The sequence below is a fragment of the Photorhabdus antumapuensis genome, assembly GCF_020387775.1.
GTDB classification, from domain to species: Bacteria; Pseudomonadota; Gammaproteobacteria; order Enterobacterales; family Enterobacteriaceae; genus Photorhabdus; species Photorhabdus antumapuensis.
The window spans coordinates 121,059-175,703 of the sequence record NZ_JAHZMK010000010.1 but is presented as its reverse complement, the minus strand read 5'-3'; the positions used below and the strand labels follow the sequence as shown (position 1 = coordinate 175,703).

At 41.7% G+C, this 54,645-nt stretch carries 58 protein-coding genes and 1 other annotated feature; of the genes, 20 read left to right on the top strand and 38 right to left on the bottom strand.

The genetic code is table 11. From position 1 onward, the window contains the following. Positions 1-119 precede the first annotated feature (119 nt). Genes KZ793_RS02910 through KZ793_RS02895 form a run of 4 tightly spaced genes read right to left on the bottom strand, consistent with a single transcriptional unit; the run spans position 120 to position 4,811 of the window. On the bottom strand, positions 120-1,406 hold the full coding sequence (locus KZ793_RS02910) for an HlyD family secretion protein (RefSeq protein WP_225813332.1): 1,287 nt from the start codon (positions 1,404-1,406) through the stop codon (positions 120-122). Further along, entirely contained in the window at positions 1,390-2,868 is a 1,479-nt protein-coding gene (locus tag KZ793_RS02905) for a TolC family protein (protein WP_225813331.1), read from the bottom strand. Before KZ793_RS02905 ends, KZ793_RS02910 begins: the two co-directional genes overlap by 17 nt. After that, positions 2,861-4,075, bottom strand: coding sequence for an ABC transporter permease (locus tag KZ793_RS02900; RefSeq protein ID WP_255619129.1), 1,215 nt, complete (start codon positions 4,073-4,075; stop codon positions 2,861-2,863). Before KZ793_RS02900 ends, KZ793_RS02905 begins: the two co-directional genes overlap by 8 nt. Continuing rightward, positions 4,068-4,811: an ABC transporter ATP-binding protein gene (locus KZ793_RS02895; protein ID WP_225813330.1), complete on the bottom strand. Its 744-nt coding sequence runs from the start codon at positions 4,809-4,811 to the stop codon at positions 4,068-4,070. Before KZ793_RS02895 ends, KZ793_RS02900 begins: the two co-directional genes overlap by 8 nt. Positions 4,812-5,126: 315 nt before the next feature. On the opposite strand from KZ793_RS02895, the gene KZ793_RS02890 reads away from it, so the two are divergent. Continuing rightward, the gene (locus tag KZ793_RS02890; protein WP_225813329.1) at positions 5,127-5,543 is read left to right on the top strand and encodes a flagellar protein FlhE; all 417 of its coding nucleotides are present in this window, start codon (positions 5,127-5,129) and stop codon (positions 5,541-5,543) included. Between the two features lie 243 nt (positions 5,544-5,786). On the opposite strand, the gene KZ793_RS02885 is transcribed toward KZ793_RS02890, so the two are convergent. From KZ793_RS02885 to KZ793_RS02795, 19 genes are all read right to left on the bottom strand, one after another. Further along, on the bottom strand, positions 5,787-6,716 hold the full coding sequence (locus tag KZ793_RS02885) for a hypothetical protein (RefSeq protein WP_225813328.1): 930 nt from the start codon (positions 6,714-6,716) through the stop codon (positions 5,787-5,789). 464 nt (positions 6,717-7,180) lie between these two features. Next, on the bottom strand, positions 7,181-7,666 hold the full coding sequence (locus KZ793_RS02880) for a C40 family peptidase (protein ID WP_225813327.1): 486 nt from the start codon (positions 7,664-7,666) through the stop codon (positions 7,181-7,183). Between the two features lie 106 nt (positions 7,667-7,772). After that, on the bottom strand, positions 7,773-8,153 hold the full coding sequence (gene arnF, locus KZ793_RS02875) for a 4-amino-4-deoxy-L-arabinose-phosphoundecaprenol flippase subunit ArnF (RefSeq protein ID WP_225813326.1): 381 nt from the start codon (positions 8,151-8,153) through the stop codon (positions 7,773-7,775). Then, positions 8,150-8,491, bottom strand: a complete 342-nt coding sequence (gene arnE / locus KZ793_RS02870; protein WP_225813325.1) for a 4-amino-4-deoxy-L-arabinose-phosphoundecaprenol flippase subunit ArnE — start codon at positions 8,489-8,491, stop codon at positions 8,150-8,152. The genes arnF and arnE overlap by 4 nt, the downstream gene beginning before the upstream one ends. Then, positions 8,488-10,149 carry a lipid IV(A) 4-amino-4-deoxy-L-arabinosyltransferase gene (gene arnT / locus KZ793_RS02865; RefSeq protein ID WP_225813323.1) on the bottom strand — a complete coding sequence of 554 codons (1,662 nt, stop codon included), beginning with the start codon at positions 10,147-10,149 and terminating at the stop codon, positions 8,488-8,490. The genes arnE and arnT overlap by 4 nt, the downstream gene beginning before the upstream one ends. Positions 10,150-10,156: 7 nt before the next feature. Next, a complete protein-coding gene (arnD, locus tag KZ793_RS02860) occupies positions 10,157-11,050 on the bottom strand; it encodes a 4-deoxy-4-formamido-L-arabinose-phosphoundecaprenol deformylase (RefSeq protein WP_225813320.1) in 894 nt (297 codons plus the stop codon). Then, positions 11,050-13,032, bottom strand: coding sequence for a bifunctional UDP-4-amino-4-deoxy-L-arabinose formyltransferase/UDP-glucuronic acid oxidase ArnA (gene arnA / locus KZ793_RS02855; protein WP_225813316.1), 1,983 nt, complete (start codon positions 13,030-13,032; stop codon positions 11,050-11,052). Before arnA ends, arnD begins: the two co-directional genes overlap by 1 nt. Beyond that, positions 13,033-14,010 carry an undecaprenyl-phosphate 4-deoxy-4-formamido-L-arabinose transferase gene (arnC, locus tag KZ793_RS02850; protein WP_225813315.1) on the bottom strand — a complete coding sequence of 326 codons (978 nt, stop codon included), beginning with the start codon at positions 14,008-14,010 and terminating at the stop codon, positions 13,033-13,035. Beyond that, complete coding sequence (arnB, locus tag KZ793_RS02845) at positions 14,011-15,156, bottom strand: UDP-4-amino-4-deoxy-L-arabinose aminotransferase (protein WP_225813314.1); 1,146 nt, start codon at positions 15,154-15,156, stop codon at positions 14,011-14,013. Positions 15,157-15,296: 140 nt separating this feature from the next. Continuing rightward, on the bottom strand, positions 15,297-16,043 hold the full coding sequence (btuD, locus tag KZ793_RS02840) for a vitamin B12 ABC transporter ATP-binding protein BtuD (RefSeq protein WP_255619135.1): 747 nt from the start codon (positions 16,041-16,043) through the stop codon (positions 15,297-15,299). Positions 16,044-16,077: 34 nt separating this feature from the next. Continuing rightward, on the bottom strand, positions 16,078-17,085 hold the full coding sequence (gene btuC, locus KZ793_RS02835) for a vitamin B12 ABC transporter permease BtuC (protein WP_225813311.1): 1,008 nt from the start codon (positions 17,083-17,085) through the stop codon (positions 16,078-16,080). 65 nt (positions 17,086-17,150) lie between these two features. Then, a complete protein-coding gene (gene ihfA / locus KZ793_RS02830; RefSeq protein WP_011146885.1) occupies positions 17,151-17,447 on the bottom strand; it encodes an integration host factor subunit alpha in 297 nt (98 codons plus the stop codon). Between the two features lie 4 nt (positions 17,448-17,451). Continuing rightward, complete coding sequence (gene pheT, locus KZ793_RS02825) at positions 17,452-19,839, bottom strand: phenylalanine--tRNA ligase subunit beta (RefSeq protein WP_225813309.1); 2,388 nt, start codon at positions 19,837-19,839, stop codon at positions 17,452-17,454. 14 nt (positions 19,840-19,853) lie between these two features. After that, on the bottom strand, positions 19,854-20,837 hold the full coding sequence (gene pheS, locus KZ793_RS02820) for a phenylalanine--tRNA ligase subunit alpha (protein ID WP_225813307.1): 984 nt from the start codon (positions 20,835-20,837) through the stop codon (positions 19,854-19,856). 86 nt (positions 20,838-20,923) lie between these two features. Then, positions 20,924-21,048: a sequence feature (Phe leader region), on the bottom strand. A gap of 103 nt (positions 21,049-21,151) precedes the next feature. Next, on the bottom strand, positions 21,152-21,508 hold the full coding sequence (rplT, locus tag KZ793_RS02815; protein ID WP_021323015.1) for a 50S ribosomal protein L20: 357 nt from the start codon (positions 21,506-21,508) through the stop codon (positions 21,152-21,154). Positions 21,509-21,549: 41 nt separating this feature from the next. Then, complete coding sequence (gene rpmI / locus KZ793_RS02810; RefSeq protein WP_004157374.1) at positions 21,550-21,747, bottom strand: 50S ribosomal protein L35; 198 nt, start codon at positions 21,745-21,747, stop codon at positions 21,550-21,552. A 97-nt stretch (positions 21,748-21,844) separates the two neighbouring features. Continuing rightward, complete coding sequence (gene infC, locus KZ793_RS02805; RefSeq protein ID WP_225813408.1) at positions 21,845-22,384, bottom strand: translation initiation factor IF-3; 540 nt, start codon at positions 22,382-22,384, stop codon at positions 21,845-21,847. Between the two features lie 3 nt (positions 22,385-22,387). Next, positions 22,388-24,316, bottom strand: a complete 1,929-nt coding sequence (gene thrS, locus KZ793_RS02800; RefSeq protein WP_225813305.1) for a threonine--tRNA ligase — start codon at positions 24,314-24,316, stop codon at positions 22,388-22,390. Positions 24,317-24,797: 481 nt separating this feature from the next. After that, on the bottom strand, positions 24,798-25,466 hold the full coding sequence (locus tag KZ793_RS02795) for a transglycosylase SLT domain-containing protein (RefSeq protein ID WP_225813303.1): 669 nt from the start codon (positions 25,464-25,466) through the stop codon (positions 24,798-24,800). A gap of 221 nt (positions 25,467-25,687) precedes the next feature. Between KZ793_RS02795 and KZ793_RS02790 the strand changes: the two genes are divergently transcribed. The 5 genes from KZ793_RS02790 (at position 25,688) to KZ793_RS02770 (ending at position 30,242) form a co-directional block, all read left to right on the top strand. Further along, complete coding sequence (locus KZ793_RS02790; protein WP_317987437.1) at positions 25,688-26,608, top strand: metal ABC transporter substrate-binding protein; 921 nt, start codon at positions 25,688-25,690, stop codon at positions 26,606-26,608. Further along, positions 26,605-27,501: a manganese/iron ABC transporter ATP-binding protein gene (locus KZ793_RS02785; RefSeq protein ID WP_225813301.1), complete on the top strand. Its 897-nt coding sequence runs from the start codon at positions 26,605-26,607 to the stop codon at positions 27,499-27,501. The genes KZ793_RS02790 and KZ793_RS02785 overlap by 4 nt, the downstream gene beginning before the upstream one ends. Beyond that, positions 27,498-28,373: a metal ABC transporter permease gene (locus KZ793_RS02780; RefSeq protein ID WP_225813300.1), complete on the top strand. Its 876-nt coding sequence runs from the start codon at positions 27,498-27,500 to the stop codon at positions 28,371-28,373. The genes KZ793_RS02785 and KZ793_RS02780 overlap by 4 nt, the downstream gene beginning before the upstream one ends. Beyond that, entirely contained in the window at positions 28,370-29,257 is an 888-nt protein-coding gene (locus KZ793_RS02775) for a metal ABC transporter permease (RefSeq protein ID WP_225813299.1), read from the top strand. Before KZ793_RS02780 ends, KZ793_RS02775 begins: the two co-directional genes overlap by 4 nt. Before the next feature lie 118 nt (positions 29,258-29,375). Then, positions 29,376-30,242 (top strand): fructosamine kinase family protein, encoded by an 867-nt coding sequence (locus KZ793_RS02770; RefSeq protein WP_225813298.1) that lies wholly within the window; start codon positions 29,376-29,378, stop codon positions 30,240-30,242. A 58-nt stretch (positions 30,243-30,300) separates the two neighbouring features. On the opposite strand, the gene KZ793_RS02765 is transcribed toward KZ793_RS02770, so the two are convergent. Next, positions 30,301-30,843 (bottom strand): YniB family protein, encoded by a 543-nt coding sequence (locus tag KZ793_RS02765; protein ID WP_225813297.1) that lies wholly within the window; start codon positions 30,841-30,843, stop codon positions 30,301-30,303. 183 nt (positions 30,844-31,026) lie between these two features. Here KZ793_RS02765 and hxpB point away from each other — a divergent pair, with 183 nt between their 5' ends. From hxpB to KZ793_RS02750, 3 genes are all read left to right on the top strand, one after another. Beyond that, entirely contained in the window at positions 31,027-31,692 is a 666-nt protein-coding gene (hxpB, locus tag KZ793_RS02760) for a hexitol phosphatase HxpB (protein WP_225813296.1), read from the top strand. A 223-nt stretch (positions 31,693-31,915) separates the two neighbouring features. Next, positions 31,916-32,464 carry a metal-dependent hydrolase gene (locus KZ793_RS02755; RefSeq protein WP_225813295.1) on the top strand — a complete coding sequence of 183 codons (549 nt, stop codon included), beginning with the start codon at positions 31,916-31,918 and terminating at the stop codon, positions 32,462-32,464. Between the two features lie 187 nt (positions 32,465-32,651). Beyond that, positions 32,652-34,043, top strand: a complete 1,392-nt coding sequence (locus KZ793_RS02750; protein WP_225813294.1) for an L-cystine transporter — start codon at positions 32,652-32,654, stop codon at positions 34,041-34,043. 55 nt (positions 34,044-34,098) lie between these two features. On the opposite strand, the gene htpX is transcribed toward KZ793_RS02750, so the two are convergent. The 4 genes from htpX to KZ793_RS02730 all read right to left on the bottom strand — a co-directional run bounded on the left by htpX (position 34,099) and on the right by KZ793_RS02730 (position 38,705). After that, on the bottom strand, positions 34,099-34,986 hold the full coding sequence (gene htpX / locus KZ793_RS02745) for a protease HtpX (protein WP_225813293.1): 888 nt from the start codon (positions 34,984-34,986) through the stop codon (positions 34,099-34,101). A 350-nt stretch (positions 34,987-35,336) separates the two neighbouring features. Next, entirely contained in the window at positions 35,337-37,388 is a 2,052-nt protein-coding gene (prc, locus tag KZ793_RS02740; RefSeq protein ID WP_225813288.1) for a carboxy terminal-processing peptidase, read from the bottom strand. Positions 37,389-37,407: 19 nt separating this feature from the next. Continuing rightward, the gene (gene proQ, locus KZ793_RS02735) at positions 37,408-38,112 is read right to left on the bottom strand and encodes an RNA chaperone ProQ (RefSeq protein ID WP_225813287.1); all 705 of its coding nucleotides are present in this window, start codon (positions 38,110-38,112) and stop codon (positions 37,408-37,410) included. Between the two features lie 95 nt (positions 38,113-38,207). Next, positions 38,208-38,705, bottom strand: a complete 498-nt coding sequence (locus tag KZ793_RS02730; protein ID WP_225813286.1) for a GAF domain-containing protein — start codon at positions 38,703-38,705, stop codon at positions 38,208-38,210. Between the two features lie 660 nt (positions 38,706-39,365). On the opposite strand from KZ793_RS02730, the gene KZ793_RS02725 reads away from it, so the two are divergent. Then, positions 39,366-39,608 carry a DUF1480 family protein gene (locus KZ793_RS02725; RefSeq protein WP_118986140.1) on the top strand — a complete coding sequence of 81 codons (243 nt, stop codon included), beginning with the start codon at positions 39,366-39,368 and terminating at the stop codon, positions 39,606-39,608. 226 nt (positions 39,609-39,834) lie between these two features. Here KZ793_RS02725 and KZ793_RS02720 read toward each other — a convergent pair whose 3' ends face one another. The 6 genes from KZ793_RS02720 to ftnA all read right to left on the bottom strand — a co-directional run bounded on the left by KZ793_RS02720 (position 39,835) and on the right by ftnA (position 42,140). Further along, entirely contained in the window at positions 39,835-40,176 is a 342-nt protein-coding gene (locus KZ793_RS02720; RefSeq protein WP_225813285.1) for a YebY family protein, read from the bottom strand. Further along, positions 40,109-40,297, bottom strand: coding sequence for a hypothetical protein (locus KZ793_RS22795; RefSeq protein ID WP_397443564.1), 189 nt, complete (start codon positions 40,295-40,297; stop codon positions 40,109-40,111). Before KZ793_RS22795 ends, KZ793_RS02720 begins: the two co-directional genes overlap by 68 nt. Then, entirely contained in the window at positions 40,275-40,460 is a 186-nt protein-coding gene (locus KZ793_RS02715) for a hypothetical protein (protein ID WP_225813284.1), read from the bottom strand. The genes KZ793_RS22795 and KZ793_RS02715 overlap by 23 nt, the downstream gene beginning before the upstream one ends. A gap of 296 nt (positions 40,461-40,756) precedes the next feature. Further along, entirely contained in the window at positions 40,757-41,053 is a 297-nt protein-coding gene (locus tag KZ793_RS02710) for a hypothetical protein (RefSeq protein WP_225813283.1), read from the bottom strand. A gap of 2 nt (positions 41,054-41,055) precedes the next feature. Further along, a complete protein-coding gene (gene yobA, locus KZ793_RS02705; protein ID WP_225813281.1) occupies positions 41,056-41,442 on the bottom strand; it encodes a CopC domain-containing protein YobA in 387 nt (128 codons plus the stop codon). Positions 41,443-41,636: 194 nt separating this feature from the next. Next, the gene (gene ftnA, locus KZ793_RS02700; protein ID WP_225813280.1) at positions 41,637-42,140 is read right to left on the bottom strand and encodes a non-heme ferritin; all 504 of its coding nucleotides are present in this window, start codon (positions 42,138-42,140) and stop codon (positions 41,637-41,639) included. Between the two features lie 313 nt (positions 42,141-42,453). Here ftnA and KZ793_RS02695 point away from each other — a divergent pair, with 313 nt between their 5' ends. Continuing rightward, entirely contained in the window at positions 42,454-42,684 is a 231-nt protein-coding gene (locus tag KZ793_RS02695; RefSeq protein ID WP_225813279.1) for a DNA polymerase III subunit theta, read from the top strand. Between the two features lie 174 nt (positions 42,685-42,858). Here the strand turns inward: KZ793_RS02695 and pip are convergent, their stop codons facing one another. The 3 genes from pip to KZ793_RS02680 form a co-directional block, all read right to left on the bottom strand. After that, the gene (gene pip / locus KZ793_RS02690) at positions 42,859-43,812 is read right to left on the bottom strand and encodes a prolyl aminopeptidase (RefSeq protein ID WP_225813278.1); all 954 of its coding nucleotides are present in this window, start codon (positions 43,810-43,812) and stop codon (positions 42,859-42,861) included. A gap of 73 nt (positions 43,813-43,885) precedes the next feature. Then, the gene (gene yebF / locus KZ793_RS02685) at positions 43,886-44,260 is read right to left on the bottom strand and encodes a protein YebF (RefSeq protein WP_225813273.1); all 375 of its coding nucleotides are present in this window, start codon (positions 44,258-44,260) and stop codon (positions 43,886-43,888) included. Between the two features lie 107 nt (positions 44,261-44,367). Further along, on the bottom strand, positions 44,368-44,547 hold the full coding sequence (locus tag KZ793_RS02680) for a YoaH family protein (RefSeq protein WP_118986132.1): 180 nt from the start codon (positions 44,545-44,547) through the stop codon (positions 44,368-44,370). 139 nt (positions 44,548-44,686) lie between these two features. Here KZ793_RS02680 and pabB point away from each other — a divergent pair, with 139 nt between their 5' ends. The 8 genes from pabB to mntP all read left to right on the top strand — a co-directional run bounded on the left by pabB (position 44,687) and on the right by mntP (position 53,047). Then, a complete protein-coding gene (gene pabB, locus KZ793_RS02675; RefSeq protein ID WP_225813406.1) occupies positions 44,687-46,057 on the top strand; it encodes an aminodeoxychorismate synthase component 1 in 1,371 nt (456 codons plus the stop codon). Further along, entirely contained in the window at positions 46,054-46,617 is a 564-nt protein-coding gene (locus KZ793_RS02670; protein ID WP_225813271.1) for a CoA pyrophosphatase, read from the top strand. The genes pabB and KZ793_RS02670 overlap by 4 nt, the downstream gene beginning before the upstream one ends. 171 nt (positions 46,618-46,788) lie before the next feature. Next, positions 46,789-48,153: an L-serine ammonia-lyase gene (locus tag KZ793_RS02665; RefSeq protein ID WP_225813270.1), complete on the top strand. Its 1,365-nt coding sequence runs from the start codon at positions 46,789-46,791 to the stop codon at positions 48,151-48,153. Positions 48,154-48,775: 622 nt separating this feature from the next. Then, positions 48,776-49,759, top strand: a complete 984-nt coding sequence (gene manX / locus KZ793_RS02660; RefSeq protein WP_225813261.1) for a PTS mannose transporter subunit IIAB — start codon at positions 48,776-48,778, stop codon at positions 49,757-49,759. 75 nt (positions 49,760-49,834) lie between these two features. After that, positions 49,835-50,635, top strand: a complete 801-nt coding sequence (locus tag KZ793_RS02655; protein ID WP_225813260.1) for a PTS mannose/fructose/sorbose transporter subunit IIC — start codon at positions 49,835-49,837, stop codon at positions 50,633-50,635. Between the two features lie 13 nt (positions 50,636-50,648). Then, positions 50,649-51,515, top strand: a complete 867-nt coding sequence (locus KZ793_RS02650) for a PTS mannose transporter subunit IID (RefSeq protein WP_198672787.1) — start codon at positions 50,649-50,651, stop codon at positions 51,513-51,515. Positions 51,516-51,581: 66 nt separating this feature from the next. Further along, positions 51,582-52,040 (top strand): DUF986 family protein, encoded by a 459-nt coding sequence (locus KZ793_RS02645; RefSeq protein ID WP_225813258.1) that lies wholly within the window; start codon positions 51,582-51,584, stop codon positions 52,038-52,040. Between the two features lie 425 nt (positions 52,041-52,465). Then, on the top strand, positions 52,466-53,047 hold the full coding sequence (gene mntP / locus KZ793_RS02640) for a manganese efflux pump MntP (protein WP_225813257.1): 582 nt from the start codon (positions 52,466-52,468) through the stop codon (positions 53,045-53,047). Between the two features lie 182 nt (positions 53,048-53,229). Here the strand turns inward: mntP and rlmA are convergent, their stop codons facing one another. After that, positions 53,230-54,048: a 23S rRNA (guanine(745)-N(1))-methyltransferase gene (rlmA, locus tag KZ793_RS02635; RefSeq protein WP_225813249.1), complete on the bottom strand. Its 819-nt coding sequence runs from the start codon at positions 54,046-54,048 to the stop codon at positions 53,230-53,232. A gap of 279 nt (positions 54,049-54,327) precedes the next feature. On the opposite strand from rlmA, the gene KZ793_RS02630 reads away from it, so the two are divergent. Next, entirely contained in the window at positions 54,328-54,579 is a 252-nt protein-coding gene (locus KZ793_RS02630) for a hypothetical protein (protein WP_225813248.1), read from the top strand. The last annotated feature ends 66 nt before the right edge of the window (positions 54,580-54,645 follow it).

Genomic DNA, 54,645 nt, shown 5'->3' with positions numbered 1-54,645 from the left:
TTGAAAGATGAAGGGTATATAAATTTTCACGGTGAGATATTGTACCAAAATTAGAAAAAACTGCCGTAAACTCTCGCTCAATGCGAGGGTGCCGCAAAAGATCAATGAGGTTGAGTCAGTTACTTCCGCGCAGGAACTTCAACATAGCCAGCCTCTAACCCGACCACCTCCACACCTTGAGGAACAGCATGCCCCGGTGTCACCATAATCTGCTGTGTTTGTGCGTTTAGTTCACGGCGATAGGTGACGAAAATTCGTCCATCAGGGCCGGTATGTAATGCCTCGGCTGGCACGGCCAATCCACGCTCATTGCGATACGTGACAATAGCCAGTTTCGCACTCATACTCAGCCGGATACGCTGCCGCTGTTCAGGAATAAGAGGATCAATCGCCACTAATAGATCATAGGTTACACCCGCTCCCTGCATTTCCTTTGAACTCCCCTGTACCCCAATTGTCTTAATTTGCCCCCGTAGAGATAGCCCGGCAAAACCATCACCGGTGATCTCAACCGGCATTCCTTCATACACTTGATAAAGGTCAGCCTCTTCAATACGCGCTACCGCCTGGATTTGTTCCAAATTGATTACCCCTAACAGAGGTGTTCCCTGAGTGACACGAGTCCCCTTTTGAATAAATAACTCCTTATCTGATTCCGATACCTGTGGGCGAATAACAATGCCATCAAAAGGAGAAACCAATTCACGTTGGGCTTGCTGGGTCTCAAGCGCCTGATAACGCGATTGGGCATTAGCTAATTCCATATCAGCAATCTGGCGATTCTCCCCGGTGCCTTTCTCAAGGGCAACACTCAGTTCCGCCTTAGCGGCGGCAAGATCGAGCTGTTGAACTCTGACCTGTTGCTCCAGTGTATCAATCTCCATACGGGGAACAATGCCACGCTCGAACAAAGCCCGGGTATCGATTAGCTTACGTTCGGTATCGCTCAAACTTAACTGAGCATTCGTTAAAGCTCTACGTACCCTAGCGACATCCTGACTGTTCTCCCATCCCACCAAATCTTGTACGGCTTTTTGGGCTTTCAACAGTTCCGTGAGCGCCTGCCGCAATTGAATGTCCAACTGTGTCGTATCAAGGCTCAACAGGGGTTGCCCACGCTTAACGCGCTGGCCTTCAGTTACCATCACCTCCGCAATAACACCATCAAATGGCGCGGCAATCGTCAAACTGGTTGCAGCCTGAATACGGCCAACTAACCCAAGACGATTTTCCAGTCGTTGAGGTTCAACATGCACCCACCGTTGCGGTGATGATGTATCAGTTGAAGAAGAGAGGAAAACATAAGCAATGGTAGCCCCAATGACTAATGCAACAGCAAGTGTCACGAGCCAACGAGTCTTATACCTGAAACGGGCAACTCCCCTGATCTTAGTCGTTAAGTGCAATGTCCCAACTCCCTAACGTAGTACCCAATGTTTCGTCCAACTCCGCTTGTGCATTTAAGTAGGTGATCAACGCATTGAGACGAACATTCTCTGCATTACGCAAATCAGTTTCAAAGCTCAAGACTTGAAAGTTACTGGAGCGGCCCACTGTCAATTTTTCACGTTCAATCTCCAGCTTGCGCAGGGATAGATCCCTGGCACGCTGTGCGATCTCATATTGACGCCAACGCGTACCAATATCGCGTACCGCATTACCCACATTACGTTCCAGTGACTGTTTTGCCTCATCAAGACGAATGTCTTGGTTCTGAACATCAACCCGCGCCCGCACTTCCGCCTGGCGCTGACTCAAATCACCAATGGGTATCTCTACCTGAACACCGGCGTAATTTTCCCAATTACGAGAACGGTTTGACCCTGTTTGATCACGTACCTGACTGGCACCACCAACTAAAGAGACATCCCATAAACGTTCGTTACGGGCAACGGTCAGGTTAATTGCAGCCTGCTCCGCCGTAATCAATTGAGTGAGATACGATGGCTGTTGCTCTTGTGCCAAATGTTGCGCCTGGAGCAGGTTAATATCTACACGTTTAGCTTCCAATCTGTCAGTAGCCTTTACCTGAGTTTGTAAGTCTAAGGCGAGCAATCGCAGCAATTCTAAACGACTCCTATCCAATTGATTAGCAGCTTCCTCCGCAGCCAGCTCCTGCATGGCAACATCAGCCTCCGTCTGGACAATCTCAAACGCTGCCATTCTGCCTGCGGAAATCATAGCTTTGTTAACCTCCAGCAGTTGACGCGAACGTTCAAGAGCATCACGTGCGATTTGTAATTGTTCTTGAGCACGCAACAATTCACGATAAGCCATAATAACTTGCGTGATAGTCTGGGATACCGTCGCTTTTAGGTTCAAACGATTTGTCTGCTCCATCAATTGAGCAAGACGCACAGGTGCTGTAGCCACATCTTTGCCAGCACCACGCAACAGAGGCTGAATAACTGAGAATGAAACACCATCATTACGGCTACGACCTGCGTTGTCTGCCCATGTTGTCCGATTCGTCCAAGACAAACTGAATCGAGTACCATATTCTCCAAGCAGCGTAGATGTGGGTGTAATCTCGCTCTGGCGATAGCGATCGCTTTGATTTCGGGCAGTGACATAACGGCTATTAATCAACAATTTTGGCGTAAAACGATCTTCAGCAACGCGTAAATCGAATTTCTGCGCAATCCGATCCAGATAAGCACTGCGAATCGAACGATTGTTTCGTAACCCTAAATAGATTGCATCACTGAGTGTCAGACCAATAGTTTGCTGATTAAGCGAAATTGTATCCGTTGTAGGCATGGTTGCCTGTGATGGATTCAACTGCTCCGCTAACGCTTGTTTGACAGATGCAGCTATTATCAGGGCAATGATGATGCCAATAGCACGTTGAAAAACTTGGCTAATCATCACGCAGTGCCTCTACAGGTTGTAATCTGGCAGCCGCCAATGCCGGATTGATACCGAAAAACAGACCAATCACTAATGAACTAGCGATACCCAGAGGCAAAGAGAATAGGGATAACGTAAATACCCAGCCCGAAAATTTTACAAATAGGTATCCCGCCGCTACCCCCAACAATGAACCAACCATTGCACCGGCAATTGCCAGAATGGCAGCCTCCAACATAAACAGCATACCAATATCAACAGGCCGAGCTCCCAAAGCCATACGAACACCAATTTCACGTCTGCGTTCCGAAACATTCATCAGCATGACATTCATCACGCCCACACCTCCCACCAGCAACGAAATTCCCCCTAAACCCGCGAGCAAATAGGAAAATGTCTTTGCTTGACGCGTCAATCCATCAAGCAATTGTTTCGGGATCTCAACTTCGACCTGACGACCTTTTGATAATGAGACAAGGTAGTCACGTAACGACACCGCGTCACTGTTTAACGTTGTTGTATCACGTGCTCTGGCAATGACGCTTCCAATTTCTGGCGCAGGCCGCAACCGCCGCATTGCTTCAATAGGCAGTATGACCGAATGATCAATCGAGCCGGGGAGTAAAGGGTTCGGCCCCTGAACAGCGAGAATTCCTATAACTTCAAACAGATATTCCCCAATTTGCAATTGACTGCCTATTCGAATAGGTTGATTGGCTACTTTTAATTGTTTGGCAATATCCGCTCCGAGCACGGCATAGGTCGTTTGACGATCATAGTCCGATAGAAAACGTCCCTGCTCAATCTGTAAATCCAGCACCGCAGCCAGATCAGAGGATGTACCGGTAATATTCGTATCTATCCCTTGCCCTTGGAAGCGTATACGGGTTGAGTGTAACGTGATGGGCGCAGCATGGGTGATAGTCGGTATTGTATGAATCAGCGCCTGAGTATCCAGCACAGATGGCGCGGGTTTGACAACGGCACCGGGAATAAAACTAAAATGAGCAACCAAAATATTGCTTCCCATACTTTTAAACGTGCTGATAGCTTCATTAACAGCATTATGACCGATGTTTAAAAGTGCAATGACGGAAGCACATCCGACTGCAATACCAAGCAAAGCAAGCAAGGAGCGCCTTCCTAGCAGACGCAGACTACCCAGTGATTCACGCAGGGCCTGCGCGAAAGAAAAACCGTAGCGACTAGAATTCACATTAAGCATCAAGGCTATCCAGCCACAGATCGGTTTCGGAAAGCCGCCCATCATTAACATAGAGACAGCGCTGCATATTTTTGGCTATTACTTCATCATGTGTAACCATGACGAGCGTAACACCTTGCTCACGGTTCAATGACAGAAGCAGTGCCATAATATCACTTGCTGTAGCACTATCGAGATTGCCTGTCGGTTCATCCGCCAGAATCAGAGAAGGCTTACCGACCAAAGCCCTGGCAATAGCAACACGTTGCCGCTGTCCCCCAGAGAGATCAGCCGGACGATGGTAAATACGATCAGCCAGACCAACCAACTCAAGCTGGTATTTCGCCTCCTGCCGAGCTAGAGAACGAGAATACCCACGATATAACAATGGCAGCGCCACATTATCCAACGCCTGCATTTTGGGAAGTAAATTGAAACTCTGAAACACGAAACCAATTTCCTGATTTCTTATTCTCGCCCGTTCATTAGGAGTAACATTTGTTATATTAACTCCACTAAACTGAAAATATCCAGAAGTGGGTTGATCCAGTAAACCAAGAATATTGAGTAGCGTACTTTTACCTGAACCGGAAGCGCCAACAATTGCACAACTTTGCCCGCGCATGATAGTGAATGATATTTTATCAAGTACTGGGTAATATTTTTCCCCCATACGATAAGATCGACAAATATTTTCCATGTAAATCAGGACTTCCTGACATGGGGAAGTTGTGATTGTCATGTCTGATTTATTCATCGTTTTTGACATCCATTAAACGTATCACTGACTCCACTTGGTTGTTTAGCAGGTTTTATATCATGGGGAGATCTTCTTGTAAAAGATTACGGTCTAAGTGACCGGCAAAAACATCGAACAGTAAAATATATTAGATTTACTTAACATAAATTCAAATCACCCATTGCATTTCAGGGTTAATCCACCCAAATTACTTCTGCCTACTTTGGCATTGCGTACAGACTTTTATAAAAATTCAGAAGATACAGGGCGCGAGATCAAAATGTACATCTAAGCTCTCGCAATAGAAAATTATCAGATATTGGGGTAATGGCTATGAAATTAAAAAAAATCTTTGGTATCGGTAGTGCTTTATTGTTAACTATATTTTCACAAACAGTACCTGCGGCAAGTGGCAGCTATCACTCTTCAGTTGTTCTGCCTACACTGTATTCCAAAAATTTCCTAGAAACTGCTAACGTTCCTATTGTCGGTTCTCCCCCTGCAACAGGAAAGATTACCAATGTATCTTGGACTTGGAACGTTGTTGGATGGCCTCAGAATTTATCGGTTTATCTTTGTCAGGGAGATACCAGCAGTTGCATAGATATATCACGCACGCGAAGAATGTCGACAGCCGCATTTAATAATAGAAGCCCGGCACAGCAGTTCCTTTTCGCCTTAAAGGTTGGAAACGGTAACGTTATGCCAATAGCAGGTCAAACCGGAGAAATTACTGTTAGTTGGCAATAACATTCCAATAACTCTCCAAAGATTGCCGCTAATATTATAGGCGGCAATTCTGATTTGCGTTGAATATTGGTAGGATTTAAGAAAGTTGCTGTATGATTTCTTCAAGGATTATGAACATTCACCCTATCCTTATAGTGCTTCGAGGCTTTAAGCAGCTTTGAGTTTGCTTTCGGCGGATTTTCTAAAGCTGCCAACAAAGCAGCAGCTTGAAAGATGAAGGGTATATCTCTTAGATAATTAATCCTACGGTAATTTAGCCCCTTTATAACCAGATAAAATCAATTCCCATTCCTGTTGAGCAAACCATGTCTGGGTTTTGCCATCATAATGAAGACTATCAGGCAGAAAAACACCAAACTCAGTCGCCTGTCCGGTATAGTCGGGCGAATTCCGTGCATCAATCAACGTTCGGTATTGGGGATCATCAGCGATAACATTATTGATTGCCTCAAGCACATAGCTGGTGTTGATGGGATCAAACGCAATCGAAAGTGGATAATACAATCTCCACGGTATACTACGAGACCCCAAAGCATCACTGATACCCGTAATGATGCGGGTAAAATTCTGCTCTGATGCTTGTGCCGCCAATACACTTTCGGTTTCTGCTTCCCATTGGTTCCAATGAACAGCCAAAATGCGAGGATTTTTGCCTAGCTTACGCAATGATTCGACCGCCATACGCAAAGTTTTGACTGCACGCGGATAGAGCGATTCCACATCGCAGGGATCACGTTCAGGAGCCCAACGGTTATCCGGTGGATTATCCAGATACATACCTTGACCACCCCAACCCATTAAAATGACATAAAGATCAGGTAAATTAAGCGCATTACCTTCGTCAATATGGTCTTGCCAGAACTTGGCGAAACGATTGGCGGCATTGACTGAGTGATCCTGATTGCCACGGGGTAAACTGGCAGGAGCGCCAATATTGGCATTACCAAAGCTAGTCAGCCCTGTCCAGTTAATTGCAGGAAAGTCAACGCTGTAAACTTCTGGCAGAGATAATGTGAATACGTTTTTTAAACCTTGGGTAATTTCTTCATCTCGCGGTAATTGTGTTCCATGACCATAACTATTTGATTGTCCAAGTATGATAAATAGTGGCGCATCATTAGGCGCCCACGGAGAATATTTTATTTCAGGTGAATAAAGTTGTTTATCTGTCATCAGTTTTCCTCTTACAATAATTTAAGTTATTAGGTTTGTTCTCTTCACCAAAATATAACTTATTTCTGGTAGATAAAAAGCCACCCGATTAATAAATTATATTTATGGTGCGCGAATGAAAAGCTATTTTAAATAATTGCGTTTCACAGAACAGTTATTTATATTTCACCTTAAAAAATACACTTATCAGTTTAATCAAGCAAACAAAAATATAACTCATAAAAACAAGTTGGATTAATAAATAATGTTTGAATTTTTTATTTCACTTGGCATTGACGGCATTTTTTGAATATAAAACTTATTGAAAATATGCAAGAATATATTACTACATTTAAAGATATAACTATTTTCAATGATTAGAATTAAATTAATAAATTTGAAATTACTGCCATTAATTACTGAGATTTAAATACAACTACTAGCCTAATAAGAATAATTTTTACAGCTCGTTGATAAAATTTAATTTAAATTCTCCGAGCTTGCCAAAAAGCTTTTTTCCAGTAAACATTATTCATAGATGAACGAGTAACACCTTTATGGGTTGATGCATGAATAAACTGGTTATTGGCATCATAAATGCCAACATGTAACCCATGCTCACCACTACCTGTTCTGAAAAAGACCAAATCACCCGGCATTAAATCGCTTTTATCAATGCGAGTCCCTAATTTTATTTGCCCACCGGTAGTACGGGGTAACTGAATATCAAACCGGTCACTGAAAGTACGGTAAACAAAACCAGAACAATCTACCCCCCGACGATCCATCCCACCATAATGATATGGTGTACCACGCCATTGATTAAGCTGCTCCTTAAGCTGAAAAATCACCATGATTGGATCAGAAAGCACCGTTTTTAACGCCGGAGCTGGAGTCCTAGAGGGGTGACTGGAACAGCCAATAAGTAACAGACTGAGCAACAAGAGCAACTCTTTTGTTCTTATTATCATTATCCCCCTCCTCATAAGATCAGAAAAATAAGCTAACTCTATCCGGCACTCAATAAAAAAACAAGGCTGTACTTTAAGTAAAATAGCCAAATAGTTATTTTATTCTTCATTCTGGATGGCTAATCAACCAGACACCACACAAAATAAAAATCACGCCTGCGCTTTTCAATAATGTGATGGTTTCATTAAACCAAGGCAATAAAGCCGCCATTAAATAGACAAATACATAACTTAAGCTTATTAACGGATAGGCTTTATTTAATGGTAAATATTTTAGCGTAAATAACCAGCACAGCATAGATAATAGATATCCAGCCAGACCAGCCATTACCGTCACCAGAGAATGGCGATTACTCCATAGCCACTCAATATCAAACCAATGCAAACCAAGATTCAACACTGGCAAATTGACAACACCCCATTTCAGTAATAACTGGGCTATTGTCACCAGTAATACGCTAACTAATCCCCAAATATAACCTTTCATTCATTTAAGCTCATCAGCAAAATTCCCAACATGATAAATACAACCCCACTCCAATGTTTTCTGCCCGCTTTTTCCTGATAGAAAAATTTCCCCGCCAAAGTGACCATGATAAAATTTATACTCAACATTGGATAAGCAATTCCTAACGGCAATATCTGCAATAAACGAAGCCAAAATAACATGCCAACAGCCAATAGAATCACAGCGCCTATCAACCATTTCAGCGCAGATGCCCGCTGATAAATATCACTCTGCCAACACATCACAGCCTGTTTCTGACATAACTGACCAGCACATGTCAGCAAGCTAACCAGCAACAATAAAGCGAAACTTATCATGGGCGCTTCTCATAAACCAAAATAGCAAAACGATAATTGCGGCTAATTTGATCTGCTTTTGGCAAATCAGGTAATTTCTCATTTTTATATAAATGAAAGAGTACTGACACCCGCCCTTCTTTACGCGCTTTCTCTAACCATTGCGGAAAATCTTTATAGCTGATATATCGATATCGGCTATCTGGATAATTCAACCCATATTCCAGCTCTCCCCAACGTTCAAACATATAAATATCACTACGCTTCATCTCCCAAGCGACACTGGTCGCAAGACCAACACTTTCCGATAGAATATAGCGACTGTCTGCAAGTTCCTGATGGTGTAACTTAATAAAATTCTGAGGTAATTTGGAATTAACGGTATTTTCAGGCAAAGTATTTCCTATCACTAAACTGACAACAACGGAACAAAACGCTGCCCATAACCAGTATTTCCCGTTCGACGCAAAACACAGATAACCGATAATTCCCCAAATACCAAAAGCAACAATCGCTAAAACCCATTTAGACCATTCTGATGGCTGATATAAAGAGTGTTTTGTCACTGCTTCCATAGCAAACAGAACCATTACCGCCAGCAGACCAAGAAATACGTTAACCATTCCATTGATTTTAAGTAACTTCATCTTGCCATTTTTGACGCAATCGACACCAAATTTAGCCATCATCATTGCCAATGGCGCCATACAGGGAAGGATATAAGTTGGCAATTTTCCCTTCGCAATACTGAAAAATAACAATGGCACGACAAACCAGCAAAGTAGAAAAAACATTTCAGGATTGGATTTTCTTTCTTTCCAACCTTTAATCAACGCCCCGGGTAATAATCCTAACCACGGGATCACACCAAAAATAAGAATGGGTATGTAATACCAGAATGGTGCAATATGCTGTGCATCATCGGAAGAAAAACGCTTAATATGTTCAACCCAGAAGAAATAGTGCCAATAATCAGGCTCACGTAGCGCAATTGCAATCACCCACGGTAAACTGATTGCTATCGCCGAAATAATAGCAAGTGGGCCAAAATAGACTATTTGCAGGACCCGTTTCTGATAAATGACAATGGGCAACATCACAATGACCGGAACAGCCAATGCCAGAAACCCTTTAGTCATAAAACCCATACCGCAGCACAAACCAAGTACCAAATATGCCATTATCCGCCGTCTGGTACAGTCTGTTTTTAGCGCCCAGAAGCTACATATCATGGCAGCCGTTATCCACAAAGAAAACATCGGATCGAGTACGCTATAAGTGCCAATGGCAAATACCAGAAACATTGAGATGTAGATAAGGCTAGTAGCAAAAGCAATATGTCGGTTATGCCACATCATCATAGCAAGTCGATATAATAAAATTGCGCTGATAAAAATACAAAAAACCGATCCAAAACGGACAGCAAAATTATTATCGCCAAAAATCCATTGGCTAATATTATTAATCCAATAACCCGCTACAGGCTTTTCAAAATAACGAATATCCAGCAAATACGGAACAATCCAATCTCCTCGTTGCAGCATTTCACGACTGATTTCTGCATAACGGGTTTCATCAGGCTGCCATAGCAGACGGCCATTAAGGGGTAATAAATAGGTAAGGACAAAAAAAAGAGCCATCAAAAAGGCCCCCACTTTACACGCCCGATTATTTAACATATATAAGTTAAACCTCTTGTTGGCATCCTAACCATCCTTCTCTACAGGAAAATTCGGAACGAACAATTCTCCCGACAGGAAGCTGCTGTATATTTTCAGGCAGCAGATGACTCAATGCACAAAATTGTATGTTTTCCCGATGAACCATCTCCAACAGCTTTGCAAATTCTGTGGACTTGGACATCCCTTCTACTTCCGTATGGATGGTATATACCGGAACTCCCTGGCTGTTTTTTATCTCATTAAGAATAAACTGGTTAAAATCTTCATCTTTAACCTGAATTCCTATCACTTCGTCATAAGTTGGTAATGTCACCGGAATTTGCACGGTACCAAGAGTACCATCAGACAAAATGGGCCTGAATGGATGAGTTCCCCGACAATCGCTGTTGTAATCAAAACCAAACTGTTGCTTTACCGCGAGTACGCGTTCATCCGCCCGCCAACCAGCAACAGCAGAACAAGTTACCCGTTGGCCAATTGCCTGTACCAATGCATCCACTCCCAATTTAACCTGCTCTGTTAACTGAGCTTCAGACCAACGGCCAACTTTCGCCTGCCAACGCTGATGATCCCAAGCATGCAGACCCACTTCATGGCCTGCATCCAGAGTTTGCTTCATCAAGTAGCCTAAATCTTTAGCAATCTTCTTACCCGGCCATGCAGTCCCCGCCAGTAAAATATCAAGACCATACAGAGACGCTGCATTTGACCTCAACATTTTCCATAAGAATTTTGGCCGCAAAAGACGCCACAAATGACGCCCCATATTATCCGGCCCAACACTAAAGAAAAAACTGGCCTGAATCTGATGTTTTGCCAAAATTTTGAGCAATTGCGGTACCCCTTCAACGGTTCCTCGATAGGTGTCCACATCAACTCTCAAGCCAATTTGTTTCATTAATTTTTCCCTAATTCTTCCACTGCACCACGCAAGAAGAAATCCAGTGTTTCATTTATCGTCTGTTTCATGTCAATGGTTGGTTTCCAACCTAGTAACCGCTCCGCATTTTTAATACTTGGCTTACGGTGTTCAACATCCTGATAACCTTTACCGTAGTAACTGCCACTTTCAATCTTTTTAAATCCAGCAAACGGAGGAAAATTATCTCTCAATTCATGGTCTTCAAAGCTATCAAGTAATATTTCCGCCAATTGGCGAATACTGGCTTCATTATTTGGATTACCAATATTGATAATTTGGCCGTCACATAACCCATCTCGGTTTTCAATAATACGAAACAGCGCTTCAATACCATCATTAATATCAGTAAAGCAGCGTTTCTGTTCACCACCATCCACCAGCTTGATCGGTGAGCCTTCAACTAAGTTCAATATCAGTTGTGTGATCGCTCTGGAACTGCCAATACGCGCAGAGTTCAGGTTATCCAAACGTGGCCCCATCCAGTTAAATGGACGAAATAGCGTGAATTTGAGCCCTTCTTTCTCACCATATGCCCAGATAACTCGATCCAATAATTGTTTGGAGACAGAATAGATCCAGCGCTGTTTATTAATCGGGCCAACAATCAGACGAGAATCATCTTCGTCAAACTCTTTATCATCACACATTCCGTAAACTTCTGATGTGGACGGGAAAATAATCCGTTTATTGTATTTAACGCAATAACGAACAATCTTTAGATTCTCTTCGAAATCCAGTTCAAATACGCGCAGTGGGTTACGGGTATATTCAATCGGGGTTGCAATAGCCACCAGCGGCAGAACCACATCACACTTCTTGATGTGATACTCGATCCACTCCGTATGGATATTGACATCACCTTCAATGAAGTGAAAACGCGGATTGCCAATAAAACGCTCAATGGCGGAAGAACCGATATCCATACCATAAATATCATAGTTGCCATCACGTAATAGACGTTCTGTTAGATGATTACCAATAAAGCCATTCACACCGAGAATTAATACACGTTTCCGGTGGCTAATTTGAGTGGTTGTCTTTGGGCCAACACGTACATCAGTCACAATGCTCATATCTACTGCCAGACGGTGGCCCTGAACATACAAACCCGATTCACTTTGCCCATTGATAATTTCTAACGCGCCTTTTCCACAGGCAATAATTAACGGATCTACCGATAATACTGTTCCCGGCTGTTTGTCATGCGTCTCATTCAACGGGGAGGCGCGCCAGATAGTAATCTTACGCTCACCCAAGAAAGTAAATGCCCCAGGATATGGCTCAGTTACTGCCCTGACAAGGTTGTTAATTTCCATGGCTGATTTGCGCCAGTCAATCTCACCATCCGCAGCAGTACGACGCCCAAAGTAAGTTGCCTGTCTTTCATCTTGAGGTATGGCAGGATAAGTTCCGGCTTTGATCTGAGGTAATATTTGATCAAACAGTTTTTCCGCTGCTTCACGAATTTTACCGTGCAAAGTCAACGCGGTATCTGTCTCTTCAATAGCAACCTTATGTTGAGCAATAATATCCCCTGCATCAGGTTTCAACACCATTTTATGCAGGGTTACACCTGTTTCCACTTCACCATTTAAAATCGCCCAGTTAATAGGGGCACGACCACGGTATTTTGGCAACAGTGAACCATGCAGATTAAATGCACCTGTACTCGCCAGCGATAAAATATCTTCGCTCAACATATCTCGGTAATAAAAAGAGAAAATCACATCAGGTTTCAACTCCCGGATACGTTCAATCCACAGTGGATGGTTAACGTTTTCTGGCGCAAAAACCGGAAGCGCCAAATCTGCACTTAAACGGGCAACAGAAGAGAAAAAATGGTTTTCATTAGGATCATCTGTATGGGTAAATACCGCCTGAATATCAAAACCCGCTTTAGTTAAAGCATTGATCCCGACACAGCCGATATCATGATAGGCAAATACAATTGCTTTCATTTAGTACTCTTCCTGGTTGTCGTTGGTCTTTTTATCTCCGACCACTTTTTGAATAAAATAACGTGGGCGAGCACGAACATCGTTATAGATACGGCCTATGTATTCACCTAATAAACCCATCGCGACGAACTGCGCGCCAATAAATATGAAAAGGAGAGCAAACAGAGTAAATACCCCTTCTGCTGCCCATATGGCACCGAAAATAAGACGTAAAACCATCAATAATACAGCCAGCAAAAAACCAGAAACTGCAATCACACTTCCTACCACACTCAGCAAACGCAAAGGTGCTGTTGTCAGGCAGGTCAGCAAGTCATACATCAGATTAATCAGCTTCATGAAGCTATATTTGGAATCACCAAATTCACGCTCTGCATGAGCAACATCAATCTCAATGGTTTTACGGGCAAAAGTATTTGCCAGAATAGGAATAAAGGTGCTGCGTTCATGGCACTGCAACATGGCTTCCACAATGTGGCGACGATAGGCACGGAGCATACAGCCATAATCACCCATAGAACGGCCTGTTGCCTTAGTAATCATAGTATTGATGATTTTTGAAGCTGTTTTACGAAACAGAGAATCCTGCCGATTAGCTCGGCGAGTACCCACAACGTCATAACCTTGTTCAGCCGTTTTAACAAGACGGGGGATCTCTTCTGGCGGATTCTGTAAATCAGCATCAAGCGTAATAACTAAATCGCCATTGACCTGATTAAACCCCGCCATAATCGCTGAATGCTGACCATAATTACGATTAAGTAAAATAGCAATAATATGATTTTCAGATTGTTCCGCAGCCTGAATCAGAATTTCCGCAGATTTATCACTACTACCATCATCCACCAGAATAAGCTCATATTCCTGAGTCAATTGTTTACAGGCTGCTAAGGTTCTTTCCAATAAAAGAGGCAAACTTTCTTCTTCGTTATAAATTGGAATAACAACAGAAACTTTTTTAATTTGTTCAAATGACACTTATCTGTGCTCCGAAATAATTTCTTGTAAAGCATCAGTGACACGATCTACATCGTCATCACTCATATCAGGAAAGAGTGGCAATGAACAAAGTGTTACTGAATTCCATTCTGATTCAGGCAATGACAACTGCGGATACCGATCCCGATAATATCTTTGTGTATGTGCAGCTCTGAAATGCAAACCTGTGCCAATATTCTTATTTTTCAAACGTTCCATTAATGTGTCGCGATCAATGCCACAAACATCCTTATTAATCCGCACCATAAATAGATGATGTGCATGCATATGCTCATAATCGGGCACACTTAACATCTGCAAAGGCGAGTCTTTTAATGCCGCTGAATAACGGGCAACAATTTGCCGACGGCGAATATTCATTGATTCCAATTTACTTAATTGCACCACGGCAATCGCAGCATGAATATCAGATAAATTATATTTGTAACCCGGTTCTATGACTTCTGCCTGTGGTCTCCTGCCTTGAATCTGGCGGTCAAAAGCATCAATACCCAATCCATGAAACTTTAGACAACGAATTCGTTCAACAAGTTCATTATTATCAGTAGCAATTAACCCCCCTTCCGCACAAGTGGCATTTTTTATGGCATGAAAAGAAAAAATCGCTGTGCCATGCTCACCAATCCATTCATTCTTATAACGGGTTCCTAATGCATGAGCCGCGTCCTCAATCAATGGAATGCCCGCATCCTGAGCAATCCCACGCAATGCATCTAAGTCACAAGGCGCACCAGCATAATGAACAGGAATAATCGCTTTGGTTCTGGAAGTCATCGCCTTTTTCACGGTCTGCGCGTCGACCATTAAAGTATGGCGATCAACATCAATCATGATTGGTTCAGCACCAAGCAAACAGATCATATTTATTGTGGATACCCAAGTTTGAGACGGTGTAATCACTTCATCACCAGGACCAATTCCCAGCGCCATGAGTGTCAGATGCATACCCGCCGTTGCAGAGGCCAATGCAATCGCATGTTTGCAGCCAAACATGCGGCAAAAGTCCTGTTCCAATTGATGATTTTGCGGGCCTGTTGTAATCCACCCCGAACGAAGAACCTTCTCTACTGCCTGAATTTCTTCATCACCTATCGCAGGACGAGAAAATGGAAGAAAACTACCCATAAAACACAGTCCAATTCATTCATAATATAACGATATATTAGATGACTATATCTGAACGAATCGTAAACACAGGTATGATTTAGCAAATTAAGTGGAAATTACAATAGATTCACGGTAGGCACATAAGACTGAACTGTAATTTAAGGTAACGAAACCCACCAATATTTATCTGCTTTTTCTGGCACACATTTGATATCAGCGGCAAAAACGCTGGAGAGTGTATTTTCTGTCATTACCTCATCCGGTTTTCCATTCGCCACCAATGATCCATTAGCAAGCAGCCATATCCGATCAGCTTTATCATAGCTATGATTGAGATCATGACCACTCATGACTACGGTTCCACCAAGTTCACAGAATTTCTTTACCAACAGATCAAGTGCTGCTACCTGAGTGATATCAAGATTATTCGTAGGCTCATCCAAAAGTAATAATTTGCCTTCCAAATTGATTGATGGCCAGACTTGTAAAAAAACCCCGGTTAATCGCACCCTTTGCCATTCACCACCAGACAGATTTCCTACAGGTGTCTCTAGAAGCTTTCCCAACTTAAAAAAGGAACAAAGTTCTGACAACACACCCTCATAATTAACAAGATGGGCAGCTAAATGTAGTTGCAAATATTGAAAAACCGGCATTATTGGCACAGAAGAAATTTGCTGGCTAAGCCATGCTCTGTACCGTGCTAATTGGCAGTGACTATATTGACTAAGACACTTTTGTTGCAAATCGATTGCACCACTATAAGGTAAGATACCGGCCATACAGGCCAATAGTGTACTCTTTCCTGAACCATTCGGACCAATGAGATGTATCTGTTCACCTTGTTGTACCAACGCTGTCAGCGGCATTAATCGGTTTCGTACTGATACTTGATTGAGAGCCATCAACTGATTGGTCACTTGCACATTATTCACTTTCTTAACCCCAGTCTCTGACTCTCAATAATAACCAAATGAATACTGGCGCCCCCAATGTTGCAGTCACAACGCCAATCGGTACTTCTGCATTATTCAAGCTAAGACGAGATAGCAGATCAGCCAGCAATAATCCATAACCGCCGGATAGAACACAGGCAGGCAGTAGAGTTTTATAATCTGTCAGGCCGCATAAACGCAAAATATGTGGAATAACCAAACCAATAAAGCTAATTGTTCCAGCAAGTGCAACACTTAACCCAACCAATAACCCAACAACAAAGACAAATAAATTACGCCAATAATAAAGTGAGATACCTAACTGTTGGGCCTGTGTTTCTCCCAGTGAAAGAAAATTAAGTACTTTTCCTTGTCTGCTCAACCAAATAATCAAAGGAAACAAAGCGACTACCAACCATTGCTGCCGCCAGTCTATTCCACTGAAACTCCCCATCATCCAATACATTAGCTGACGCAAGTCCAGGCTAGTACTAAAATAAACCATCCAAGTCATTAACGCACCAGAGACAACCCCAAAAGCAACCCCTACCAACAACAAACGGGCATTATTCAGATAACGATTTCTTGAAAAGGTCAGCAATATCATTGTGACAGTCAGTGCGCCGAGCACAGCGCCAATACTTAATAACCAGAATGGCGCAATGCCATGAAACATCAGCACCAAAAACACCACCACCACGCCAGCACCATTACTGACCCCCAATAGCCCAGGTTCCGCCAACGGATTTTCAAACAGTGCCTGCATTACTGCACCCGCCACAGTCAGGCTCGCACCTACAGCAACGACAGCTAATACACGAGGAAAACGTAACTGCCACACAAACAATTGACCTGTTTCAGAAAACCATTTATTAGGCCAGATCCAATTTTCCCCAGCACAAAGCGAGAGAAAAAAAACCAATAAAAATAAACAGGTGAGAATTGCCAAAAAACGATAATCATGCCTTTTCTGACGAGTCACTAATTCAGTGATGGAATGAGTGGGTTGCATGGTAAATCAAGCTCATGAGGGAGGATCGTTTAAGAAAAAGGCCGCTATTGATGCGGCCTTTTTGATTATTCTTTAGGTGTGGCTTTCTCAACCCTGCTTTTTAACTTCTGACCAGGACGGAATGTCACTACTCGGCGAGCTGTAATCGGAATATCCTCACCAGTCTTAGGGTTACGGCCCGGACGTTGGTTTTTATCCCGTAAATCAAAGTTGCCAAATCCAGACAATTTTACCTGCTCACCATTCTCCAAAGAACGACGCACTTCTTCAAAGAATAATTCAACCAGATCTTTAGCATCACGCTTGCTAATTCCCAGTTTCTCAAACAGATTTTCTGACATTTCAGCTTTAGTAAGCGCCATAAGTTCAGTCCCTCAAGGATGCTTGGAATCGCTGTTTCAGCACCGCGACACATTTATTAATCGTCGCAGCAATCTCTTCTTCTTCCAGTGTACGCGCGGTATCCTGCAAGATAAAACTTATAGCAAGGCTCTTATGACCCTCTGCTACACCTTTACCACAATACACGTCAAACAAGTTTATGCCAACTATATGATTTACGCCAACTTTCTTGCATTCAGCCAAAACATCTTCTACAGCAATATTTTCAGGCACCACGATCGCAATATCACGACGATTTGACGGGAAACGTGAAATCTCTTTCGCGTCAGGCACCACGCGGCCTACCAGCTTGTTCCAGAGTACTTCGAATACCACTGTGCGGCCATTTAAGTCAAGTTTTCGTTCCAATTCTGGGTGAACAACACCAATATATCCGATGTATTCATTTTCCAAATAAATCCCAGCGCTTTGGCCTGGGTGCAACGCCAGATTTACATCTGCTCTAAAAGAAATCTTAGATAATTTTCCGGTTAACTCCAGAATGGCTTCCAAATCGCCTTTCATATCGAAGAAATCAATGGACTGTTTTTCCAGTGACCAATGCTCTTCAAAACGATTTCCTGCAATAACACCCCCTAGCATCAGCTCCTGACGAATACCCTGCTCGGCATTTTCATCAGGAACAAAACGTAAGCCGGTTTCAAACAAGCGCACACGGTTTTGTTGACGGTTTTGGTTATATACCACTGTTGTTAGCAAACCAGTCAGTAAAGATAAACGCATTGCTGACATATCCGCTGAAATTGGATTAGGCAACATCAACGCTGGCTGCTGTGGATGTAACAGTGCCTGAATTTTGGGATCAACAAAGCTATAGGTAATCGCTTCTTGATAACCTCTGTCAACCAGCATGGTTTTAACACGTTGCAGGGAAAGATCCGCTTCATGATGTTTTTTCATAATAAGATCTGCACGTATCGGTACATCTGGAATATTGTTGTAACCGTAGATACGGGCAACCTCTTCCACCAGATCTTCTTCAATCTCCATATCAAAACGCCAGCTTGGCGCAACCGCTTGCCAACAATTTTCCTGAATAGTGACTTTGCAACCTAAGCGGGTCAGGATGTCACCAACCTGTTCATCAGGTATATAGTGACCAATCAAACGATCCAGTTTTTCACGACGCAATGTGATTGTCGCAGATTGAGGCAATTGAGATTCATCAGTAACATCAATAATCGGGCCGGCTTCACCACCACAAATATCAATCAACAATTGAGTTGTTCTCTCTATTGCTTTGTGCTGTAACTGAGGATCAACACCACGTTCATAGCGGTGAGAAGCATCGGTATGTAAACCATAACGACGGGCACGACCAGCAATCGCTAAAGGAGCAAAGAATGCGCACTCAAGTAAAATATTTTGCGTTTCTTCATTCACACCTGAATGTTCACCGCCAAAAATACCTGCCATCGCAACAGATTGTTTTTCATCAGAAATAACTAGCGTATCAGCAGAAAGATTGGCTTCCGAGCCATCCAGCAGCACTAATTTTTCATCCTGCTTCGCCATGCGCACAGTGATTGAGCCATTCAAATGCGCCAAGTCAAACGCATGCAACGGTTGACCCAACTCAAGCAATACATAGTTAGTCACGTCGACAACCGGGTCGATAGAACGGATACCACCACGACGTAATTTTTCACACATCCACAGTGGCGTTGCCGCTTTCACATTAATGTTTTTAATTACCCGTCCCAAGTAACGTGGGCAAGCTTCTGTTGCTTCAACACGAATAGGGAAAACAGCATCTGTTGTCGGTTTTACTGCTTCAATTTGTGGCTCAGACAATGGCATTTTATTAGCAACTGCCACATCACGTGCGACACCTATAATACTCAGGCAGTCAGCGCGATTAGGTGTAATGCTGATTTCAATGACTTTATCATCCAGCTTCAGATATTCACGCAGATCAATACCTAACGGAGCATCCATTGGCAATTCAATAATACCGCCGTGGTCCTCAGAAATACCCAGCTCAGAAAAAGAACATAGCATCCCTTCAGAAGGCTCACCACGCAGTTTTGCCGCTTTGATTTTGAAATCACCCGGTAGTACGGCACCCACGGTTGCTACTGCAACTTTCAGCCCCAAACGGCAATTCGGTGCACCACAAACAATGTCCAGTGGTCGTTCACCACCTACATCCACTTTTGTTACCCGTAGTTTATCCGCGTTTGGATGCTGGGCACATTGAACAACTTCACCAACAACTACACCATGAAATTGACCAGCAACGGCTTCAACACCATCAACTTCCAGACCTATCATGGTGATTTGATCAGATAATGCTTCACTGCTGATGGCTGGATTTACCCATTCGCGTAACCAGAATTCACTGAATTTCATGAGATATCCCCGCCTTATTTAAACTGTTTGAGAAAACGCAGATCATTTTCGAAGAACGCGCGCAAATCAGTTACACCGTAACGTAACATTGTCAGGCGCTCCACCCCCATGCCGAAAGCAAAACCAGAATAAATTTCAGGATCAAGGCCAACATTATGCAATACATTAGGATGAACCATACCGCAACCTAACACTTCCAACCATTTGCCGTTTTTACCCATGACATCAACTTCCGCCGAAGGTTCTGTAAATGGGAAGTAAGAAGGTCGGAAACGAACCTGCAAATCTTCTTCAAAAAAGTTAGTCAGGAAATCGTGCAACGTTCCTTTCAGGTTGGTAAAACTGATATCACGATCAATAATCAAGCCTTCCACCTGATGGAACATGGGTGTGTGTGTCTGGTCGTAGTCATTACGATATACACGGCCTGGTGCAATGACGCGAATTGGTGGCTGTTGACTATGCATAGTTCGAACCTGAACACCGGAAGTCTGAGTACGCAACAGACGTTTAGCATCAAACCAAAAAGTATCATGATCAGCACGTGCAGGATGGTGGGCGGGAATATTCAGCGCATCGAAATTATGATAATCATCTTCAATCTCAGGGCCTGATTCTACAGAAAACCCTAATTCACCAAAGAAAGTTTCAATACGCTCTATTGTGCGGTTAACCGGATGTAATCCACCATTTTCCATACGGCGGCCGGGCAATGATACATCAATCTTTTCCGCTGCTAAACGGAAGTTCAGAAGGTCAGTCTCCAGTTTTTCTTTACGGATATTCAGAACTTCCAGAACCTCCTGCTTAGCCTGATTAATAACCGCCCCTGCTGCTGGGCGTTCTTCGACCGGCAGATCACGCAGCGATGACATTTGGAGAGTTAAATGGCCTTTTTTGCCTAAATATTCAACACGCACCAAATCCAACGCAGCAACATCCTGGGCATCTTCTATGGCTGCTCTTGCCTTTGCAACCAATTCAGCGAGATGTGGCATCGTTTTCCTCTTCCTTCGGCCTAACGGCCTGCTAGTAATGATCGTTAATGACCCTATATACCTATTTCTGTTTTTATTGTCATAAAAACAAAAAAGCCTCCACGACGGAGGCTCAGGCGCTACTTTTCGTTTCTTTTCTTACGCGCAAAGCCCCCTGAATTCAGGTGCTAAAGTAAAAAAAGATGCGAAAAAAAGCTAAAGACATAATGTTGGTTCTCTCGGGAAAAATATGTTTTCTGACAACGACGCTCTAGTAAGCCACATTTTCAAACAAAGTAAAAGAGGGAGCATGCTCCCCCTCTCACTACTCTAACTTATGCCAGAGCGCTCTTCGCTTTCTCAACTAAAGCAGCAAACGCCACTTTGTCAAACACAGCGATGTCAGCCAGGATCTTACGGTCGATTTCAACAGAAGCCTTTTTCAGGCCATCAATGAAACGGCTGTAGGACAAACCATTCTGACGTGCAGCAGCGTTGATACGTGCAATCCACAGTTGACGGAACTGACGTTTACGCTGACGACGGTCACGGTAAGCGTACTGCCCTGCTTTGATTACTGCCTGGAAGGCAACACGGTAAACGCGCGAACGGGCACCATAGTAACCTTTCGCTTGCTTTAAAATTTTCTTGTGACGTGCACGGGCGACAACACCACGTTTTACGCGAGCCATATACTTCTCCTATCGTCTCTGAATTCTATTCTAAAAATTGCTTATGCGTACGGCAGACAAGCAATAACCAGGCCCAGATCACCTTTGGAGACCATGCCTTTTGGACGTAAATGACGTTTACGTTTGGTTGATTTCTTAGTCAGAATGTGACGAAGGTTAGCGTGCTTACGCTTAAAACCACCACTTGCAGTTTTTTTAAAGCGTTTAGCGGCGCCGCGTACTGTTTTAATCTTTGGCATTTTAATTTCCACTTCGCATTGTGAATTACAACGAATTAATCAGGCGAATAAGCCCCAACCAGATGAACCGACTGGAGCTTATTACTTGATTGCCTAACTATTTCTTCTTAGGAGCGAGCACCATTATCATCTGACGGCCTTCAATCTTCGAAGGGAAGGATTCGACTACCGCCAGTTCATCCAGATCGCCGCGGATGCGGTTAAGCATTTCGACACCAATCTGTTGGTGTGCCATTTCACGCCCACGGAAACGCAGGGTGATTTTGGCTTTATCGCCATCTTCCAGAAAACGAACCAGGTTGCGTAGTTTGACCTGATAGTCGCCTTCATCTGTACCAGGACGGAATTTAATTTCCTTAACCTGAATAACTTTTTGTTTTTTCTTCTGCTCTTTAGTCGACTTACTCTTCTCATAGAGGAACTTGCCGTAATCCATAATACGGCAAACCGGCGGCTCGGCATTCGGGCTGATCTCAACTAAATCGACACCCGCTTCCTCAGCTTTTTCAAGAGCTTCCCTCAGATTGACAATGCCAATCTGTTCGCCATCTAAACCTGTTAAACGAACTTCAGAAGCGCGAATTTCTCCATTAATGCGATTAGGACGCGCTGTTTGAATTCTTTTTCCGCCTTTAATACCTTATTCCTCCAATTGATGAAGATTACGACTGCGTATTTCTATAAGCAGTTTTTCGATGAACTCGTTAACATCAATGCTGCCCAAATCTTTACCACGGCGGGTACGAACGGAAACTTTCCCCGATTCAACCTCTTTTTCACCACAGACAAGCATGTAGGGAACACGACGTAGAGTATGTTCACGGATTTTAAAGCCAATCTTCTCGTTTCTCAAGTCTGCTTTTGCACGGATGCCCGCATCTTGAAGTTTTTTTACTAATTCCTGTACATAATCAGCCTGATTATCGGTGATATTCATCACCACTACCTGCTGTGGAGCAATCCATGTTGGGAAAAAACCCGCATACTCCTCAGTTAGGATGCCGATAAACCGTTCCAGTGAACCCAGAACCGCACGGTGAATCATTACAGGAACTTTACGTTCATTATTTTCACCTACGTAGGACGCATTCAAACGACCTGGTAGTGAAAAGTCGAGTTGCACAGTACCACATTGCCACGCACGATCCAAACAATCATGCAAAGTAAATTCAATTTTCGGTCCGTAGAAGGCACCCTCACCTGGCTGATATTCAAATTGAACACCATTTTCTTGTAGTGCTGCCGCCAAAGCCTCTTCCGCTTGATTCCATTGTTCTTCAGTACCAATGCGTTTTTCCGGGCGGGTTGACAGCTTAACTATGATCTTTTCAAAACCAAAAGTGCTGTAAACGTCATACACCATCTTAATGCAACTGCTGACTTCCCGGTGAATTTGCTCTTCTGTACAGAAGATATGAGCATCATCCTGAGTAAAACCACGAACACGCATCAAACCATGTAATGCCCCTGATGGTTCATTACGATGACAACTACCGAATTCAGCCATACGTAACGGTAAATCACGGTAAGATTTTAAGCCTTGGTTAAAAATCTGAATATGCCCTGGGCAGTTCATCGGTTTAACGCAATATTCACGGTTTTCTGAAGAAGTGGTAAACATATGCTCACCGTAGTTTTCCCAGTGACCCGTTCTTTCCCACATGACACGGTCCATCATAAACGGACCTTTAACTTCCTGATATTGATATTCTTTCAGTTTGGTCCGGACAAAAGTTTCCAGCTCACGGAAAATAGTCCAACCATCATTATGCCAGAACGCCATACCTGGAGCTTCTTCCTGCATGTGGTAAAGATCTAATTGTTTACCAATCTTACGATGGTCACGTTTGGCCGCTTCTTCCAAACGTTGCAGATAAGTATTGAGCTGTTTCTTATCAGCCCACGCGGTACCATATATCCGTTGCAACATTTTATTGTTGCTATTCCCACGCCAATATGCCCCTGCGACTTTCTGCAATTTAAAATGATGGCAGAAACGCATATTTGGCACATGTGGGCCACGGCACATGTCAATATATTCTTCATGATTATAGAGACCAAGACGATCATCTCGACTGATGTTTTCATCCAAAATTTGTACTTTATAATCTTCACCACGAGCAACGAAAGTATCGCGCGCTTCTTGCCAACTTACTTTTTTCTTGATGACGTCATAGTCTTTTTTGGCAAGTTCCAACATACGCTTTTCAAGCAGTTCAATATCTTCCTGCGTCAGAGCACGACCAAGATCAACATCATAGTAAAAACCATTATCAATAATCGGACCGATAGCCATTTTAGTATCTGGCCATAATTGTTTAATCGCATGGCCTAGCAGATGAGCACATGAATGGCGGATAATTTCCAGCCCTGCATCATCTTTACTGGTGATGATGGCAAGATTTGCATCTGAATCGATTAATTCACAAGCATCCACTAACTCACCATTTACGCGGCCAGCAATACATGCTTTAGCTAAACCTGGACCAATATCACAGGCAACATCCATTACAGAAACCGCATGGTCAAACTGACGTTGGCTACCGTCAGGAAGAGTAACAACAGGCATTTAAAATCCTTATCTACAGTGGTGACCCACACGAAAGATCACTTGAAGGAGTTTGATATTCAACTAAAATAACGATTTAAATTATTATCTCGTCAATCCATTAAAGTTCGGTACTAAAATTGGTACACAATGTAAAAAGTGACTGCCTTCAATACCGAAACATCGCGAAAATATACCACCAACAACCATTCAGGTCACGGCGATGTTTAGTTAGAAAATCAAAGGACATACAACCTTAATAATCCACCATATCAATAACACGATGATAGCGATGACAGACAAATGCGATTTCTGTTTTTATTGTAAAATTGGATAAAATGCCGCAATCTAATACTGAAATCAATGTAAGCCTTGAAAGGATTTTATAGGAAACATGAAAAAATGGTGGCAATTCGTCCTAGTTCTTGCTGAATCTCAGTATAATAAAATAGATATTTTGGCAAAATCGGTTAGAAATGGAATCGTCATTTCTACCAGCGACTCAATCTGCCATTACTAACGAACGATAAGCCTTTTTCACCTTCCACAAATAGCGTGGGGCCTGGGGTGCTGGATGATTATCCTGAACATACTGATAAAACTCATCCGGCGTCATACGGTTTATTTTATTAACGGCTAATTGACGATCTACACTAAAAGTACGTAAAAGAGCACCCGCACCATTTACGTAAGCAACAATAGTGGCATAGTAGAGGATCTCAGGGTTATCAATACCTGCCAGATGCTGCTCTTTCAAGATACTGATATAAGCAGTGCCAAGATCGATATTAGTTTTAGGATCTTTCAACTCACGAGTTGTTGGCTGACCAAAACGCCCCTTCTGTCGATACACATCCCGCCCTGCTGTCGATGCTTTGATCTGCATAAGACCAATTGCATTCGATTTACTGACTGCATCAGGGCGAAAACCAGATTCAACTTGAATAATCGCTCTGATCAGCGTTTCATCAACGCCGTACCGATTGGATGCCTGTTGAATAAAGGTATCAAAAGGCGTCGGCGGGAAAGAAGAAATTCCAGCTGCGTTGGTAGTATTGTTAAGCATACGTTGCTGACCGAACTGTTTACCAACATTTGTCTGCTGAGCATTTCTCTCAGCACAACCGACTAACAGCACGACCAGTGCCACAAAGCTCAGTCTTAATTTCACCCTATAATCCTCTGGATCAAATTTTGCTACAACGCAGCATATACAATTTCGTTTACAATCTAAAAATATTTTTACTTAACTTTTCACTGTATTCGTGTTCATATCGTATGGAATAACGATTGCAACAATCGTTATTCCCAAATTTTATAATCTTGACTTTACTTAAATGATATTGATAATCGTTATCATATATATACTTATAACAAGTAAGGCTTGAATTGATGAAAAAAAAACTTTCTCTGCTTTTGCTTTCCCCCCCAATACTGGGAATTACATTGATTCTCTTATCTATAGTTTTATTTAGTCAGAAGGTATCTGCCGCCAAACAATTCAAAGTTGTCACTACCTTTACTATCATCCAGGATATAGCACAAAACGTAGCAGGTGATGCGGCGATTGTTGAATCAATTACTAAACCTGGTGCCGAAATCCATGATTACCAACCCACCCCCAAAGATATTATAAAATCTCAACATGCTGATTTGATCCTTTGGAATGGGTTAAACCTAGAACGCTGGTTTGAACGCTTCTTTGAAAATCTTAAAGATGTACCTGCCGTTGTTATTACTGACGGCATTGAACCACTACCTATCCGTGAAGGACCTTACAACGGGAACCCTAATCCTCACGCCTGGATGTCACCCACAAATGCTTTAATCTATATTGAGAATATCCGCCAAGCATTTGTAAAATACGATTCTGAAAATGCAGAAGCTTATAATAAGAATGCCAAAGCCTATGCTGAAAAAATCGCACAACTGGATTCTCCACTGAGAGAACGTCTTTCTCGTATTCCACAGGATCAACGTTGGTTAGTCACCAGTGAAGGGGCTTTTAGCTATTTAGCTAAAGATTACCAATTCAAGGAAGTGTATCTATGGCCAATTAATGCGGAAGAACAAGGTTCACCACAACAAGTTCGTCATGTCATTGATACTGTAAGAGCAAACAAAATCCCAGTTGTGTTTAGCGAAAGTACAATTTCAGATAAGCCAGCTAAACAAGTCAGTAAAGAAACAGATGCCCGTTATGGTGGTATTCTTTATGTAGATTCACTCTCCGGCAGTAATGGCCCAGTACCAACTTATATTGATTTACTGAACAAAACTGTAGACACAATCGCAAAAGGATTTAATCAATGAATAGCAATATGCTGTTTGAACGTCCTCATTTAGTCGTTGATGACGCCACAGTGACTTATAACAACGGTCACACAGCTATTTATGATGCAAGTTTTTCTATCACCGGTGGAACTATTTGTGCGTTGGTGGGCATTAACGGTAGTGGTAAATCCACATTGTTTAAGACTATCATGGGGCTGGTAAGCCCATCTCAGGGAAAAGTCACTCTAAGTGATATGCCAGTCAAAAATGCTTTGAAGAAAAATATTATTGCATATGTTCCTCAAACAGAAGAAGTCGACTGGAACTTTCCAGTATTGGTTTCTGATGTCGTTATGATGGGCCGCTATGGGAAAATGGGATTCCTGAGAATCCCAAGTAAAAGAGATCACCAAGCTGTTGATAAAGCACTTGAACGTGTCGGCTTAACGGCCCTACGCAACCGACAGATTGGCGAACTCTCAGGCGGACAGAAAAAAAGAGTTTTTCTTGCAAGGGCTCTGGCTCAGGAAGGTAAAGTTCTATTACTAGATGAACCTTTTACTGGTGTTGATGTAAAAACAGAGAATGCCATCATTGACCTGTTGTGTGATTTACGTGATGAGGGCCATTTGGTTCTGGTTTCTACACATAACCTCGGTAGCGTACCTGAATTCTGCGATCATGTTATCCTAATCAACCGAACTGTTCTGGCAAGTGGCCCAACAGAAACAACGTTCACCCAAAAAAATTTAGAGATGACTTTTGGTGGAGTACTTCGTCATATTAATCTATCCGGCCCGGAATTACATGATGATGATGATCCACGCTCCTTGACGGTTATTACTGATGATGAACGCGCAGCCGTATTTTATGGTCATGATCATCATGTTCCGCCAAGGCAGGGTCAGCATAAGGAGAAACGTCAATCATGACAGAGCTTTTGCTGCAACCTTTTCACTATAATTACATGGTAAAAGCCATCTGGGTTAGTGCCATTGTCGGTGCCGTCTGTGCCTTCCTTTCTTCCTACCTGATGTTAAAAGGCTGGTCATTGATGGGAGACGCGCTCTCTCACTCAGTTGTACCTGGCGTCGCTGGTGCTTATGCGCTGGGTCTTCCTTATGCAGGCGGTGCTTTTTTTACCGGAATGCTGGCAGCTCTGTCTATGACTTTAGTTCGTCATATCACTCGCTTACGTGAAGATGCGGTAATCGGGTTCATTTTTTCCACTTTCTTTGCGGCCGGCTTATTAATCGTTTCCCTCAACCCTACATCGGTTAACGTACAAACCATTATTTTCGGCAATATCCTTGGCATCGCTGATGAAGATGTTCTCCAAGTTGAAATCATTATTGCGATTTCATTTATCGTGCTCATGTTTATCTGGAAAGATTTGCTAATTGTATTTTTTGATGAAACACATGCCCGCTCTATCGGCTTATCTCCCTTGCGGATGAAAATCATTTTTTTTACTTTGTTGAGTGCTTGTACTGTCGCAGCCTTACAAACTGTCGGCGCTATTCTGGTGATTGCAATGGTTGTCACTCCAGGCGCAACAGCTTACTTATTAACAGATCGTTTTAAGCACCTGCTGATCATTGCCGTTACTATTGGTTCCCTGACCAGTGCATTCGGCGCTTACCTAAGTTTCTTCCTTAACGGCGCTACTGGTGGTGTCATTGTCACACTGCAAACCGTCATTTTCCTATTAGCGTTCTTCTTTGCACCAAAACATGGGCTATTCGCTTCACGCATACGTGCCAGAAAAGAATCCTCAGCCTTAGCTCAGGAGACACAACTATGAATGAGTTGACACAGTTACTCACTGAGCCGTTTATGTTTCCATTTATGCAACGGGCGGTATTTGCTGCTATTGTAACAGGCGCAGTATGTGCAATACTCTCTTGTTATCTGGTTCTTAAAGGCTGGTCGTTAATGGGTGACGCCATCTCTCACGCTGTATTACCAGGCATTGTGCTAGCTTTCGCTGCCGGTATACCGCTGGCTATTGGCGCATTCCTTTCCGGTATTTTTTGTGCTGTTGCAACAGGATATCTGAAAGAACATAGCCGGATAAAAGAAGATACTGTCATGGGAATTGTCTTTTCAGGCATGTTTGCCTTTGGTTTAGTTCTTTTTGCCCGAATAGACACTGACCAACATCTCACTCATATTCTGTTCGGAAATATACTAGGGATCACTAAAGATGAGTTGAATCAAACATTATGGATTACCTGTATCACTATGGCGATAGTATTGCTAAAGCGCAAAGACTTCATGCTTTACTGCTTCGATCCGAACCAAGCGCGCGTAGTGGGATTACCTGTTAAGCTTTTGCATTACGGTTTGCTTTGTCTATTGTCAATGACCATTGTCGCTTCCCTGCAAGCCGTGGGAATGATTTTGGTTATCGCAATGTTGATATCACCGGGAATTATCGCTTTCATGTTATGCCGCAGTTTTGACCGAATGTTAATTGTCGCTGTCATTGCATCAGTCAGTTCCTGTGTCCTGGGTACTCTGATCAGTTTCCACATTGATGGTGCAACGGGGCCATGCATTGTTATTGTCCAGGCTATCTTCTTTACGCTAGCACTGGCTTACAGTCAGATAAAACTTGTAAGAACAAAATCCAAACGTAAAACGTATCAAGCAGCCCTACAAATCTCTAACGAGTCCAATCAATAACAAAAAGGGTTATATCTGTTTTGAGATATAACCCTGTTAATCATCTTTTTTACCTGATCATATGTTTTCTCTGACTATAATTGTTCATAAAGTAATTGACGACGTAGAGAGGTGAACCATGTGGCAGACAGTAAATCGTTTGTTAAACGAACATTTCGGGGTTGCTGAAATTCACGATAAAACTGAGTTAGCCGGAGGGGATATCCACCAAGCTTGGCGAGTCACACATGGAAAACGACAAGTTTTTGTCAAATCAAACCTGCGGGAAATGCTCCCTGTCTTCAAAGCAGAATCAGAACAGCTTGAACTCCTGGCACGCAGCCAGACTATCCGTGTTCCAACTGTTTATGGTATTGGCAACACGCGTGACCACAGCTTTCTATTGCTTGAATTTCTGCCTTTAAAATCTTTTGATCCTCACAGTGCCTATTGCTTCGGTCAACAACTAGCAAAACTTCATCAATGGAGTGAGCAACCCCAATTCGGCTTTGATTTTGACAATATGCTGGCAACAACTCCACAACCTAATGGCTGGCAACGACGGTGGCACCAATTTTATGCGGAAAAGCGGGTTGGTTGGCAATTACAAATCGCAGCAGAAAAAAACATGATATTTGGTGATATTGATAATATCGTTCAAGCCATAAGTAACAAACTTCAACACCATCAGCCACGACCTTCTCTCTTACATGGCGATCTCTGGCCAGCTAATTGTGCTTCGTTGGATGATCAAGCCGTTGCCTTCGACCCAGCCTGTTATTGGGGAGATCGTGAATGTGATTTCGCTATGTTACCGTTATACCCTGATTTACCAATGCAAATTTTTGATGGCTATCAGAGCGTATGGCCACTCCCTGCCAACTTTATTGAACGGCAACCTGTGTATCAGCTCTATTATTTACTTAACCGGTGTAATCTGTTTGGCGGTGATAATCTTATTGCGGTTCAAAATATTATCGATAATATTTTGACTGAAAATAGCTAATAAATGGGGAATCAAGCTGCGAAAACCTTTATTCCGCAGCTATAGCCAACCGGAGAATCTACCAGCCTAAGATTTTCAATAGAAAATAAAAAATTGCACCGATAATTACCGGTGAAATATATAAGATATAAATCTGACTGAACAGTGTATGACGAGGAAGTTTAATTTTTAACTCCATCTGTTCTCTTGTCAGGCCATCATTGCCTTTAGCTTTCTCAATAATAAGCTGATCTTCAATGTTTTCGCGTATAAACTTCACTTGTCTATACATCCGTTGACCTGACGCACTCATAGCAAGGCCGAAAAAAATAAGAAAATAGATAATCAGAAAACCAAGCGTTGATCCGGTAAAACCAGCCAGACGATCAGGTGTTGGTGAATTTTTCCAGAAGAAATCCAGAAATGGGGTATTAAAACGCACCATTTCAGCCATCATTTTCAGGAAATCATCCAAAACAGCATTGATACCATTACCTTTAATGCCATGCAACCAGGCAAGGTTGATCACAGAAACAATAGTCGATAAAAGTGCCGGAATAAAAATCACCCAACCTAAAACTCGCTTAATAACAGCGATGTATCCGGCTTTTTGGTAAGTCATCGATACCCCTCATAGCAATAAGTAGATTTTATTTTTAGCTAATCATAGCCCATCAATCACCAAATTTAACTTTATATTTAATTAAGCATTTCTTACCATGTTCCCGTTCAGGAAAGGATTTCATCTACTGATGATTGTTACAATCAGCTTTCGCCAACTGTCTGACCAGAGAGAGATATTTAAATGTCTTTTCATTTACCAATAAAAGCAGCCATTTTTGATATGGACGGTTTACTGATTGACTCTGAACCCTATTGGACCCAGGGAGAAAAAGAAGTATTTAGTGAGTTAGGTCTGGATTTCTCTTTAGCAGAAAAACTACCAGATACTCTTGGGTTGCGCATTGACCAGGTTGTAGAGCTTTGGTACCAAGCCTCTCCCTGGCAAGGGGCATCAAAATCAGACGTGGAACAGCGAATTACCAACCATGTTATCGATTTGGTAAAAGAAAACCGTCCTTTACTCCCAGGTGTTGAATATGCTCTAAACCTTTGCCGCAAACAAGGACTGAAAATCGGCCTGGCCTCTGCTTCTCCACAATATATGCTGGAACAAGTACTCGAAATGTTTAACCTTAATCACTATTTTGATACTGTTGTTTCTGCTGCCAAATTACCTCACAGTAAACCCAATCCCGAAGTTTATTTGCACGCTGCTGAGCAATTAGATGTCGCTCCGATAAATTGTGTAACCCTAGAAGATTCATTCAATGGAATGATAGCAACGAAAGCTGCAAGAATGCGTTCAATCGTTGTGCCATCCGCTCATCATTTTGATGATCCACGTTGGGTTTTAGCAGATATTAAACTGCGCTCACTCGAACAACTCACTGTAATGAACATTATCTGATTATAATTTTAGCTGCCATCATCTGTGTCGATGGCAGTTTCTTATTGTTCACACAATAGCCATGGCGCTTATATCTTATTCTGTCAAATAAAAATTTGATTAAATATTAACGTTATATATTAATAAATAAAATATTTTTGCTTTTTACCCTCTATCTTACCCACATAAAACCCACTATACTTCGCCGACTGTATGGATAGACAGTTATTAGTCAGAGGAATTTATGACCGCAGAAGGGCATCTTTTATTTTCAGTTGCCAGCATTATCTTGGCACACAAGCTAGAAATAACACCAGAGATAGCTAATGGAGACTTGTTGCATATGCTACCAGGGGTGCTGCTTACTGCCTTGTTACCCGATATCGATCACCCTAATTCAACCTTGGGTAGATTATTCAGATTTATCTCCATTCCCGTAGCCAAACTCTGTGGTCACAGAGGATTTACTCACAGTTTACTTGCTCTCATATTAGGGATTACTTTATTTTGGCTAAAAATACCGGAAGAGTGGCTAATTCCAACTGATTTTTTCCATGCCATGATTGTTGGCTATTTGAGCCATCTGATTGCAGATATGCTAACACCTGCTGGTGTGCCGTTATTATGGCCAATCAAAATACGTTTCTGTCTACCTGTGCTTGGCAAGCAAGGAAATAAGAAAGCAGAAAGGTTTATTTCTGCCCTATTAATCGTCATTGCTGTTTTCCTACCAGAAGATATTGGATATTCTATACTTTTTTATATAAATCGTATCAAAAATCTCTATTTCTAATGCTCTGACTGACTAAAAATAAACCTTAAAAGTCATATTTATTATATTAAATTCGATATAGTTATAAATAAGAATAATTTTAACTGGTACTATATCCCCCAACTGCTTGTTGTAATGTGTTCGTTTACAAACTTACACGATTCAATACAGCTTATGACTTAACTAAATTGAATTCTGGAGTTTGGGGATGAATTTACCACTCATTTCGAATGTGCTCGTTTTCGTAGCACTGCTTTTGCTATTGTCAAAAGCCAGTTCACGGCAATGGAACCTGTCGAAAAAGGTTTTTGCGGGTCTTGCCATTGGTATTATTTTTGGCTTGGCACTGCAACTAATTTATGGCTCTGATAATATCATAGTGAAGGAATCAATATCATGGTTCAACATTGTAGGTAATGGTTATGTACAACTTCTACAAATGGTCATTATGCCTCTGGTATTCGCCTCTATTTTGAGTGCAGTCGCCAAATTACACAAAGCATCTTCTCTAGGAAAAATCAGCTTTCTGACTATCGGAACGTTGTTATTCACTACAATGATTGCTGCGCTTATCGGTATCATGATTATCAACCTGTTCGGCCTGACTGCTGAAGGTCTGATTCAAGGTCCCCAAGAAACAACACGTCTGTCTGCTATCGAAAACAACTATGTCAGCAAAGTTTCTGATTTATCTGTACCACAATTGATTTTATCTTTTATTCCTAAAAATCCGTTTGCAGATTTAACTGGCGCTAATCCAACTTCTGTTATCAGCATTGTTATTTTTGCAACCTTCTTAGGTATCGCTGCCCTGCAAATGTTGAAAGATGATCATGAGAGGGGGGAACGCATATTAGCCGCTATCGACACTATACAGGCATGGGTAATGAAACTGGTTCGTCTGGTTATGCGCTTAACGCCGTATGGTGTTATGGCCCTGATGACCAAAGTTGTCGCCAACTCTAATATCCATGAAATTGCAAAACTGGGGACCTTTGTTATCGCATCCTACATTGCACTAGCGCTAGTATTTGTTGCTCATGGGTTTCTACTCTCTCTCTTCGGCATCAATCCACTTAGATTTTTCAAAAAAACCTGGCCAGTGCTGACCTTTGCATTCACCAGCCGTTCCAGTGCAGCCAGTATTCCACTGAATGTCGAAACCCAGACACTCCGTATTGGTGTACCAGAATCAATCGCCAGCTTTTCAGCATCTTTTGGGGCAACAATTGGTCAGAATGGCTGTGCCGGGATTTATCCTGCCATGTTGGCCGCAATGGTTGCTCCAACAGTTGGCATAAACCCACTCGATCCGATGTGGATCGCAACACTGGTTGGCATTGTCACTATCAGCTCTGCTGGCGTTGCTGGTGTGGGTGGCGGTGCTACATTTGCGGCACTGATTGTCTTACCCGCAATGGGACTACCTGTAACGTTGATTGCTTTATTGATTTCTGTTGAGCCTCTCATTGATATGGGCCGTACAGCACTGAATGTAAGTGGTTCAATGACTGCTGGTACTATCACCAGCCAACTGATGGGACAAACTGATAAAACTATCTTCGATCAGGAAGAACACGCTGAATTAAGTCAGCTATAATTTAACTGTAAAAAAAGCCGGGATTTTTCCCCGGCTTTTTATTTTATTCACAATATTATTTATTCAGGTATTGCCCACTACGCAGCGCTTCAATACGTTTGTCCAATGGTGGGTGAGACATAAACAGCTCACTGAATGTTTTTGATTTACCATTAATGCAGAACGCCATCATACTGCCTTCTTCCTGCGGTTCATAACTGGTTTTCAGACGCTGTAAAGCAGCGATCATTTTCTCACGACCGACCAACTTAGCAGAACCTGCATCTGCATGGAACTCGCGATAACGGGAGAACCACATTGTGATAATGCTCGCCAGAATACCAAATACTATTTCCAACACCATTGAAGCAACCATGTAAACAATCGGATTGCCAGAGGAGTTACCCTCTTCCTCGTCACTATTGCCAGACAGGAAACTTGATACAGCCTGAGCCAATAGACGGGAAATAAAGATAACGAAAGTATTTACTATCCCTTGCAACAAAGTCATCGTCACCATATCACCATTAGCAATATGACTAATCTCATGAGCAATAACAGCTTCTGCTTCTGCCCTACTCATGTTATCCAATAGACCGGTACTGACAGCAACCAGAGAAGCATTACGACGTGCTCCGGTCGCGAATGCATTAATATCAGGCGCAGCATAAATCGCAACCTGGGGCATGACAATATTGACTTGTTCCGCTTGACGGCGAACAGTTTCAACTAACCAATGTTCAACTTCATTTGCTGGCTGTTCTATGACCTGACCACCGACAGAACGCAGGGCCATCCATTTGGACATCAATAGGGAAACAAACGCTCCACCGAAACCGAACAGGCCAGCCATAATCATCAGACCTTGTACACTACTCCCCTGAATTCCTGTCAAAGAAAGTATTATCCCGAACACCAACATAACAGCGAGGTTAGTGAGGAGGAACAAAACAATTCGCATCATAAAAACCGGCTTCCTTTATTAATAATCAATGCAATTTCAGAACTACTCTATAAATAAGGCTGTTCTCGCTATATTCAAGGCTTTTAACTTGTTAAGCGATAAGATCAACACAACTTTACAAAATCATAAAAAAACCCGCATTAGCCTAACACTAATTGTTTAAACAAAATACTCTAATACCCGGTGTAGTGCTGAAAAAATGTGGAACAATTCATCCTGCCAGAAAAGAAAAAAAGAAAAAACACCTTAAAAAGGCTGTTCATATTACTGAAAGCCCAACATCGTTCACTCAAAACATCCCAAGCGAACGATATTGGACATTAATCATTAACAGGCTTTAATCCATTATTTTACTTAGATTTAGCTAACATTTTCTCATCAGGTTGGTGCGCTAAATCAAGTGCAATCTTCACTGACTCATCAAGATAGGGATCTGGCCCTTGATAATCTTTAGGTAAATCATCCAGTAAAGTTAACGGTTTTTTACCCTCGCGTTTAAAGCGATCATTTATGCGATTCAACTTCAGAGCATCCGCTTCTTTATTCTCTTTCTCTCTTTGTGCATAGTTCAGAGAAACAATATTTTTATGCTCTTTCATCGCTTTATAGCGAGCAATGTCCTCATTGATATACTTGAATTCTGGATCAGTTGTAATACGAGCATTGTGAACGGCATTCAACTGAGGAACCAATGTAGCAATAATTTTAGACCCTGTATAACGGGCAGGAGGAATGCTATCCCAAGGCAAAGCATTATCTTCGAAACTTTCCCCGGTTTCTGCCGGATCAACCCCCGTAGGCATTACGATATCAGGAGTAACCCCTTTACGCTGAGTACTGCCGCCATTCACACGATAGAACTTCTGAATCGTATATTGGACAGAACCCAGTGATGGCCAATCAGGACGCATCATTTGATCATAAATACGACTCAAAGAACGATATTGCTGAACTGTACCTTTACCAAAAGTCGGCTCACCGACAATCAACGCTCGACCATAATCCTGCATTGCTGCGGCAAAAATTTCAGAAGCAGAAGCACTAAAATGGTCTACCAGAACAACCAAAGGCCCTTTATAGTACACCACTTCATCAGTATCAGAATCCTGACGAATTTTCCCATTATTATCTCTGACCTGGACAACCGGGCCACTTGGGAGAAACAAGCCTGATAAAGAAACCGCCTCTGTCAGTGCACCACCACCATTGCTACGCAAATCAATGACAATAGCACTGATATGCTGTTTGGTCAGTTTTTGTAATTGAGTTTTGACATTATCAGTCAAACCAACATAAAAACCGGGGATATCAAGCACGCCCACTTTTTCCTGACCAATTGTCTTAACCGACATCTTCACAGCCCGATCTTCCAAACGGATCTGTTCACGAGTTAAAGTAACAGTACGTGGTTTTGCCCCTTTGGTATCAGAAATAACCTCGAGCCGTACTTTACTCCCTTTAGGCCCTTTAATCAGCGCAACCACATCATCCAGACGCCAGCCAATAATATCCACCATAGACTTTCCTGACTGGGCAACGCCGATAATCTTATCACCCACGTTTAATGCTTTGCTTTTGGCAGCAGGTCCACCAGCAACCAAAGAATTTATAACCGTGTAGTCATCATCTATTTGCAAAACAGCACCAATCCCTTCCAAGGAAAGACTCATTTCTGAGTTAAACTGTTCAGTATTGCGTGGCGAAAGATAATTGGTATGAGGATCAATTTCACGGGCAAACGCAGTCATCATCAATTGGAAAACATCTTCACTCTGGCTTTGTGTCAGACGTTTTAACGCGGATTGATAGCGTTTGGTGAGCATCTCTTTGATTTTATTATCCTCTTTGCCGCTGAGCTTGAGGTTGAGCCAATCATATTTAACTTTAGCATCCCAAAGTTTATTTAGCTCTTCCACACTCTGTGGCCAAGGGGCTTTGGAACGATCGACATCAATTGTATCGTTACCATCAAAATTCATTGGCTGTTCAAGACGCGATAAAGCGTACTGATAACGCTCAAAGCGACGTTTCTGTAACAAATTAAACAGGTCATACGGAATTTCCAGATTCCCATTTTCCAATTCCCTGCCTAACAATTTTTTCTTATCGGCATACTGAGCAACATCTGACGCCAATAATATGTTATGGCTGTAATCCAGTATATTGAGGTAGCGATCAAATATTTTTGCCGAAAAATCACCATTTAAATCAAATTGGCGATAATGAGAACGAGTGAAGCGGGATGTTACCCGCTCGCTAACTGTTGAATGCTGAGGTTCTTGCTTCAATATAGGTAATTGTTCAATACCAACAGGAACAGCCACTGGACTGTTTGTATCTGCATAACAAGTACCAAAAATTGAAACACCTAAAACAAAAGCCAGTCTGACGAATTTGTTCATGCCCAGGTCGGCCTCCGTATCAGAACTGCAAATGTTCTGCGCGTACAATCATTGCCAAACCGGAAGGCAATTGTACCCGTACACCATCTTTGGCGACTTCAAGCACAGAAGCATCCACTGAACTTTTACCCACTCTTACTTTAATTTCCTGACCAATTTTCAGCGATGAAACATCGACAATCTGAATCGGTGCAGGTTGAACAGGTTTAGCAACTGGTTTACGTGCTTGCTGAGGGCGCTTTTGTTGGCGTGGTGGCTGCCGTTTTTCCCCCTCAGTATTATTAGCACGGCGACGAGGGGCTGGTTTCTTGGCTGTGGGCCGTTCATTTTTTTCACCCACAGCCACATTTTCAGCTTCACGTTTTTTAGCTCTTTGCTCTGCACGCTGTGCCTGAACCCGTGCTTTGGCTTCAGTCAGTTGCTGGAGAGCATGCTCAATGTGTTCCGCTTCCAGCTCACCGCATGAATTACCATCAAGATCAACACGCTGTGCGCCTTCTTTCACACCATACAGGTAACGCCAACTTGATGTGTACAAACGTAAGGCGGAGCGCAGTTGTGTTTTACTTAAACACTCTTCGTCCTGAATACGTTCAACAATATCTTGAAAAATACCGATCTTTAAAGGACGAGCTTCACCTTCGGCTACGAAACAGAGCGGGAAACGCTCAGCTAAAAAAGCAATTATCTCTTTACTACTATTCAACTTAGGTTGATTTTCCATGAAATTTCCTGATTACAACGGTTTTGCCAACCAGCTTAGGCATGAACTGGCGTCATTATAATAGCGTTGCTGATAAATGCCACGTTATCCATATGTTAAGTTACATTCAATTCAACATATTTCGGCACAACGCACTGTTCTAAATGAGCACAAAGCCCATCAATAAGGGCTTGTAAGCCAAATTCGTCTTTCTCGTCGAACCTATTAAAGACCGTGCTATCAATATCCAATACACCGATAATTCTATCGTTTACGATCAACGGCAACACAATTTCAGCGTTACTAGCAACATCACAGGCGATATGACCAGGGAACGCATGAACATCATCAACACGCTGGATGCGATTTTCCAATACAGCCGTTCCGCATACCCCCTTGCCAACAGGTATTCTGACACAAGCAACTTTTCCCTGAAATGGCCCTAACACCAACGTATCACCATCAATTAGGTAAAAGCCAACCCAGTTAACGTCATGCAAACGTTCATACAACAATGCACTGGCATTAGCCAGCGTCGCTATTAAGTCATACTCACCAGACAACAGAGCTTTTAGGTCCCCCGTAAGCTCCCGATAGAACTCATTTTTATTCATAATTGACCTATCCGATGAAATTCACAAAACGCATCTCTATTTTTACATCAAAAAAATATCAAATGCCCATAACAATAAGGTTAACAGTCTGTCACACTGACGTAAATTTTTTACTGTCTTTAATAAAATATTCTTATATTTATTGAATACTTGCAAAGGCTAGTAAGATATCACACTACTTACCAAAACATTATCAGAGGTACAACCAGTATGAATATGATTCACTGTTAGTGCCTCTATGCCCTCATACAATAAAATCAAATTGAGTTTTTACACAATTATAAAGATCAATTATCTGATAACAGTGTCGCTCATTAGCCTCTTTCATTTGAGAGTTGACTAGTAGTGTAGTAAAAAACAAAACATTCAAACAATTTATCCATAGAATTATTACAGTTACCACACCATCACCAACATTTTGAGTCCTTACTACCACACCAAATAAATATTTCCTACTGAATGTATAAAAGGTCAAAGAATGGCAGAGATAAAAAAAGCAATATGACGAGAGTAAGTTTTAGAACAGATAATTATAACAGCAATATCATCTACCGATTATCCAACACGGAAAATATTATTACTGGAAATCTCAGCTATTTGATCTATTCTCAATGATGGCCCTACTGGTCTTACCTGTTATCTAAAAGTTAAGGAATGATTATGAACCAGACAAAATTAAGAATTTCCAGCTACGAAATTGATGATGCTATTCTCTCTTCACCTTCCCAAGAGGACGATATCACCATTAGTATTCCTTGTAATTCCGACCGCGAACTTTGTATGCAGTTGGATGGATGGGATGAACATACCAGTATTCCCGCCTTACTAAACGATAAACACATTCTTCTCTACCGAAAACATTATGATAGACAAAAACATGCATGGGTTATGAGGGTGGTCTGATGTCCACAAAACTTGTGACAAAAAAAGGCCGAGTTGACTCCTCTACTCGGCCTAGGGAAAATGGCTCCTAAGAGCCGTGCGCTAAAAGTGTCATTAAGACGTAAAACAACTTACAATTTAAAGCGTAGCTGACATACTTGCATTTTACCAACTTTTTGGATAATAAATAATCAAAAACAACATCTTCCATTAAGCCAAAATAGACTCTATCGCTTACTCAATGACATTATCTTTTATCGCACAATGCTAAAGCTGCTTGTTGGAATGGCTCTATGCTCATTTTTTGAGTCGGATTTTTGCTATCATCCAATAGAATAATATCCAAAGACTTAGCATTCACTTTCCCTACCTTCACCATATCTGTGGCTATATCGTTTAATGGGTATTGCACTAACGTACTTGGATTAATCACAAACAGAGCCTTATTTGCTCGGCAATCCAACATCACCTCTTCCCGTGTAAATGCCCATTTATCACCAAATTGTAGCTTACTCACCGTTTCAACCGGTGCAGCAACATTTTGAAAAGAGAGACAAAACAAGGAAAGTAATAAAAGTAAACGTTTCATAATAGTTACCAATGTAGATATATAAAGCGAGCGAAATATTGATAATCAACAATTGATAGCGGCCAGGTTGCTTCAGTTTAGGAACCAGGATATAGCGGTTAATTAATGCAAGCATCACCATACCCGCCACCAAGGCTATCTTCAGCCATAGCATGGATTGGATATTCACTACCGCTATATTTCGGCCAGTTCGGCAGTAAAATTAAGCTGCTTATGATGCCTGTCATAATAATCAGGGTTATAGCAACGTGACCATATGTGGAAAAACGCATCATAGAAATCATAATCTGTTTATCCAACCCTATAGCCAATTCATTTTGTATCCGTAAAAATTGCAAGCATAACAAAAACGGCCATAATCCACCAAACCAGTACCCAACACTCAGTGACTGCTCCCCGCCGTCAATAGGGTGTCGCAAAAGGTTAAGGGTTTACGGCGGTTTTTGCTAAGTGAATTACCTGATTAATCTGAGCAAAAACACCTGTTATCCCATCATGCATTACCGAATGACCTATAAAGGCATGGCAAGAGAGTAAAACAGCAGAACTGATTAACATCAAAATATTTCTGGCTTTTTGTTTACCGATAAACAAAAACCCCGTAGTAGCTATTGAAATCAGTATTTGCCATTGCCAAAAGTTGTTCCCAATACTGCCAACCATCACCCATTATTCCCGATTGAATTACCAACCATCCAATTGTTGTTACTAATGTCACAACTGTACTGATAATTACCCCTAAACGAAGGCGCGCATCAATCAGAACAGATAAACGCTCAGGAACCAATATGGCAGTAAATATGCTAAAGCCAAACACTAACATAACTGCCACAAAATGAGTGAAGCGACAAAGAATATACAGCACCGCTAGAGACATAATTATTTCACTGTAAAGCTATAGACACCTTTAGTCTTATGCCCATCAACAGAGACCACGCTCCAGTTAACATCATATCTCCCTGTCGTCAGTTTATCTTCGATAGGAAGAATAAGTTTTGTATTAGTTGCCGGATCAAGCTTCAACTTTCCCGTTTTAATGAGTTTATTTTCCGGGCCAGTCACTTTTACTTTACTAAAATTCAGCTCAATACCTTCAGAAAAGCTTAGCGTGATTACCTGCGGTGTATTTTCTACTGTAGTATCTTCTGCCGGAATTTGTTCTGTTAAATGCGCATGAGCCAAGGCTTGCTGGCAAGATATGGCAACAAAAAGGACAATTAAAGCAGATAATTTTCGGCCAAAAGAGCGGATTATGCTAATGGTCATCAATAACCTCTTAATTTTCAAATGAATCTCTATAAATCGTCATCATTTTATATCAAAAGAGTTATTTTATCTGCGATAACTTACAATAAGAATTTCGTCTTGTGAACTATCGCGCAAAAATAAAGGAAAACCGCAGCATTGACTTTAAATACCTAAAGTTATTGCGACTACTGCGGCTAATTAATTCCATTTCATTAGACAGGATTTGCAGCAGCCAGACCTTTCAGATCCTTATCTAATAGGAAAAGTGCTTTACCATCCTCACCAACCATATCCAGTTTATCAAGGATAGATTTAAACAATTTCTCTTCTTCATGCTGTTCTGCTACATACCATTGCAGAAAGTTAAAAGTAGAATAATCCTGCGTGGTTATCGCCAAATGAGCAAGTTTATTAATCTCGGCAGTAATAAATCTCTCGTGTTCATAAGTTCTATTGAGTACATGAGATATAGATTCATAATCGGCCGAAGGTGCATCAATTTGCCCCAAACGTGGCATTGTGCCTGTATCACTCAGATACTCAAACAAGCGATGCATATGCTGCATCTCTTCCTGAGAGTGCGATTTAAAAAACGCAGCGGCACCTGGTAACCCTTGTTCACTACACCATGCACTCATTTGCAAATATAAATTCGCAGAATAGAACTCCAGATTCATCTGCTCATTTAATTCATTAACCATTTCTTGATTTAACATAATAGATACTCCAGTTATTAATTGAACTATATTATGCCAATTAAATTAAAATAATAAAACCCAATAATAAAAATAAATTAAAAACATGCATCACACTGAAATATAAATATATTTTTTAATAAAAAGATGAAAATGAATCTCATTTGATATATTTAAATGAAAATGAATTACATTTACAAAATAATCTTCACCAAGGGATTTTTATATTTAATGATAATGAATATTATTTATATTTATAAAATAATCAATTCAAACCTTGCCAGAAAAACCTGTCTGGATTAGCTTTATCACTTTGTGAATTAGAGAAACACTTATGAAACATAATCTGGCCGAACTTTCTACAGAGGATATGGACAAAATGAATGTTGATTTGGCTGCCTCTGGCGTAGCCTTTAAGGAACGTTACAATATGCCGGTACTTCCTGATGCAGTTGAACAAGAACACCCCGAACATCTGCGGCAATATTTTCAACAACGTTTAGTACATTATCGCCAATTATCCAAACAACTTTCCAGTTTACCCTACGAACCAAAAGGCCGCTAATCACCCAGTAAGAATGAGTAACCACCGGATAACCGGTGGTTATATCCGTTATCTTTCAAGTTACCTCTTTGTTGGCTGCGCTCACTTACCCCAGTCACATAGTTCGCTATGCTCCCGGGGATTCGCTCCCTTGCCGTCGCAATGCATCTTGAAATCCATAGGGTATATATCCAATTACTGATCTGCAAACCTATCTGTTGCACTAATAAGCTGATGTAAAATACCCGGCTCATCAAATGAATGTCCTGCTCCTTCAATGATATGTAATTCCGCTTCCGGCCATGCCTGCGCCAGATCCCAAGCATTTTGCACCCGGCAAGCCATATCATATCGACCATGAATGATAACTGCCGGAATATCCCGTATAACGTCAATATTATTCAACAGTTGCTGACCCTCATTCATAAAACCCTCATTGATAAAATAGTGGTTCTCAATCCGAGCAAATGCCAAAGCAAACTCATCTTCCGTAAAACACTCCACACTATTTGAAGGAAGCAATGTTACCGTCTCGCCTTCCCACAAACTCCAGAGACGAGCGGCTTCTAATTGCACCCGAAGATCATGACTGGTCAGCCGCTTATTATACGCTCCGATCACATCCTTTCGTTCTTCCTCCGATAAAATAGATACCGTTCGCTGCCATTTGTCAGGGAAGAAATTAGAAGCACCATCCTGATAATACCAGTGCAACTCTTGTGGCCTCAGCAAGAAAATTCCCCGCAGAATTAATTCAGAAACGTGTTGAGGATGAGTCTGGGCGTAAACTAAAGATAAAGTTGAACCCCACGAGCCACCAAATACCAGCCATTTTTCTACTCCCATCAGTTGACGTAAGCGCTCAATATCTTCAACTAAATGCCAAGTGGTATTATTTTCCAAGCTGGCATGAGGTTTTGAACGCCCACAGCCACGCTGATCAAATAACATGACATGATATTTCTTCGGGTCGAATAACCGACGATGATAAGAGGCAATACCACCACCCGGTCCGCCATGAATAAATACAGCCGGCTTACCTACAGGATTACCACACAATTCCCAATAAATTTGATGACCGTCGCCTGTATCCAAATACCCCGAACGATAAGCTTCACAAGCCGGATATAATTTTCTCAATTCTGACATAACATTTCCTTTACTGGCTAACACCAAATCTGGTATCCGTCTAATGACGGGTAGAGATAACTATCAGAAAATGCTATTTCAACTCACTATAGCTAATCGTATTTTGCTGACAATCAACAACAACACGGTAATCTTTATCACGCTTAGAACCACGAACAGTCAGCGGAATTTTTAATATATCTTTGTCGCCAGTGATATTTTCCGCCTTTACCCACACCACTGGTTTAGCAGTTCCCAATTGCTTTCTATCTTCTGACCAATGGTTAATGCGGTTTTGCAGGAAATCACGCTTTACTTGAGCGGCAATTTGCGATTTAGTTAAATTGTCACAAGAAATAAATTTATCAACACGTTTGTTCTCCGACACAGCAGATACTGTGAATGAAACAGTGAGCAAAAGTGCAGCACCTGATAGACCAACTCTGTTAATGATATGACATGCTTTCATACTACCTCCCGTTAATATCTCAAAGTAAGAGATTAAATATGGAGCTAACCTAACATGCCAGGTAAAATAAATGTGTGATTATTGTTAAATAAATAATTTAATTATGTTCATTTTTCATCATCAAACACCACATTAACTTGCTCTTTTTCTCGATGCTGTTCACGAATTTCTTGTGCGACCAACGCAATCGCTTCACCACTGCTCATTCCTTCAACCATCAATTGCTGAATTTTTTCCACTGCTCGTTGCTGTTCCTGATGGGATAAAGTTGGCATACCTGAAAACATGATAATAACCTCTATAAAGTGATCCATGCCGAAGAGTATAGCGATTTTTAACTCAAGTAAGGAGTGGATTTCTATGTTAATCTGTAAGGATTAAAATCAAGACTAACCTTTGCCTTACAACTGCTAAACCAACATGATAATGAGTATTTCACTGCAAAAACGGCAATTACCATACCAACCAGACGCTGCCATCAACTATTTCGCGCCGATTTCAAACCAGTCTTGGGCAATGCTGCTCCATTCTGGTTCTGCCGACCATCCCCATAATCGGTTTGATATTCTGGTTGCAGAGCCACGGATAACCCTGCTCAGTCATAATAAATCAACTGAAATAAATGAAGATGGTGATAGTTATATTACTGGGGAAGATCCCTTTTACCTGTTAAAAAGACAACTAGAGAAATTAAATATCACAGCAAAGTTCGATCCTGATTTACCATTTCAAGGCGGCGCCCTAGGTTTATGGGGATATGATCTTGGGCGCTATATTGAAGAATTACCATCACAAGCCAAAAATGAGCTGTCATTTCCAGATATGGCAATAGGTATTTATGACTGGGCGCTGATTGTTGATCATCACAAAAAAGAGGTGATTTTATTCAGCTACAGTGATGTTGATACGCGCCTGAACTGGCTGACTTCTCACCAAGTTGCGCCAAAAATGGCTTTTACGTTGACCAGTGAGTGGCGGTCAAATATGAGTGTTAAGCAATATAATGAAAAAATTAGCGGCATTCATCACTACCTGTTAAGCGGCGATTGTTATCAAGTTAACCTGGCACAACGATTTTGCGCTGATTACCAAGGAGATGAATGGCAAGCATTCATAAAACTTAATGAGAGCAACCGTGCACCTTTTTCCGCCTTTATTCGTTTACCGGAAAACAGCGTTATCAGCGTCTCTCCTGAACGTTTTTTACTCCTGGAAAATAGACAAATTCAAACTCGCCCGATTAAGGGGACATTACCGCGCTTAAGTGATACAGAAAAAGACATACTGCAAGCTGCAAAACTGGCAGCCTCGAAAAAAGACCAGGCTGAAAATTTGATGATCGTCGATTTATTGCGTAATGATATTGGCCGGGTAGCCACACCGGGGTCAGTTAAAGTTCCCGAATTATTTGTAGTTGAACAATTCCCTGCCGTTCATCATCTGGTTAGCACAATCACCGCAACACTGCCAAATGAACAACATGCCACGGATCTATTACGTGCCTGTTTTCCCGGAGGTTCTATTACCGGAGCGCCTAAAATCAGAGCGATGGAGATAATAGAAGAGCTTGAACCTCACCGCCGACATGGATATTGTGGTTCAATTGGCTATATTAGTTTCTGTGGCACAATGGACAGCAATATCACCATTCGTACCCTCTTAACTGAGAAAGAAAAAATATATTGTTGGGCTGGTGGCGGAATCGTTGCTGACAGCATTGCTGAAAAAGAGTATCAAGAAACATTTGATAAGTTGAATCGTATTTTGCCACAACTAGGGAAAATAAAAGCAATATGACATCACTATCTGATTTCGTTAACAGATTTCAGTTACAACTTCCACCACCCCCTAAATGGTTTTCATATAACAACCGCCATGCCGCAGTGTTATTACCGATCATCTGCAAACCAAAACCAACGTTATTATTGACCCAACGCTCCGCCACTTTACGATCACATGCCGGTCAAGTCGCCTTTCCTGGGGGGAGTGCTGATCCTAAAGATGAATCAATAATCGCGACAGCACTACGAGAAGCGGAAGAAGAAGTTAACATACCTCATCAGAAAGTTCAGGTTCTGGGACAACTCGCTCCTTTAAATAGCATCAGTGGCTATCTGGTGACGCCTATTGTCGGATTATTACCCCCCGGATTATCCCTCCACAGTAACCCGGCAGAAGTTTCCAAAATATTCGAAGTTCCTCTATCTGAAGCGCTTTCACTTTCGAGTTATCATTATCTTGATGTTAATCGCCGAGGTCAGCAGCATCGAATCTATTTTTACTGGTATCAGCAACATCTCATCTGGGGATTAACAGCAACGATAATTCATCAATTAGCTCAACAAGTTCAGGTTTGATCTAAATCATTTAAGGACAATTAATTTGTATTTTTTTTACCCACCTTTATCACTATTGCTATCATAATTCAAAAAAAACTGTAAACTCCCTTATCAACACTACTAAATCACAGTAAAGTAGCGTACCTCAATATATATAACTATATCTCTATCTTTTTTAAGGAGTCTGGCGTGATTAGCGTTTTCGACATGTTTAAGGTCGGTATTGGCCCATCTAGCTCTCATACAGTTGGCCCGATGAAAGCCGGCAAACAGTTTGTCGACGATCTGGTAAACCAGGGATTAATGCCTTCTATCACGCGTGTAGCCGTCGATGTTTACGGCTCACTCTCATTAACCGGCAAGGGTCATCATACGGATATCGCTATTATCATGGGTCTGGCAGGTAATTCACCCGCCACCGTTGATATTGATTCGATCCCCGGTTTTATTCGTGATGTAGAGCAAACACAGCGTATTAAGCTGGCCAACGGTTTACATGAAGTCGATTTCCCACGTGATAGCGGCATGGTTTTCCGAAGTGATAATCTGTCATTACATGAAAACGGCATGCAAATTCACGCATTCGCGGGGGACAAAAAAGTTTATAGCAAAACCTACTACTCGATTGGTGGTGGTTTTATTGTTGATGAAGAACACTTTGGTAAACCCTCTCAGGATACCAAACCCGTTTCATATCCATTCAATTTAGCAAAAGAATTACTGATGAATTGTAATAAAACCGGGTTATCTATTTCCGGTTTAATGATGAAAAATGAACTGGATCTCCACAGCAAAGAAGAAATTAATGCCTATTTTGCCGATGTCTGGGATACCATGCAGGCTTGTATTGAGCGTGGTTTGAACACCGAAGGGGTTTTACCTGGCCCACTGCGTGTACCACGCCGGGCAGCGGCATTACATCGTATGCTGACCTCCTCAAACAATCTATCTAATGATCCAATGAATGTCGTGGATTTAGTGAACATGTTCGCCTTGGCAGTCAATGAAGAAAATGCTGCGGGTGGACGTGTTGTTACCGCACCAACCAATGGCGCTTGTGGCATTGTTCCTGCCGTACTCGCTTATTACAACCATTGCATTGAACCTGTAACACCAGAGCTCTATATCCGCTATTTCCTGGCTTCCGGCGCTATTGGCATCCTATATAAAATGAATGCATCAATATCTGGAGCTGAAGTAGGTTGCCAGGGGGAAGTGGGTGTTGCCTGCTCAATGGCAGCAGCCGGCCTTGCTGAACTGCTCGGTGGCAGCGCTGAACAGGTCTGTGTTGCGGCTGAAATCGGTATGGAACATAACCTCGGCCTTACCTGTGACCCGGTGGCAGGCCAGGTACAAGTACCTTGTATTGAACGAAATGCCATTGCTTCAGTAAAAGCAATCAATGCTGCACGCATGGCTTTGCGCCGTACCAGTGAACCGCGCGTTTCTCTCGATAAAGTTATTGAAACCATGTACGAAACAGGTAAAGACATGAACGCGAAATATCGTGAAACATCCCGCGGTGGTCTGGCCATTAAGGTTCAGTGTGATTAATCAAATAAATAACCTGTTTTTTAATCAGTAAATGCTTCTGTAATGAAAATATCCCTACCTTACGGTTGGGATATTTTTTGACCAAAACTTAAAATGATCATCTTTTGATCTAAAAAGATGAATATGTTTTCAATTTTAAATTAATAAGATGTTACCAGAAACAGAATAAACATCTAACAATAAGCAAATTATAGATAATTATAAATTAATTTTACAATTTTTAGCTTATTAAATTGTTTTGTGGTTAACATTTTTATCTATTTCATTTTTTCTGACTGACAGCAATTTTCCTCCGGTATTTCTAATGTTAATCTAACAGCCGATTTTTACAGTCAATAAGAGATAAAGTCTAAATCAAGTCAAATATTTAGGTATCATATTGATAAAAGGTCACTATTCGTACAAATAAGATTTTTATTGGAGGAATGATTCATCAAAATTATTGCAGTAACTTTGTAGTAATCCTGCGTTTATACCTAATAGATTTCGAGTTGCAGCGCGGCGGCAAGTGAATGAATCCCCAGGAGCATAGATAACGATGTGACTGGGGTGAGTGAAAGCAGCCAACAAAGCAGCAGCTTGAAAGATGAAGGGTATATATTATTAACAGAGGGGAAAACAGGTGAGTATAGCCATTATGATTGGCACACACGGGTCTGCGGCTGAGCAACTGCTTCGTACCGCAGAGATGTTAATTGGAGAGCAAGAAAATGTTTCTTACATTGACTTCGTTCCTGGTGAAAATGCCGATACCTTATTTGAAAAATACAACAGTAAATTGGAAACGCTTAATACAGAGCAAGGTGTACTGTTTCTTGTCGATACATGGGGAGGAAGTCCATTCAATGCGGCTAACCGTATTGCCGTAAATAAAGAGAATTATGAGATCATCACCGGAGTTAACGTTCCAATGTTGGTTGAAACCTTTATGTGTCGAGATGATGACCCATCTCTGGCAGAACTGGTTTCTATTGCTCTGGAAACAGGGAAAGAAGGCATCCGGGCCCTGAAAACGGAAGAACCTCAAAAAGCTGAACCAGCCAAACCCGTAGCATCCGTTGCGGCACCTTCATTTGCACCATCAACCGGCGGTCATATGAAAATTGCATTAGCTCGAATTGATGACCGCCTCATTCATGGTCAGGTCGCTACTCGTTGGACAAAAGAGACCAATGTCAAACGGATCATTGTCGTCAGCGATGAAGTTGCTGCTGATACTGTCCGTACCACCTTGCTAAAACAAGTTGCTCCACCGGGGCTCAGTGCTCACGTTGTTGATGTTGCAAAATGTGTTCGCGTTTATAACAACCCGAAATATGCCAATGAACGTGTCATGTTGCTGTTTACAAACCCAACAGATGTTTTGCGTTTAGTCGAAGATGGTGTCGATATCACTTCTGTCAACATTGGTGGAATGGCTTTCCGTCAGGGAAAAACGCAAGTTAACAACGCAATATCCGTTGATAAAACTGATATTGCAGCCTTCAAAAAACTAGATGAACGAGGCATTGAACTTGAAGCCCGTAAGGTTGCCAGTGATAGCCGCTTACAAATGATGGATCTACTCCAGAAGGTTAAAAACGAAAATCAGATCAGAGCAATTTAACTATTACTCAATGACAAAAATTACTCAATGACAAAAATTTCTTCCCAAATTTAATTTGGTTACAGGAGACAAACAATGGAAATTACCGTTGTTCAAATTGCATTGATATTCATCGTAGCTTGTATAGTCGGAATGGATTCCATTCTTGATGAATTTCAATTCCACCGCCCACTCGTGGCTTGCACCTTAATCGGGATCATTCTCGGTGATATGACAACCGGTATCATTATCGGCGGTACGCTAGAGATGATCGCCCTTGGCTGGATGAATATCGGTGCAGCCATTGCCCCGGATGCAGCCTTAGCATCAATCATCTCAACGATTCTGGTCATCGCAGGTGGTCGTGATATCGGTGAAGGTATTGCTTTGGCCATTCCGTTGGCAGCAGCAGGGCAAGTTCTGACTATCATTGTCCGTACCATCACAGTCGCCTTCCAGCATGCGGCGGACAACGCAGCAGAACGTGGCAGCCTGCGGGCAATTAGCTTTATCCATCTATCCGCATTACTGCTCCAGGCTATGCGTATCGCCATCCCTGCCCTAATCGTTGCACTATCGGTGGGTACCAATGAAGTTCAACAGTTACTTGCCTCTATTCCAAAAGTGGTAACAGATGGCTTGAATATCGCAGGGGGTATGATCGTCGTTGTGGGTTACGCAATGGTTATCAACATGATGCGTGCCGGTTACCTAATGCCTTTCTTCTACCTCGGATTTGTCACAGCGGCATTCACTGACTTTAACCTGGTTGCATTAGGCATTATTGGTATTGTTATGGCCGTGCTGTACATCCAGCTAAGCCCTAAATATAACAAATCTCAGGTAGTGGCTGCCCCTGGACACGCCAATAACGACCTTGATAACGAATTAGATTAAAAGGATGAGCAACATGTTAGATACAACAAAAACGACTGCTCAGACAGCAGGCCAGAAAAAACTGACACCCAGTGATATCCGTGGTGTATTTCTCCGTTCTAATGTGTTTCAAGGTTCATGGAACTTTGAACGTATGCAGGCTCTGGGTTTCTGTTTCTCTATGGTTCCAGCTCTTCGTCGTTTGTATCCAGAAAATACCGATGAGCGTAAACAGGCACTCAAACGCCACCTTGAATTCTTTAACACTCACCCTTACGTCGTCGCACCTGTGCTGGGTGTCACTCTGGCAATGGAGGAACAGCGTGCTAATGGCGCAACGATTGATGATGGTGCGATTAACGGTATCAAAGTCGGTCTGATGGGGCCACTGGCCGGTGTTGGTGACCCTATTTTCTGGGGGACAGTCCGCCCAGTATTTGCTGCTTTGGGTGCTGGCTTGGCAATGAGTGGTAGCTGGCTTGGGCCTGTCTTGTTCTTCTTCTTATTCAATCTGGTACGCCTATTAGTTCTCTATTCAGGCATCTCTTATGGTTATAAGAAAGGAATCAATATCGTTCAGGATATGGGTGGTGGCTTCTTGCAAAAAATGACCGAAGGAGCATCAATCCTTGGTCTATTTGTCATGGGGGCATTAGTTAATAAATGGACGAAAGTTAATATCCCGTTGGTTGTATCAGAAATTCCTAACCAACAGACGGGTGAAACGACAATAACCACGGTTCAGAATATCCTCGATCAGTTGATGCCAGGCTTGGTACCACTTTTGCTGACATTTGCTTGTATGTGGTTATTACGACATAAAGTCAATGCCCTGTGGATCATTATTGGCTTCTTTATCCTGGGGATTATTGGTGCCAGATTTGGTTTCCTTGGTCTCTAGTACAATATCATTCGGGGAGGAATTCCTCCCCCTATTTTCTTTTTTATAACAATACAGGGATAAGGAATGGGCCTTAATGATATGGTATTAGTTGGTTTAATCTTACTAATGCTAGCTTTTGCTGTTTATGATGAATTCGTGGTTACTTTGATGAAAGGGAAAACTTACCTACAAATAAAGCTAAAAAGAAAACATAAAATTGATGCACTCATCTTTATTATCCTGATACTTATTGTTGTTTATAACAATATTACCGCTTATGGTAGCCGTTTAACCACACATTTATTGCTGTTTACTATCCTGGTGACTATTTATCTTGCCTATATACGTTCGCCTAAACTATTATTTAAAAATAACGGTTTCTTCTATGCAAATACCTTTATTTCCTATAATCGGATAAAAACCATGAATTTATCTGAAGACGGTATCCTGGTTATTGGTTTAGAAAACAAGAAATTATATATATCAACAAGCCAACTTGATGATTTAGAAAGAATTTATAAATTTCTCGTCGAAAACAGATAGATAAGAAAAAATAATGCATAAAAACATAAATAATAAACAGTCAGCCTCACGCTGACTTTTATTTTCCCTATAAAGAAGATAATGATAATTATTATCAACATCATACCTTAACCCTAAAAATAATATGATTTTCCCTTTTTGAATTATTGTGCTATCTTTTAAATTGTCATGGGGAGTAGCCTGTTTCAGAGAAACGATTTAGTTAACTTCTCTGAAAAGCCCGTATCAACACGCTCGTTACAAAATAAACGTGGTGCGGGTAGCCTTATTGCTATCTTAACAGGTATTATTGTTGCTCAAAATAGCAAATACAATAGCCTAATGGGATAGCTATTAATTCGGTTGGCAAGACCATTGCATATAACACCATCATTGGTTGGGGATGGATTATATGTATATGGAAACACCCAACCGAGGCTATATTAATGAATATGTACGCAACCCTCATCCTCGCTTTAGCACTCTCAATGGATACCTTTGCTGCTGCAATTTGTAAAGGGGCCGCACTACATAGACCACATTTTCGTGAAGCAATCCGTACAGGTTTGATATTTGGTTTGGTAGAAGCCTGTACCCCATTGATTGGCTGGTCTATCGGACTTTACGCCAGCCAGTATATTATGGAGTGGGATCACTGGATTGCCTTCGCTCTGTTATTTGTTCTAGGTTGTAGAATGATTACAGAGAGTTTTAAAACAAATCAGGAAAAAAAGTGTGAATCACCCTGCCGCCATAATTCAATAGTACTAATAACAACAGCCATTGCAACCAGCTTGGACGCAATGGCAATTGGTATCGGACTCGCTTTCCTTCAGGTCAATATCGTGCCTACTGCGATGGCTATCGGAATGGTGACAATGATTATGGCAACATTGGGCATGTTAATTGGCCGTTATATTGGCCCACTACTAGGCAAACGTGCTGAACTTATTGGTGGGCTGATTCTGATTGCAATTGGTTTCAATATTTTATTTGAACATCTCGAATTATTTATGTACGCAGAATAACGCCACCAGCCCAAAATATTTATACCCGTTATCTTTCAAGTTGCCTCTTTGTTGGCTGCTCTCACTCACCCCGGTCACATAGTTATCTATGCTCCCGGGGATTCGCTCCCTTGCCGTCGCGATGCATCTTAAAATCCATAGAGTATATCTGTTAAACGTTATATTTTGGGCTGAAATCTTAATCATTTAAGGCGTTGATAGACCCGCAATATAAAATCAGTTTCACATTCAAACAGCGCTCTATCTGCCAATCCTTTTTTCACATCGTCTGTTGCTCGCCAAGCAAATGGTGTCATCTGTAATAAATGATACGCTTGCACACCATTTAATTTCATTGGGTAAGATAACGATTCATCGGTTATCAATTCAAATCCTGCCAACGGTTCTGCTTTCAATGGATGAAGATGAATATTTTGATAAATCAACTCTTTGAGTTGATAAAGATGGCGAGGACCAGGAGTGACTGTCAAAACAATTCCCTGTGGCTTAACCACCCTTGCCAACTCTTCTGCTTTACAAGGCGCATAAATTCTTAACACCCCGGCAAGCGATTGATCGGCAAATGGCAAACGATGACTCGACGCAACACAAAAGCTGACAGCAGGATAGCGCTTAGCGCCATAACGAACCGCGATCTTAGCAACATCTAACCCATAGATTTTAAGATTACGTCTCTTGCTTAACTGTGCTTCAACCGCAGCAGTGTAATAACCTTCACCGCATCCTATATCCAGCAAACTCTCTGCATTTTCTGGCAGATACTTTTCCAGTAATTCCGAAACCCGTTGTTGTAATGGTTGATAATGCCCTGAATCCAAAAACGCTCTTCTTGATTGCATCATCTCCGGGCTATCCCCCGGTTCCTTGGACCTTTTATGCTGAACGGGCATTAAATTAACATACCCTTCTTTAGCACAATCAAACTGATGATTATTCTCACAGCGCCATTGCTGTCGAGTGAGCAATAAAGCTTGATGACATAAGGGGCATTGATAAGACATAAGATTCCAAAAATATAAGCGAAAACTAGCCGACACTATAGCATATTCTGATGCTTTTCGTCGTAAATCATACTAATGAATAATTCTATATAAACGATTAATCATTATCTTGAATGAAATTGCATTCCATTATTTTCACTCCTTTCTTTGAAGCGTCTCGCAATATTTCTATGGCATAAGTATATTTATCAGGTATGATTCTTAAATCAAAATCCAATAAAGCATCATTGATGCTAAGTCATTTAACTAATAGAAACAACTAATAATACAGGTAATATAATGAACATTTTCATACAATACTTTCATAAATTAAGATCAATTTCACCGAAATTCGATATTATGCCCAATACAAACTATTTTGATCTTATCCCGCAGAAAAGTGACGTTGATACTTTAGCAGATGATCTGGATAAAGTCCGCGCAGATTTTGCTGCCGTATTAAAGCAATTCAATGATGAAATCATATTATCTACAGGGAAAGAGACGATATATGACCAGAAGAATCACCGGAAAACATCCGAAAATAGCTAAACAATCTAATCAAGGTGATACAATCCATTATATTATCAACTGCCTGATTCAGAGATATTAAGGCTT

What these genes read in the sequence shown, in the direction of transcription:
- KZ793_RS02905 (WP_225813331.1), bottom strand. Translation starts at nt 2,868, where the DNA reads ATGATTAGCCAAGTTTTTCAACGTGCTATTGGCATCATCATTGCCCTG.
- KZ793_RS02900 (WP_255619129.1), bottom strand. Translation starts at nt 4,075, where the DNA reads ATGCTTAATGTGAATTCTAGTCGCTACGGTTTTTCTTTCGCGCAGGCC.
- KZ793_RS02895 (WP_225813330.1), bottom strand. Translation starts at nt 4,811, where the DNA reads ATGAATAAATCAGACATGACAATCACAACTTCCCCATGTCAGGAAGTC.
- KZ793_RS02890 (WP_225813329.1), top strand. Translation starts at nt 5,127, where the DNA reads ATGAAATTAAAAAAAATCTTTGGTATCGGTAGTGCTTTATTGTTAACT.
- KZ793_RS02885 (WP_225813328.1), bottom strand. Translation starts at nt 6,716, where the DNA reads ATGACAGATAAACAACTTTATTCACCTGAAATAAAATATTCTCCGTGG.
- KZ793_RS02880 (WP_225813327.1), bottom strand. Translation starts at nt 7,666, where the DNA reads ATGATAATAAGAACAAAAGAGTTGCTCTTGTTGCTCAGTCTGTTACTT.
- arnF (WP_225813326.1), bottom strand. Translation starts at nt 8,153, where the DNA reads ATGAAAGGTTATATTTGGGGATTAGTTAGCGTATTACTGGTGACAATA.
- arnE (WP_225813325.1), bottom strand. Translation starts at nt 8,491, where the DNA reads ATGATAAGTTTCGCTTTATTGTTGCTGGTTAGCTTGCTGACATGTGCT.
- arnT (WP_225813323.1), bottom strand. Translation starts at nt 10,149, where the DNA reads ATGTTAAATAATCGGGCGTGTAAAGTGGGGGCCTTTTTGATGGCTCTT.
- arnD (WP_225813320.1), bottom strand. Translation starts at nt 11,050, where the DNA reads ATGAAACAAATTGGCTTGAGAGTTGATGTGGACACCTATCGAGGAACC.
- arnA (WP_225813316.1), bottom strand. Translation starts at nt 13,032, where the DNA reads ATGAAAGCAATTGTATTTGCCTATCATGATATCGGCTGTGTCGGGATC.
- arnB (WP_225813314.1), bottom strand. Translation starts at nt 15,156, where the DNA reads ATGGGTAGTTTTCTTCCATTTTCTCGTCCTGCGATAGGTGATGAAGAA.
- btuD (WP_255619135.1), bottom strand. Translation starts at nt 16,043, where the DNA reads ATGGCTCTCAATCAAGTATCAGTACGAAACCGATTAATGCCGCTGACA.
- btuC (WP_225813311.1), bottom strand. Translation starts at nt 17,085, where the DNA reads ATGCAACCCACTCATTCCATCACTGAATTAGTGACTCGTCAGAAAAGG.
- ihfA (WP_011146885.1), bottom strand. Translation starts at nt 17,447, where the DNA reads ATGGCGCTTACTAAAGCTGAAATGTCAGAAAATCTGTTTGAGAAACTG.
- pheT (WP_225813309.1), bottom strand. Translation starts at nt 19,839, where the DNA reads ATGAAATTCAGTGAATTCTGGTTACGCGAATGGGTAAATCCAGCCATC.
- pheS (WP_225813307.1), bottom strand. Translation starts at nt 20,837, where the DNA reads ATGCCACATCTCGCTGAATTGGTTGCAAAGGCAAGAGCAGCCATAGAA.
- rplT (WP_021323015.1), bottom strand. Translation starts at nt 21,508, where the DNA reads ATGGCTCGCGTAAAACGTGGTGTTGTCGCCCGTGCACGTCACAAGAAA.
- rpmI (WP_004157374.1), bottom strand. Translation starts at nt 21,747, where the DNA reads ATGCCAAAGATTAAAACAGTACGCGGCGCCGCTAAACGCTTTAAAAAA.
- thrS (WP_225813305.1), bottom strand. Translation starts at nt 24,316, where the DNA reads ATGCCTGTTGTTACTCTTCCTGACGGTAGCCAACGTCAGTTTGACCAT.
- KZ793_RS02790 (WP_317987437.1), top strand. Translation starts at nt 25,688, where the DNA reads ATGAAAAAAAAACTTTCTCTGCTTTTGCTTTCCCCCCCAATACTGGGA.
- KZ793_RS02785 (WP_225813301.1), top strand. Translation starts at nt 26,605, where the DNA reads ATGAATAGCAATATGCTGTTTGAACGTCCTCATTTAGTCGTTGATGAC.
- KZ793_RS02780 (WP_225813300.1), top strand. Translation starts at nt 27,498, where the DNA reads ATGACAGAGCTTTTGCTGCAACCTTTTCACTATAATTACATGGTAAAA.
- KZ793_RS02775 (WP_225813299.1), top strand. Translation starts at nt 28,370, where the DNA reads ATGAATGAGTTGACACAGTTACTCACTGAGCCGTTTATGTTTCCATTT.
- KZ793_RS02770 (WP_225813298.1), top strand. Translation starts at nt 29,376, where the DNA reads ATGTGGCAGACAGTAAATCGTTTGTTAAACGAACATTTCGGGGTTGCT.
- KZ793_RS02765 (WP_225813297.1), bottom strand. Translation starts at nt 30,843, where the DNA reads ATGACTTACCAAAAAGCCGGATACATCGCTGTTATTAAGCGAGTTTTA.
- hxpB (WP_225813296.1), top strand. Translation starts at nt 31,027, where the DNA reads ATGTCTTTTCATTTACCAATAAAAGCAGCCATTTTTGATATGGACGGT.
- KZ793_RS02755 (WP_225813295.1), top strand. Translation starts at nt 31,916, where the DNA reads ATGACCGCAGAAGGGCATCTTTTATTTTCAGTTGCCAGCATTATCTTG.
- KZ793_RS02750 (WP_225813294.1), top strand. Translation starts at nt 32,652, where the DNA reads ATGAATTTACCACTCATTTCGAATGTGCTCGTTTTCGTAGCACTGCTT.
- htpX (WP_225813293.1), bottom strand. Translation starts at nt 34,986, where the DNA reads ATGATGCGAATTGTTTTGTTCCTCCTCACTAACCTCGCTGTTATGTTG.
- prc (WP_225813288.1), bottom strand. Translation starts at nt 37,388, where the DNA reads ATGAACAAATTCGTCAGACTGGCTTTTGTTTTAGGTGTTTCAATTTTT.
- proQ (WP_225813287.1), bottom strand. Translation starts at nt 38,112, where the DNA reads ATGGAAAATCAACCTAAGTTGAATAGTAGTAAAGAGATAATTGCTTTT.
- KZ793_RS02730 (WP_225813286.1), bottom strand. Translation starts at nt 38,705, where the DNA reads ATGAATAAAAATGAGTTCTATCGGGAGCTTACGGGGGACCTAAAAGCT.
- KZ793_RS02725 (WP_118986140.1), top strand. Translation starts at nt 39,366, where the DNA reads ATGAACCAGACAAAATTAAGAATTTCCAGCTACGAAATTGATGATGCT.
- KZ793_RS02720 (WP_225813285.1), bottom strand. Translation starts at nt 40,176, where the DNA reads ATGAAACGTTTACTTTTATTACTTTCCTTGTTTTGTCTCTCTTTTCAA.
- KZ793_RS22795 (WP_397443564.1), bottom strand. Translation starts at nt 40,297, where the DNA reads ATGGTGATGCTTGCATTAATTAACCGCTATATCCTGGTTCCTAAACTG.
- KZ793_RS02715 (WP_225813284.1), bottom strand. Translation starts at nt 40,460, where the DNA reads ATGATTTCTATGATGCGTTTTTCCACATATGGTCACGTTGCTATAACC.
- KZ793_RS02710 (WP_225813283.1), bottom strand. Translation starts at nt 41,053, where the DNA reads ATGTCTCTAGCGGTGCTGTATATTCTTTGTCGCTTCACTCATTTTGTG.
- yobA (WP_225813281.1), bottom strand. Translation starts at nt 41,442, where the DNA reads ATGACCATTAGCATAATCCGCTCTTTTGGCCGAAAATTATCTGCTTTA.
- ftnA (WP_225813280.1), bottom strand. Translation starts at nt 42,140, where the DNA reads ATGTTAAATCAAGAAATGGTTAATGAATTAAATGAGCAGATGAATCTG.
- KZ793_RS02695 (WP_225813279.1), top strand. Translation starts at nt 42,454, where the DNA reads ATGAAACATAATCTGGCCGAACTTTCTACAGAGGATATGGACAAAATG.
- pip (WP_225813278.1), bottom strand. Translation starts at nt 43,812, where the DNA reads ATGTCAGAATTGAGAAAATTATATCCGGCTTGTGAAGCTTATCGTTCG.
- yebF (WP_225813273.1), bottom strand. Translation starts at nt 44,260, where the DNA reads ATGAAAGCATGTCATATCATTAACAGAGTTGGTCTATCAGGTGCTGCA.
- KZ793_RS02680 (WP_118986132.1), bottom strand. Translation starts at nt 44,547, where the DNA reads ATGTTTTCAGGTATGCCAACTTTATCCCATCAGGAACAGCAACGAGCA.
- pabB (WP_225813406.1), top strand. Translation starts at nt 44,687, where the DNA reads ATGAGTATTTCACTGCAAAAACGGCAATTACCATACCAACCAGACGCT.
- KZ793_RS02670 (WP_225813271.1), top strand. Translation starts at nt 46,054, where the DNA reads ATGACATCACTATCTGATTTCGTTAACAGATTTCAGTTACAACTTCCA.
- KZ793_RS02655 (WP_225813260.1), top strand. Translation starts at nt 49,835, where the DNA reads ATGGAAATTACCGTTGTTCAAATTGCATTGATATTCATCGTAGCTTGT.
- KZ793_RS02650 (WP_198672787.1), top strand. Translation starts at nt 50,649, where the DNA reads ATGTTAGATACAACAAAAACGACTGCTCAGACAGCAGGCCAGAAAAAA.
- KZ793_RS02645 (WP_225813258.1), top strand. Translation starts at nt 51,582, where the DNA reads ATGGGCCTTAATGATATGGTATTAGTTGGTTTAATCTTACTAATGCTA.
- mntP (WP_225813257.1), top strand. Translation starts at nt 52,466, where the DNA reads ATGAATATGTACGCAACCCTCATCCTCGCTTTAGCACTCTCAATGGAT.
- rlmA (WP_225813249.1), bottom strand. Translation starts at nt 54,048, where the DNA reads ATGTCTTATCAATGCCCCTTATGTCATCAAGCTTTATTGCTCACTCGA.
- KZ793_RS02630 (WP_225813248.1), top strand. Translation starts at nt 54,328, where the DNA reads ATGAACATTTTCATACAATACTTTCATAAATTAAGATCAATTTCACCG.